The organism is Pseudoalteromonas rhizosphaerae (assembly GCF_902498845.1).
In the GTDB taxonomy this organism is placed as follows: Bacteria; Pseudomonadota; Gammaproteobacteria; order Enterobacterales; family Alteromonadaceae; genus Pseudoalteromonas; species Pseudoalteromonas rhizosphaerae.
In genome coordinates this window covers 1-57,671 of sequence record NZ_CABVLM010000008.1, presented here as the reverse complement: position 1 = coordinate 57,671, position 57,671 = coordinate 1, and the positions used below count along the sequence as shown (strand labels likewise).

Genomic DNA, 57,671 nt, shown 5'->3' with positions numbered 1-57,671 from the left:
AGTCGCGATCGAGCTGATTGACAGAAAGAATATTTTCACCTTGGAAACTTAACATGGGGGCTGTTCCTATCACATTGAAAAGGGGCGCGATCAACCATCATCGATGGGCACGCAATCGCGCGATATTATACCCAAACCACCTCAAGAAGCGAGTTTCTGCATCTTGAAGTGGTTTGGGTATATAGCAAATTTTACAAGCTGGGTTTAGTTATAGCTAAAAATACGATGACTAATAGCACTAATACCGGTAGTTCGTTAAAAATACGATAAAAGCGGTGGCTGCGAGTATTACGGTCGTGTTTAAAGTCCGCTAGTAATTTAAAACAATAGCCATGGTAAATGTATAGCACGATCACTAATACTAGTTTGTAGTGCATCCACATGCTGTATTTAAACCAGTCGCGGCCATATTCAACAATTGTCAGCACGCCAAACACCGCCGTTAGTACTGCAAATGGCGTCACAAAATACAGTAACCGTCGCTCCATTACTTTGAGCATGGAGTTACAGGACTTTTCTTCGCTCATAGCGTGATAAACAAAGAGGCGGGGTAAGTAAAATATGCCAGCAAACCAGGCAATCATAAAAAATACATGTAAGGCTTTATAGATCAGTAGCGCGCTCATAATGTTCTCTTATTGTTAGTTACAGTAAGCTATTACGTATGGTAAGAATGTGGCGGATCTGATCCCAGCGCATTATTCCCATAATTTGTTGATTATCGAGTAAGTTATAAATATACACAGCTCCGCTGCGCTTATCTTTTAATACATCAAACACATCGGCCAAAGTAGCTTGACTGCTGATCCCTTGCAAGCTGATGTAGTTAATCGAAATATTTTGATCTGACATTAAACTTAAATCATATTCTGCAAGGCGATAACCATTTTCAGGATCATAAACAATTAACGGGGTTTGGCTATCAACAGCATTTAAGGTGCTTTCTATTTGTTCTTTATCATCTGAATAGAGTAGTTTGAAGTTTTCATCCATCTCGTCCATTACCCCGACTTTTTGCAGTGCTTCGGTGGCAGGGGAGACATGATAGGCTAAACCTTGAAAGTCGAGCTGCTGTAAAAATATCGACCGATTGCCAAATACTTGTAATGCGGTGACGTATGCCGCTGAGATAACTAACATGGCCGGCACGATTATTTCAGGACTTGAGGTTAACTCCATTACCGTCGTTAAAGCAGCCAGTGGAGCATGTAAGGTGGCGGCTAATAAGCCTGCCATGCCTAAGACACTATAAGTACCAGAGATATCAACGCCGGGACTAATAAATTGTGCAAAAAAGGCCATTAAAGTGCCCATCAGTACGCCTAAACCAATCACTGGGCCAATGATCCCGCCGGGAATACCCAAGCCAATGGCAAATAATGTCGCCAGTAATTTAGCAATTAAAATAGTGGTTAATAGTTGCACATCATCAGGGCTTTCTACGGCCAAAGTTATTGCACTCATACCAGAACCCATCGCTTGTGGCACCATATAAGCAATGCCGCCAGCAATCAGACCTGCCAGCAATAAACGTGGAAACATACTCAAAGGTTTGAAGGTACGAATGATCAACATTAGATTTTGGTTAAAAGCATAAGCAACCGCGCCCAAAGCCATACCAAACAGGATTAAAAATGGATAGTGCCAGCCACTTAATGCCGTCACTGTGATCAGTGCTAATTCTGATGCGTCACCAAATACAAACTGCGTCGCCAGTGCACCAGTGACAGCAGCGAGCATTATTGGCACAAATATATGTACTTTGTATTCCCTAAGCACCACTTCCATCACAAAAATAACAGCTGCAAGTGGTGTATTAAATGATGCGGCAATACCAGCTGCAACTCCGCAACCGCTGAGTGTCCGCATGGCGTTATGAGGCAAATGTAATTTATCGGCCAGCAAACTTGCACCGGTTGCGCCCATATGTACAGACGGCCCTTCACGGCCGACCGAGAAACCACTGATCAATGCCAGTGCACCACCGACAAATTGATTTACCGTGTTGTATAACGGCATTTGCCCGTAATGGCGTTTAATACGGTGAATAACAAAGGGAATACCTAATCGATAATGTTTAAAACCAGTCAAAGCAGCAAATAGCGCAATTAAAAAGGCAGCAATAATAGGCATTAAAACCCGCTCAAGAGGCGGTAAGGTAGTAAAATCGTCAGGATTTTCAAGGAACAAACCTTGGAAAAATAGAATAGTTAAGCGAAATAGAATGATCAAAAACGCCGCAATGAGTCCAGCACTTACGCCGAGTAAGCACAATTGCACCGATGTTTTTGGCTTTGCCAAGCGACGCCTAAGCGTTTCAAGCCACATGCATATTTCCTCGCCACCTATTTCAGCGGGCAGTTTATCAAAATAGTTAATGGAAGTCCTTGAGATTTTTACTGGTATTTCACTTAAAGCAAATTGATATTTAGTAAGGCTTTGGGTAAGTTGCAAACTCATAGAAACGGATATTCAATTTTGGAAGGGTTTTATGCACCTACTATTAAGTATTATAACTACATTTGCATTAATGGCTTGGCCTTTAATGGTGATGATGTCACCGATGATGCTTGCAGCTCCTGGAGCTGTGGATAATAAAGCGGCAGTTTTGAGTGTAATGTTATTTTTGCTTTTCCCAGTAGGCATCTTCATTTTATTTGGGTTGTTTGGTATTAATTATTTAGGCATTAACAGTTTTTTATTAGCTAAAATAAGTGCCGTCGTTGTTTGCATTGTTTTTGTAGTTTTTGGGTATTCAAGTTTGTTTATTAACATGATTAAAGGGGTGCCAAATAGTGGCTATGCTGTTGTTAATAATACAGTGTATTTTAGTGGTACAGTGATTTCAGGTGCAGACCCTGATAGCTTCATTACTTATGATAGCAAAGACTATGAAAATGAACATTCAACGTCACTATATGCCAGCGACAATCATAGTTTTTATTATTTTGGGAAGCGGGTTTGTGATGTTGACCCTCGTAATATTAAAGGGCAATTAATCAGTCACAAATTATATTGGCTTAATGACACTCAAGTGGTCTTGAGAAATCAAATTATAGAAGCTGCAAATCCCCGAACATTTTCAAATTTTGATGATAACTTCCCACAATGGAATTATTCAGAAACAGAAGGGAAATATACAGTTTACTATGATGATGAAATATTGAAAGCTGTTGATTTCGACTCTTTTACACCGTTATTTAGCGGTTATGCCAAAGATAAAAACCACATTTTTTATGGCGAAAATATTATTGTACCGGAGGCCGACTTGCAGACGTTTGAAATACTCACTACAAGCTATGAGTTCGCTCGCGATAAAAGTAATATTTATTATTTATCTGGAAATGAAACGAGCGCAATAAACGGGCTTGATCCTGACTCTTTCGAGGAAATTGAGCGAAATTATATTAAGGATAAAAGTGGTGTATATCATTATAGCCAGTCTGATGGTGTTCAGCGCATCCATGATGCAGATGTTGAGAGCTTTGCAGTAACTGATTATGATGAAAGTACAAATTCAGATGCGCTAGATAAAAAGCACTATTACATGCGAGGTGAAATTGTCAGCTCTAGAAGTGACTTTTGATCAAGCTTATTGAAGATGGATCGGTTTTCCTGATGACAACCTAGTTATAGAAGAAATTAGTAGTTGTTTACTATACTTGATTAAAACACTCGGGTATTAGATAATCAAAGCAATGTAGGTATAGAGGGTTATGGTATGTCAGAAGAATTACCCATTAAGTTCAGCGATGCAGCTGCTGTTCGTGTTAAACAGTTAATCGACGAAGAAGAAAATCCAGATCTAAAACTGCGTGTTTATGTAACAGGCGGAGGTTGTTCAGGTTTCCAATATGGTTTTACTTTTGATGAAAAAGCAAACCCAGGCGATTTAGAAATTGTAAAAAATGGCGTAACCTTAGTGGTTGACCCAATGAGTATTCAATATTTAGTTGATGGTGAGGTGGATTACACCGAAGGACTTGAAGGCGCACGCTTTTTTGTTTCCAACCCCAATGCAACTACCACCTGCGGGTGTGGCGCTAGTTTCAGCGTTTAAAGTAATTGATTAAAGCCGCAACTAGCGGCTTTTTTATTACCTAAAAAATCTTCTTATCTAAAATTACTTCGTAGCTATTATTTCATTAACTGATGCTGTTGTTGCTGATCTGAGCTTTGTAACCTTGCTGACTTTAGCGCTTATTTTTTGTTTATAGATGCTAAGTGAACGTCAAATTGGCTTACTTTAGCTTAAGTCACTCATTTATGTAGGGTGAGTGACTTGGAGCATTAGAATAAAAAAACCTAACACTATTGCAGAAAACGCTAAAATATATATAAAGCCTTTCTTACCTTTTTTGATCGGTACGCCATTTGATTTAAGAAAAAAGTACCAAACTAAGCAGAGGATAATGGGTAGTAAAAACAATAATCTGAACATAAACGCTTGCTCCTAACAATAAAGGGACAGTTAATAATGTAACTGTTTAATTTATAAGTCAAAAATAATTAATCATAAAAAAGGTTTATTTAAATTAATTATTTGTTACATTAAAAAGGAACTAATTATAGAACGCGCGTTTTGTTGTGACTTTAACAATAAAGCTACTCATCTATAATAGCTGATTCCTTAAATGGGTACTCGGCTGAAATTAGTTATTTCACATGAGTCTGAATAGTATATAATGTATCCAAGAGCGAGACGGGCAAATTTCACTCTTAATTAATTAACTTTAAATCATCTAGTAGGAGATGTTTTTTATGATGGGTAAAACAGTTTCTTCTGAAGAAAACTCAAAACTAACCAAGTGGCTTAAAACTAAGCGTCACGAGAAAGGTCACACAATGCGTAGCCTTGCTCAAGTACTTGGTACACCACATTCATTTATTGGCAAAATTGAAAACCAAGAGCGCCGTTTAGACGTAATTGAATTTTTACGTTATTGTGACGCATTAGAAGTCGACCCGTATGAAGGTTTAGGCTTATTAAAAGAAGACTAATATTTAGTTTCTTTTTGTAAGCGCAGGGAAGCGCTCTCATTGATGTGAAATGATTTCTTTCCCTTATTAATTCCTACCGTGATAACTATTTTCTAATTCATACAATTTATGCCGAATAAGATATAAGAATATTAGTGATGGTATTACCATCAGGGCAGTCAAAATAAAAAATAACGACCAATTTCCACCTAACCAATCATCAATCACCACACCGCTATAACTTGAAAGTAAGGTTCGTCCTAAATTTCCCAATGACGCTAATAAAGCATAATGTGTTGCGCTAAAAGCGCGATCACATAGCATAGATATAAATGCTACCATAGCAACTAATGACCATGCTTGAGTAAAGCCATCGACGACAATTGCCATTGCGTACAAGTGTTCTTGCGGGCCTGCGAGAGCGATCCAAGAAAACATTAAGTTAGAAGCAGCCATTGCCACACCGCTAATAAACAAACCTTTAACGATGCCGTACTTGTGATTAAAAATACTGCCTAAAAATGCGAACACAATGGTGATAAGCCCCGTGCCGAGCTTTGAATAGTTTGCTATTTGAGTGTTTGAAAAGCCGACTTCTTTATAAAACACAATCGACATACGGGCCAGAAATGCTTCACCAATTTTAAATAAAAAGATAAAAGCGAGCAGCGCAAGTGCAGTCTTTACGCCATTACGCGCGAAGAATGTTTTAAAAGGATCAAGTACAGTAACAGCCAACCATGCTGCAACTTTAGTTAATTGTGTTTGCTTACCAAGCGCCAGCTTTTGCCGATAAATACGTTCTAGTTCTGCATGAACAACTTCGCGGTTAGATTCAGGTTCTTTTGCCCAAAATACACAACTCATAAGTAATAACATCACAATAGCTAAAAAGTAATACACTTGTGGCCAGTCAATACTTGGCATATCTGCCATATAAAACGGGATAGCACCTAGCAGTGCATAACCGCTCCACCAACCAGAAGTAGCCATTGCTGCTGCTGCGGTTGCTTTATGGCTTTCGTTTTCACTGAGGGTATCGATACGAAAAGCATCAATAGCAATATCTTGAGTCGCTGAGGCGATAGCAATTAATAAGCATAACGCAGCTGCGATGGCTAAATGCGCGGTGATATCTAATCCTGCCAGTAAAATAACTCCCAGCAAAATAAAGCATTGGCAAAATAGTATCCAACTACGGCGCTGGCCTAGCCAGTTATATAGCAACGGCAGCTTTATCCTATCGACTAAGGGTGACCATAAAAAATTAATGCTGTAAGCACCAAATACAATACCAAATAAGCCAATCATGCTGCGACTGAGGCCTTCATCTTTTAGCCACGCAGACATCACGGAGCCTATGAGGACCCAAGGAAAACCGCTGCTCATACCAAAAATAAACACATTTATAAGTCGTTTATCTTTAAAGTACGAAAAATATTCTGATACCGACAAGCTTTTAGTCATAACGCCTTCATTGGCAATAGCGGTTTGGCCGCTATTTTTATTGTTATAGTGGGGTTGGCTCTAATACAGTTATATTTAAAATAACAACCGGGGTTTTTGGTACAAAGTCATAACCAATTTTTTCATTAAATCCCGTTTCAACTTGCATGATTTTATCAAGCGTTTCGTAGCCTTCCATTACCATACCGAACACGGCAAAGCCCCAGTCTTTACCTGGGTTTAGGTGGTCGTTATTGTCCATGTTAAAGAAAAACTGACGAGTACCAGAATGAGGTTGACGATCTTGATAGGCCATGGCGATACTATACATATCGTTTTTTGAACCATTACCGCTTTCATTAAAGATTGGATCGCCTTCATAAACGCCGTCGTAATTTCTATCGTAACCACCACCTTGAATGACAAAGTCTCGGTCGTTTTCTACATCACGTTCAACACGATGAAATACGGTGCCTTTATAGCTGCCATCCATCACGTAAGTTAAAAAATTATTGACGGTGATAGGGGCTTTTGAGCGATCCATCTCGACTATGATTTTCCCCATTGTGGTGGTTATTTCAACTCGTGGGAACATATTGTTTTTTTGCACAAAGCGTCCTTCGGTCGCTGCCATTGCGGTTTGGCTAAGTTGCACTAATATAAATAATAAAAATAGACGTTTCATGGTTAACCTTTTAAAAATGCGAGTAATTCAGGGTCTGATACCATGCGGGTAATTAACTGCTCAGTCAACTTATTGAGTTGTCCTTCAATTTTTGCTCTATCGTGACCTAGTGGTCCTTCAAGGCTTGCATTACCACGGTAAATTTTACTGAAGTTACTATCGCTGCGAATAACACGCACACCTAATTCAATCTTTGCATTGCTGGTATGCGACATCATTTTTTCAGTTACTACGGCTTGCAGTGTATGAATATCAACTTCAAAACGAGTAGTCGCAAGATTTGAAATGCTTGCACCGTTTCGGCTAAGAGCGCTATCAAGGGCACTTTTAATTGATTCAGTAAGGCCTTGGCTGGCAATTGTTTGGGTTTTGTCTGAGGTTATTAATTTTAATGTTGCTGGGTCACCTCTAAGATCAATAACACTGGTACTTAAACTTTGATTAATTGAGCTTAATTTGCCACCTTGATAGAGCGGATTTAAGATCAATTGATTAGGCTGACTACTGCAAGCCGACAGTGATAATAAAGCACAACAAGGTAAAACATATTTCATCATAGCTATAGCATTCCATTATTTTTAGTGGCACTTAATACTACAAACTTTTTATTTGAACCAAGTAATTCACAATTGCCAAACATACGTTTTAGTTTGTCATGGTAGTCCAGGTGGCGGTTACCAATAATACGTAATTCTCCGCCATTTTTTAATGTGTCTTTGGCTTGTTTAAACATTTGCCATGCAATGTGATCTGTCACGGCTTGTGCTTGGTGAAAAGGCGGATTACATAACACTATATCGACACTTTCACGTTCAAAGCCCGTTAAGCAATCATTTTCAATAAAGCGGCATTGCTCAAACTTATCTTCCATATTGAGCTCTACAGTTAATCGTGCTGATTCAACCGCCATATATGATTCGTCCACAAAGGTAACTTCAGCGTTAGGGCAGCGTGCGAGTGTCATCAAACCCACCACACCATTACCGCAACCTAGATCAATAATACTTTTTGCTTTATTGGTTTGCGGTAAAAAGTCAAAAAAGAACCGTGCACCAATGTCCAGAGAATCCCGCGAGAACACATTGGCGTGATTACTAATGGTAAAATCAGTGCCTTCAAGAGGCCAATTAACAGGAAAATCAGCAGCTTTATAACCACCTTCCGCTTGGCTAATAATTAGGCGAGATTTTTTCACTGCTAAACTAGTTTTAGTTTCACCAATAAATTGCTCGAAAGCTTTAATTGTTGAATTATGTACATCTTTGGTTTTTGCTGCGCCAATAACCGGAGTGCCAGGTGCGAGTACTTCGCTGAGCTCAGATAATTGATATTGCAAGAAGCCCAATGTGCGTGGCACTTTTAAAATAACTAAATCAACGTGTTCAGGCAAAGCCGATAAGCTATCTAGCTGGCTAAATGCGGTGGTTGGTATTTTATTTTCTGCTAAGTTGTAAGCCGCCGCTTGGTGGCTAATATAAGAATCGTTTACTGAACAAACCGTTAATTGTTGTTTACTAAAATAACAAGACAAGGCTCCAAAACTATCATTTAAAATCAGCAAAGAGCGACAATCAGGATAATGTTCAGTAACATAGTCAATTAGGTACTCGTCTGCTGAATCCCAAGCTTGTAAGCTACGGTTTTTTTGATCCAATGGAAAACGTTCAAGAGTAAATGTTTTATCGCCGAACTGTGCTTGCGTGGTCATAATAGTTAGTGATCAGTAATCAAATGATAGGTAAATTCTAACATGCAACGGCAAAAGGCCAACCCCCATATGTTACCAAATGGCTTTTACTACCAAGCAAAAGCGTTAAGTGCGCAAAAAAGTCTCGATTTATTCTACTATTTACGCGACTCACTGACTTGGCAGCAACCAAAAACGACCGTGTTTGGGAAAACGAATCCCATTCCACGTATGCAATGTTTTATTGCTGATGCTGGTGTACGTTACGGTTATTCCGGTTCGACATTAAATGTTGAACCATGGCCTGATGTATTAGATGCCATGCGACTACGATTAAATAAACAATTTGATGTTGGATTTAATGCCTTATTAGTTAACTTATACCGTGATGGGAATGATTGCATGGGCTGGCACGCCGATGATGAAGCAGAACTTGGCCATGAGCCTATTATTGTATCGATTTCATTAGGGGCTGAACGAGTATTTAAAATAAAACATAAAGTAACCAAGGAAGTCACTTCGCTTACGTTACACAGCGGGAGTTGCTTGGTTATGAATGGACTTAGCCAGCAACAATATCTACATGGGCTTCCTAAACAAACACGTTTGGCACACCCTCGAATCAACTTAACTTTTCGAACAATTTTTCAAAAATGAATATTTGTTGGCCTTTATAGTAGTGGCCTTGATATAGTAAGCACATAAATAACCAGTAAAATATGAGTGTTTTATGTCAATGCAACAACAGATTGAAAGCAAGTTAGCTGATGCGATTGCGTGTAAGCACCTTAATGTGGTGAACGAAAGCCATATGCATAGTCGTGGTAGCGATTCACACTTTAAAGTGACTGTAGTAAGTGAAGAGTTTAGCGGTAAACGTTTATTGCAACGCCATCGTCAAATTAATGAAGTGCTAAAAGATGAGTTAGCGAATCATATTCATGCATTGGCTATCCATACTTTTACTCCTGATGAATTTACAGAGCAAAGTGGTCAGGTTGCTGACTCACCGACTTGTTTAGGTGGCTCTAAATTAGATTAACGGCAAGGTCTGAGAGTACACAAAACTCATCAGACCTGTATTTTTACAATTAGCCTTTAAACTAGCGCTAATTTTTATTGAGATAAATATAGGATGATCAATGGTCATTAAGCCTAAAATTCGCGGTTTCATTTGTACTAACGCCCACCCAGTAGGTTGTGCAGAGCACGTACAAGAACAAATTAACTATGTAAAACAACAAGGCGCATTAAAAAATGCCCCTAAAAATGTATTAGTTATCGGTGCTTCAACTGGCTATGGCCTTGCATCTCGTATTACTGCTGCATTTGGTGGCGGTGCTAAAACTTTAGGTATTTTCTTCGAAAAAGAAGGTACTGAGCGTAAAACCGGTTCTGCAGGTTGGTATAATACTGCTGCATTTCAAGCGGCCGCAGACGCTGAAGGTTTATGGTCAAAAAATATTAATGGCGATGCGTTCTCTAACGAAATCAAACAAAAAGCGATTGATACAATTAAAGCGGATTTAGGCAAAGTAGACCTAGTTATATATAGCCTTGCATCGCCGCGTCGAACTGATCCAAATACCGGCGAAGTTTACTCATCAACGCTTAAGCCAATTGGTAACTCAGTTACGACTAAAAACTTAAACACCTCAAAACGTGAAATTGATGCTATTACCGTAGAAGCTGCAAACCAAGATGATATTGATAACACTATTAAAGTGATGGGCGGCGAAGACTGGGAAATGTGGATTGATGCATTAAAAGAGGCTGATGTACTAGCTGATAACTTTAAAACCAGTGCTTATACTTATATCGGTAAAGAACTAACATGGCCAATTTACGGTCACGCGACTATTGGTAAAGCGAAAGAAGATTTAGATCGCGCAACCGTAGCAATCAAAGAATCAACTAAAGCATTAAACGGTGAAGCTTATGTATCATCATTAAATGCAGTGGTCACCCAAGCAAGTTCTGCAATTCCTATTATGCCGCTTTATATTTCAGCGCTATTTAAAGTAATGAAAGCGGATGGGACCTATGAAGGCACGATCGAGCAAATTCACGCGTTATTTACTGAGAACCTTTATGGAGACTCACCACGCTTTGATGACGGCGGTCATTTATTCCAAAACTACAAAGAGCTGGAAGATGATGTACAAGCGCGTATTCAAACTGTGTGGGACAGCGTAACCACAGCAACAATAGACGAATTAACTGATTACGTGGGTTACCACAATGAGTTTTTACGTTTATTTGGGTTTGGTATTGATGCTGTTGATTATGAACAAGATGTCGATCCAGTTGCCGCTATAGCTAACATGATTGATTAATTCAGCCATGTTTATTTGAAAAGTCGCTATGGCGACTTTTTTTATTGATAAATTTTACTTTATCGTTATTTAGCGGATTAATTTCCATCCCACCTCGCAAGCAATAGCACTTTGGTCTATATTGAATTTTATTCAAATGCGGCTAATAGGTTAAATAACTGCTCCTGTCGTATAAATTTCATAATTACACTCGCATAGTGACCCTGATTGATGTTAAAATTCGGGCAATATATGTGAGGAATTTTACTGCGTTGCTTGTTTTGTAATTTAAACAGGCGGTTCTTCGTTATCTTGAATTTGGCTTAGGGTTATCAAGAAAAGCGACGTGGTCGGTACGATTTTTCAGTTTCTTTCCGTTAATGTAGTGCAAGTGCGTATGATCAACATAAAAAAAGGTCTGGACTTACCCATAGAGGGCGCGCCTCAGCAAGTTATTCATGATGGTTCTACCGTCAAACGTGTAGCTGTGCTAGGTGAAGAGTTTATTGGTATGCGTCCAACCATGCATGTTCGTGTGGATGACCAAGTTAAAAAAGGCCAGGTACTTTTTGAAGACAAAAAGAACCCAGGTGTATTATTTACTGCTCCAGCTGCTGGTACAGTAAAAGAAATTAATCGTGGTGCAAAACGTGTGCTGCAATCTGTCGTTATTGAAATAAACGGCAGTGAGCAAATCACCTTTGACGCTTTCTCGACTGAGCAACTTTCGAGTCTCGATCGTGAAAAAGCCAAAGAAGTACTAATCCAGTCAGGTCAATGGACAGCATTACGTGCTCGCCCATTCAGCAAAGTAGCGGCTGTGGATGCAAATCCTAGTTCGATCTTTGTGACGGCTATCGACACTAACCCTCTTGCTGCAGATCCTGCAGTGATTATTGCTGAAAATGTACAAGCATTTGAAGCAGGTTTAGCTGTAGTATCACGTCTGACCGATGGTAAGGTATTTGTTTGTAAACAAGCAGGTAGCCAAGTACCTAGCTCATCAATTCCTCAAGTAGAAGTACATGAGTTTGGTGGCGTACATCCGGCTGGCCTTGTTGGCACACATATCCATCACTTAGATCCAGTATCGGTAAGCAAGCAAGTTTGGCATATCGGTTACCAAGACGTTATTGCCTTTGGTCACTTATTCCTAACTGGTGAAATTAGCACAGACCGTGTGATTTCTCTTGCTGGTCCGCGTGTTAAAAACCCACGTTTAGTGAAAACTCAACTGGGTGCTGCTTTAGATGATTTAGTTGCAGGCGAATTAGAAGACGGCGATAACCGTGTTATCTCTGGCTCTGTTTTAGCGGGCGCTACTTCACAAGGTCCTCAAGCATTCTTAGGTCGTTACCACATTCAAGTATCGGTATTACTTGAAGGTCGCGAAAAAGAGTTGTTTGGTTGGATTGCTCCAGGCACAGATAAATTCTCTGTAACACGTACTTTCTTATCACACCTAACACCGAGTCGTTTATTTAAAATGACAACGTCAACAGGTGGTTCAAAACGTGCCATGGTACCACTTGGTAGCTATGAGCGTGTTATGCCTTTAGATATTTTGCCAACGCCTTTATTACGTGACTTAATTGCCCGTGATTTGGATAGTGCAATTTCATTAGGGGCGCTTGAACTTGATGAAGAAGATTTAGCGTTATGTACCTTCGTTTGTCCAGGCAAATACGAGTATGGTTCAATCCTACGCGATTGCTTGACTACGATCGAGAAGGAAGGCTAGAGAGATGGGTTTAAAGAAATTTCTAGAAGATATCGAGCCGCATTTTGAAGCCGGTGGTAAACATGAAAAGTTTTATGCGCTGTATGAAGCAGCTGCAACTATTTTTTATACCCCTGGTCACGTAAATAAAGGCGCGACACACGTTCGTGATAACATCGACCTAAAACGCATGATGATTTTAGTGTGGATGGCGACGTTCCCTGCAATGTTTTTTGGTATGTTCAATATCGGTCATCAGGCCGCTGGTGCATTAGCACAAGGTTTTGAACTAGCAAATTCTTGGCAAGTTGGCCTGTTCCAGATATTTGGTGGTGAATTAACTGCTGAATCCGGCTGGGGCGCTAAAATGTTTTATGGCGCATGTTTCTTCCTACCTATTTACGCAGTTACATTTGCTGTAGGTGGTTTCTGGGAAGTTATATTTGCTTCAGTGCGTAAGCATGAAATTAACGAAGGTTTCTTCGTAACGTCTGTGTTATTCGCGCTTATCCTACCTGCAACCATTCCTTTATGGCAAGTTGCACTAGGTATTACATTCGGTGTAGTAATCGCTAAAGAAATCTTTGGTGGTACTGGTCGTAACTTCTTAAACCCTGCATTAGCGGGTCGTGCGTTTTTATTCTTCGCATACCCTGCACAAATTTCAGGTGACACAGTATGGACAGCAGTAGATTCATTCTCTGGTGCAACTATGCTAGGTCAAGCGTTTGTTGGTTCACTTGATTACAGCAACATGGCTCTTTGGTGGGATGCGTTTTATGGTTTCATTCAAGGTTCAGTAGGTGAGACATCGACACTTGCATTGCTAGTTGGTGGCTTATTCCTCATTTACGTACGTATTGCTTCATGGCGCATCGTGCTAGGTGTGTTCTTGGGTATGGTGGCAACAGCATTCTTATTAAACGCTGTTGGTTCTGATACTAACCCAGTATTTGCAATGCCTTGGCATTGGCACTTTGTACTTGGTGGTTTTGCTTTTGGTATGTTCTTTATGGCGACAGACCCTGTGTCTGCAGCATTTACTGACAAAGCAAAGTTCGCATATGGCGCACTAATTGGTGTGATGGTAGTAATGATCCGTGTAATTAACCCTGCATTCCCTGAGGGTATGATGCTAGCAATCTTATTTGCTAACTTATTTGCACCATTGTTCGATCACTTCGTAGTGCAAGCTAATATCAAGCGGAGGTTGGCACGTAATGTCTAGTAATAACGAATCAATCGGCAAAACGCTAAGCGTTGTTGTAGCACTATGTTTAGTGTGTGCAATCATCGTATCGTTTGCTTCAGTTCAGCTTCGCCCTTTACAGCAAGCTAACAAAACGCAAGATATTCAAAAAAATATCTTGGCAGCTGCGGGCATTGATGTGTCTGGTTCTGTATCAGAAACTTTTAAAGCTAAGATCGAAACTCGCCTAGTTAATATGGAAACAGGTGAGTCTCAAACTGGCGAAGCAGTTCAGGCTAAAATCGACGCTTTCGATTTTGAAAAAAGCAAGTTTGATCAAAAAATTAGCTTTGCATTAAAAGCAGAGGGCATTAAGGATATCGCTGGTATTCAGCGTATGACTCATGAGTCTCCTGCATATATCTCGAAAAAAGCAGACGGTTCTACAGATGCTATCATTTTACCAATCCAAGGTTATGGCCTTTGGGGTATTATGTATGGTTTCTTAGCGCTTGAAAGCGATGGCGAGACAATTAAAGATATTAACTTTTATAAGCACGGTGAAACACCTGGTCTAGGTGGGGAAATTCAAAATCCACAATGGACTGCTAAATGGGGTGGCAAAGAGCTACCTATTGATGTAGTAAAAAGCGGCGCTAAAAATGATCATCAAATTGATGGTTTATCTGGTGCAACTTTAACTTCAAATGGTGTTGATCACACAGTTGACTTTTGGACTGGCGAAAACGGCTTTGGTCCTTTCCTTGCGAGAGTACGTGAAGGAGCGTTGAAATAATGGCTGATACTAAAGAAATGAAGTCGGTCCTATTTGGTCCGGTACTGGCAAACAACCCAATCGCATTACAAGTACTTGGTATTTGTTCTGCGCTTGCGGTAACGTCGAGCTTAAAAAATGCTTTAATCATGTCAATCGCATTGACCTTGGTAACAGCGTTCTCAAGCTTCTTTATCTCAATTATTCGTAACCAGATCCCGTCATCTGTACGTATTATCGTGCAAATGACCATTATTGCATCATTGGTAATCGTTGTTGACCAAGTATTACAAGCTTTCTCTTACGCTACGGCGAAAGAGTTGTCTGTATTCGTTGGTCTAATCATTACTAACTGTATCGTAATGGGTCGTGCAGAAGCATACGCAATGAAGTCGCCGCCAGTAATGTCGTTCCTTGATGGTATCGGTAATGGCTTAGGTTACTCAGTAGTGTTACTGACTGTTGGCTTTATTCGTGAACTATTTGGTAAAGGGTCATTATTTGGTGTTGAAATCATCCCTCTTGTACAAGATGGTGGTTGGTATCAACCTATGGGTCTATTGATTTTACCGCCTAGTGCATTCTTCATCATTGGTTTATTCATTTGGGTACTTCGTACTTATAAGAAAGACCAAGTAGAAGCGAAAGGGTAAGGGGCAGACTGTGGAACATTATATTAGTTTATTCGTAAAAGCAGTTTTCATTGAAAACTTAGCTTTGGCCTTCTTCCTAGGTATGTGTACTTTCCTTGCAGTATCAAAGAAAGTTACAACGTCTATCGGTCTAGGTGTGGCAGTTATCGTGGTATTGGGTATCTCAGTACCAGTTAACAACTTGGTTTATCATGCGGTTCTTGCACCTGGTGCACTTGAGTGGCTTGGTTATCCTGACGCGGATCTTAGCTTTTTACGTTTCTTGACGTTTATCGGTGTTATTGCGGCACTTGTACAAATTCTTGAAATGGCATTAGATAAGTTCTTCCCAGCACTTTATAACGCGTTAGGTATCTTCCTACCATTGATCACAGTTAACTGTGCAATATTTGGTGCGGTATCTTTCATGGTTGAACGTAACTATAACTTCACTGAATCAGTGGTTTATGGTATCGGTTCTGGTGTGGGTTGGGCGCTAGCAATTACTTTGCTTGCTGGTATCCGTGAGAAAATGAAATATTCAGACGTGCCAGACGGCTTACGTGGTTTAGGTATTACCTTTATCACTGTTGGCTTGATGGGTCTTGGCTTTATGTCATTCTCTGGCATTTCACTTTAATAGGTAGCGAGGATAAATCATGAGTTATGAGATTTTCTTAGGCGTTGGTGTTTTCATCGCTATCGTTGTACTGCTAGTTTTAGTCATCATTGGTGCTAAATCTCAGCTAGTTGCAAGCGGTGACATCATCATTGGCGTAAATGGCGATCCAGACAAAGCCATTACAACATCTGCAGGTACCAAGCTTTTAGGCGCGCTATCTGAGTCAGGTATTTTCGTATCATCTGCATGTGGTGGCGGTGGCTCTTGTGGTCAGTGTCGTGTACACATTCATTCTGGTGGCGGCGATATCTTACCAACTGAACTTGATCACATCTCTAAAGGTGAAGCCCGTGAAGGCTGTCGTTTAGCGTGTCAGGTAAATGTTAAAAATGACATGGAAATTGAACTTGAAGAGTCAATTTTCGGTGTTAAAAAATGGGATTGTGAAGTTATTTCTAACGATAACAAAGCAACTTTCATTAAAGAGCTTAAACTACAGATCCCTGATGGCGAGTCAGTACCGTTTCGTGCCGGTGGTTATATTCAGATTGAAGCCCCTGCGCATCACGTTAAATATGCTGATTTCGATGTACCAGAAGAGTATCGTGGCGATTGGAACCATTTTGGTTTCTTCAAGCTGGAGTCAAAAGTAGACGAAGAAACAATTCGTGCTTACTCAATGGCTAACTACCCAGAAGAAGAAGGCATCATCATGCTTAACGTGCGTATCGCTGCGCCGCCGCCAAGAGATTTAAGCTTACCTTGTGGTAAAATGTCATCGTACATTTGGTCACTTAAAGAAGGTGATAAAGTAACTATCTCTGGTCCATTTGGTGAGTTCTTTGCAAAAGATACTGATGCTGAAATGGTATTTGTAGGTGGTGGTGCTGGTATGGCACCTATGCGTTCACACATCTTTGACCAACTTAAGCGTTTGAACTCTAAGCGTAAGATGAGTTTCTGGTATGGTGCACGTTCTAAGCGTGAAATGTTCTATGTTGAAGATTTTGACGGCCTAGCGGCTGAAAATGATAACTTCGTATGGCATACCGCGCTTTCAGATCCACAACCAGAAGATAACTGGGAAGGCTATACTGGCTTTATCCATAACGTGCTATTTGAGAACTATCTTAAAGATCACGAAGCGCCAGAAGATTGTGAGTTCTACATGTGTGGTCCTCCAATGATGAACGCCGCTGTTATCACTATGTTGAAAGACTTAGGTGTTGAAGACGAAAATATCTTACTAGATGATTTCGGTGGCTAACACCCGTATCAAAACAGTTTAGTTTTGGTTAGAATATCAGCCTCGTAGCAATATATGTTACGGGGCTTTTTTATTTCCATTACTTAAGTAGGCTGCTATGAATAGAGTTTTTCACCGACAAGGCATGATTGCCATCTTTTTTCTTACCCTCACTTTACTCATTAGTGGCTGTGGCCAAAATGATGAGCCCCAAGAGTTATACCTTGAAGGTAAAACTATGGGTACTACTTACCATATTAAGGTCTTCGCCAAGCAACAAAAGCTGGATTCATTAAATTTATTACCAGAAGTAACTCTGTTGCTCAAAGATATAAATCAATCAATGTCGACTTATATTGATGATTCTGAAATCAACACTTTTAATCGTCTTCCCGCTGGTCAAGTTATGCCTATTAGCCGTGATTTTAGAGCAGTTGTAAGCGAGTCCATCCGCTTAGGAGAGTCTACTAAGACTCTTGATGTGACCATGGGACCACTGATTGATTTATGGGGTTTTGGTCCTGATAAAAAACCAACAAAACGTCCAACAGATGAAGAACTCGCAGCCATGGTTGCACAAATTGGGGTTGATAAACTAATACTGACTGAGCAAGGCCTAGCGAAAACAGTAGCGGGTTTAGAATTATCATTTTCTTCTACTGCAAAGGGGTATGGGATAGATAAAGTAGCTGAATTATTAGAAAGCCATGACTTAACTGATTATATGGTTGAGATTGGTGGTGAGTTACGTGTATCAGGTAAAAAACCGAATGATCAAGATTGGCGTATCGCTATTGAGCAACCGGATGCTGAGCCTGGTGTGCGTAAAGTGCACCGTGTATTAGCGCCGGGTAATAACGGCATTGCGACATCGGGTGATTATCGCATTTACTATGAGATGGATGGTATTACCTATAGCCATTTAATTGATCCAGCAACAGGTATGCCAAGTCGTCATGATCTAGTATCGGTTACTGTATTGCATCCATCAGCGATGACAGCTGACGGCCTTGCAACAGCACTGACTGTGATGGGGATGGATAAAGCCAAAGCCTATGCTGAAAAAAATGATTTACCGGTTTATCTGATCGGCAAATCAAAAGATGGCTTAGTGACTTATTCGAGCCCTGCATTTAAACCCTATTTGTAGCGCGGTTTAAATCAGTTTATAATAGCAACAGCTTGGTGATTATCATCAAGCATTATTTTATTGCTGATCAATAGGGGCTAAGCAATGTCACTTTTTCTTCTTACGTTTGGTTTACTGCTTTTAATTGTCGCAGCGATGGCTGTGGGCATGATAGTGCAAAAGAAATCTATGGCCAGCAGCTGTGGTGGTTTAGGCTCTGTAGGCATTGATAAAGCCTGTGATTGTGATGACCCATGCGACAAACGCAAAAAGCGTATGGCAAAAGAGCAAGTTTGGAAAGAAAACCAAATATTATAAGCTCTTGATAGCTATCAAATATACATTAAAAAGCGCCTCTTTAATAACAGGCGCTTTTTTAATGCCCACTTACGGCTAAAATGTGTCAAGTAATCGACCACTGCGACAATATGTCACACCCAGTGAAGCTCGTATGGACTGTATAATATGATGAATAAATTATAATACTATCCTACGTTTATGTTCGGAGTGATCATGGTTCTGCATGTTTTGCCGGTTTTTACTGCTCTTTCTTTATTAACTGTTTCTTCAGTTAGTGCACAAACCCAGCCGCAAGGAAATAATTATACTCAAAGCTCAGGAGATACTAGTTTTGCTGTTGGTGACACAATCAGCATTGTTGGTACACGGTTTATAGACAGTTCTCGAGCGCTTACTTCTGTCGATAGAATGTCGCCAGATGTTGCCCAAAATACCGATTTTGATTATGCCTGGCAGTTAGTGGGTAAAATGCCAGGAATTATGCTGACGGAGTTTAATCAAGGTACTACTAGCGGTAAGCTATCATTTCGAGGCTTTAATGGGGAAGGCTCGGTGAATGCTGTTAAACTACTGATTGATGGTATTCCCGCCAATACCAATGATGGCAACATGCCGTTTATTGATATGATTTTCCCTATTGAGATTGATGCTGTAGAAGTTATACGGGGCACTAATGATCCACGTTACGGGCTTAATAACATTGCTGGTAATGTTGCGTTTGCAACTCGCAGTGGTGGTAATTACCTTGATGGACGTGTTACCGCTGGCAGCTTTGGTGCTTACCAAGCTGAAGCTGCAATGGGTATAGCAAGTGGTAACTTTACTCAAAACTATGCTGTGGGTTATCGCGAAAAAGAAGGTTATCGCGAGCATTCCGAGCTTGATAAAAAAAGCATCTCAGGGAAGTGGGGATACGGTATTTCAAGTGATACAGAAGTTACTGCCAGTGCTCGCCATTATCAAGCAAATGCTGAAGAGCCCGGTTATTTAACCGCTGATGTTGCTTATTCTACGCCCAATGCAACTAATACCTACAATGAATCAGATAAAGACGCTCGTACTATCAGCCAATATAGTTTGGCCCTGGGGAGTCAAATAGCCGCACATACTCACTTTAATACACTGGCGTGGCTAAATGAGTATAAGGACGACCGTTTTGTTAAGTTCTCAGCACTAGCCTCACAACAAAATCGCCTTAGTAAAGAAAAGCATTATGGCGCAAGTACATCATTAACTTATACACCTAAAATAGCAGCTATAAATGCACTTTTGGTTGAGGTCGGAGCCAGTATCGAGAATCAAGATGTAGTTTCAAAAAGGTATTTGACCAACGAGCGAGTAGTTGTGGAGCAAACTCGTGATCAAGATTTTGACCTCTCTGTCAAAGGGCTCTATATACAAACCATGATTGAGCCAACCTCGTGGTTACGCATTACTCCAGCTATACGGGTTGATTGGATTGATGGCGGATTTTATAACGCTTTGACTGACGAACATGCTGATATTAACGATTATGGTGCGATAAAACAGCCGAAATTATCGCTGGCGGTAATATCTTCTGAGCAGATAACCATTTTTGCCAACTGGGGAAAAACGTATCAGATCGGTACCAACTCTGGGGCTTACTTAATTGGCGCAAGGCAGAAGCATCTAGCTCCTTCAATCAATGAGGGCTGGGAATCAGGGGTTAAGTGGAAGCCAAGTCGAGACAGTGAAATACGCATTGCTTTATGGCAGCAAACAGCAACGGGAGAATTTAAACGTAAATTAAACGACCCTCTTGGTGATTTTGATAACTTAGGAGCAACTAAACGCAAAGGTATTGATATACAAGCATCGTGGAGCCCAACAAATAAGTTTTCTTTGTGGGGCGCATTTGCTTGGCAACAAGCCCAAATAGACATCGCAGATCCAAGCACGCCAGAGTACACAGGTAATAACATTGACCATATTCCTAATCGTTTATTAACAGCAGGCATTGATTATCAATTAACAACCCAATTAAATTTGGCTGCAACACTGCGTACGCAATCTGATTACGAATTAACACCAAGTAATAGCCAAGGACGATATGGTGACTTTACTCAACTTGGGCTTAAAGCAAGTTATGACGTTAATTCGGCACTGATGTTAAGCGCGCAAGTTGATAACTTAACTGATGAGTATTATGAATATGTATGGTGGGATGGCTCGCAAACTCTGCATAGCCCAGCACAAGGTCGTGCTGTATCTGCTGCAATTAAGTTTAAGTATTAATGAGTAAGCAGTTACTCGCGTGGCGTAAGTTGGCAAGGCGACTTCATCTATGGTTGGGGTTAAGCCTTGGCATGTTTTTTGTGATCCTTTGCTTGTCAGGAGCTGCACTTGTTTATTATCCGCAAATAGATACCTGGTTGCATCCGGAATTAGCGAATGCAGCGCAGCAACCGTGTGATTACAACACTGCATTAAAAACATTACGCATGCAGTATCCAGATAAGCTGGGACCGTGGCGGTTTGAAGTGACCCCTGAACAACAATTCATTCCGGCGCGCTATTATAACCCTCAAGAGACTCAAGGGCAGGATTTTGCACCTATGATGGTGTGGTTGTCAGCTGATGGCAGCACCTTGCTCAGACAGTCATTTTGGGGCGATTACCTAGTAACTTGGCTGTATAACTTGCACTTTACTTTACTACTTGGCAGTACAGGGACAATTATTGTCGGTTACCTTGGAATTGGCAGCGCGCTCTTATTACTCACAGGTTTAGTTGCGTGGTGGCCTAAGTCAGGTTTTTGGTTGAGGCAATTGCGTTTTAAGCGCCGCGCTGCTTTATTAGGACGCATGTACGATTGGCATAAAACAATCGGTTTAGTGATGTTGTTACCCTTGTTTATTCTTACTAGTACCGGTGCGATGCTAGCCTTGCCCAAAGAGACCAATGGCTTGCTTGGCTTGGTACTGGGCGAAGTCGAAAGTGCTGCAAGACCAGCACCACAATTAACTTTTTCAAACCCGCAAATTAGTGTTACTCAGGCTGTGAAAATAGCACAAATACAAATGCCTAAAGCACGACTTGCATGGATAGAAACTCCCAGCGTAAACCAAGGCTATTATCGGCTGCGCATGCAGGTAAGTGATGATAAATCGACACGCTTTCCAAACAGTTATATTGATATTAACCCACGCTCAGGTGAGGTAGTGAAGGTCTTCGATCTTAGGCAGCAAGGAACAAGTAACCAAATCAAAAACTGGCTACATCCCTTGCATAATGGCAGTGTAGGTGGGCTAAGCCTTAAAGTTCTGTGGATCATCGCCTCGTTGGCAAGCTTAGTGTTGGCTTGGCTAGGTTGGTATCGTTATTACCTACGTAAAAATACAGCCAAAAAGATCGCAAAAAATAACAAGCCCTGAGAACAGGGCTTACCTAACGTACTTAAATTTAAAGTTTTATAAGTTGACTACCTAATACGGCGTATTCGATGTGTTTATCGTTGCGTAGTAAAAAGTGTGCTTTAGCTCCACACTTTAGCATCGCGGTTTAAATCTATTCCTTGCGCATTAAAACGGGTTTGCAGCTGTGCGCCATCGGGATTGACCATAGGAATGATCATCAGTGATAGTTTGTTTTGCCAATTTTCTCGCCATGCATCATTTTTTGTTTCGATTGCATAGCTTAAAAAATCCGTTAATGCGGCACTTGCCGTATTTTCATCACCATGCATTTGACTCCACATCATAACTTTGATTGGCCCCGAGCCAATATAAAATGCATCAATTGATTTACCTAAGAATGATTGACCTAAATTTTTTCGCTCTATGCTGGGGTGAGCAGCTAACGTATCTAGTAAAGGAGCAAGATCAGCGTGTGTAATCGCTGCTTTGTTTAATCCTTTAATTTGGTGCATTGCGATTGGTGCGGCAGTTAAGCTAAATGAGTAACTAAGTAAGCTAACTAGTATGGTTTTGCGAATCATATTAATATCCTGTTATTCTTATTTTGCAATTTTTTAAGAATATAATATTAATATGGATCGGTCCAAAATTATCTTCACTTTAAGTGAAATCATTTCTCATAACTGTGATGCTTTACGGGCTTTATTTTCAATTGATTGTTTATTATAAAATAATATCTTTTGATAAAGTTTTTTGTGAACATTTAAGTTGATTTTAGGGCTAAAATTTAGACTAAAGTCTATGGGTTAATTTTTTTCATCTATCAGATTTATTTTTATCAGTTGTCAGCTTTGAGCTATTACACTAAATTTAGTTTCAAGGAAGCGAAATGAACAAGCCGCTTACAAAGAATCTTTATAATTGTGTGTGAAGATGTTGTCAAAGGCGGTTCAAGTTTAGTACAAACTGGGCTTGAACTGTTTTTATTTTACTGCCACATGATTAGACGAACTGAAAGTTTGTCACTGAATTACAGTGTTTATGAACAACGCTAAAACTGAATCTTTATAATTGTGTGTGAAGATGTTGTCAAAAAGACAGTTCAAGTTTAGTTAACCTGAGCTTGAACTGCTTTTATTTACTGCCACGCGATTAAATGAACTTATTGTTCATCAGTGAATCTACAATACGTATTGAAAAATATTAGAACCGAATCTTTATAATTGTGTGTGAAGATGTTGTCAAAAAGACGACTCAAGTTAGGGGATAACTTGGCTTGAGTTGCTTTTTATTTTAACCGACATGCAGTTAGATGGCGAAGCAGCCAATACTAAATTCAATAGCGAATACGCTATTAAACGAATCTTTATAATTGTGTGTGAAGATGTTGTCAAAAAGACGACTCAAGTTAGGGGATAACTTGGCTTGAGTTGCTTTTTATTTTAACCGACATGCAGTTAGATGGCGAAGCAGCCAATACTAAATTCAATAGCGAATACGCTATTAAACGAATCTTTATAATTGTGTGTGAAGATGTTGTCAAAAAGACGACTCAAGTTAGGGGATAACTTAGCTTGAGTTGCTTTTTATTTTCTAAAAGCCGCCAATTATCATTTAAGTTATTTTTAAAGCGCCAGTATGGCGCTTTTTTTATAGCTGTAATTCAACATATTAATAAAAAGTTAGCCCGCTATGTTGTTTTATACTTGTAGCTTGTGTTGACTTTGTTATAATCCTCCCGAAATTTCAGTAATTACTGAAACTTTATTGATGAAGATCATAACAACGAAGTGGAAAATAGCGTAAAGCCAGTCGCTTTACTTCGTAATATATAACCAATAAGGCCATATACGTTTGAATTCGCAAAATTGTCCGCCAGCAAAAACGCACTCTACGCTTAGTAGATGGCAGTTGCGTGCGCGTGCACTTTTTGCCGGACGAGAGCTATTTTCTGTATTAGTTATTTTATTAATTAATTCAGCCATGCTGGTAAATGGTAGTATTGAAGATGCGACAGAGCTAAAAAGCTTATTAACTGAAGGGGCTGTATATGAGTCATCTTTAATTAATGTATTGGGCTTTTTGGCATATCCAGTTGTGTCGTGCCAGTTACTCATTGGTTTATGTTGGTTGATTTTTCACTTTTTCCCAGCGCGTCGTGCTGGGGTTATTTTACGCAAAGCAGCCTTTGCTTTTCGTCAAACAAAAACATCTTTAGTAGTACACAGCGCTCATGGTTGTCGTGCTCCACCTCTTGTTAATGGTTGAACGCTACTCGTTATAGATAGTTTGGCTTTTAACTATTCTGCTGATTCTGTCCGCTGTAATAACGCTTAGCCGCAGTGTACCTGCGATTCAACCAACACCCTCAAATTCCTTTATTGCTTTTTTGATGCTTAGTATTTTTTATGGCGCTAAAAAGTTACCTGAGGAATATTCAAACCGTTGTTTTTACGCTTTTATTTAGAGTTGTAGGGGCAGCACATATCAAATTTTAGGTTGTAGGATAGTCCTTTGTTAATTCGAAACCTCTGTAATATTGCTCTGGGCACAACTGTGCTCGCACTGACTGGCTGTAAAGGCGGGGTGCTTGATCCAAAAGGGCAAGTTGGGATAGATGAAAAAAATCTGATCATCATTGCCACTGTGCTGATGTTAATTGTGGTTATTCCTGTGATTGTGATGACCTTGTACTTTGCGTGGAAATATCGTGATGGCCAAGAGCAGCAAATTTATGCGCCAAAATGGGCACACTCAGGAAAAATTGAAGCCGCAGTCTGGGCCATTCCTATTGTGATAGTGATTGTACTGGGTGTCATTACTTGGCAATCAACGCAACAGCTTGACCCTTATAAACCGCTTGAAGGTAAAGGCAAACACTTAACAGTTGAAGTGGTATCACTGAATTGGAAATGGCTGTTTATTTATCCTGAGCAAGGTATTGCTACGGTTAATGAATTGGTATTTCCAGCCAATGTACCAGTGGAATATAAAATCACCTCAGAAAGTACCATGAACTCATTTTTCATCCCACAACTAGGTAGTCAAATCTACTCGATGGCGGGCATGGAAACTAAGTTGCATTTAATTGCTAATGAACCGGGTACGTTTAAAGGCTTTTCTGCTAACTACAGCGGTGCAGGTTTTACTGGTATGAAATTTAATGCCATAGCTACGCCAACGCAAGCTGACTTTGATACGTGGGTAAACAAGGTGAAAAGCCAAGCTAATACGCTCACTAAAGCGAATTATGATGCACTGGCATTACCGAGTGAAAACAACCCAGTGACTTATTTTGCTGATGTTGATGATGGCTTGTTCCACACCATCATTATGAAATATATGCAAGCACATGGTGATATGAACAAGATGCACAGTGCAATGCCTGAGCACAGCGGTCATGAAAATCACACAATGCACAGCGAGGGCGAGGAATAATTATGTCGTTATTTGGAAAATTATCGTTAGATGCCATTCCGTTCCATGAACCTATTTTGATGGTGACAATGGCGGTAGTAGTGATTGCAGGGGCATTGATTGCAGCTTTAGTCACAAAATATAAAAAATGGGGGGTGTTATGGCACGACTGGATCACCTCAATCGATCATAAACGCTTAGGCGTGATGTACATTATCCTTGCCTTGATCATGCTGTTTCGTGGTTTCTCAGATGCCATTATGATGCGGGCACAATTGGCGCTTGCTACAGGTGGTGCTACAGGCTATTTACCGCCAGAGCATTATGACCAAATATTCACCGCGCATGGGGTGATCATGATCATCTTTATGGCGATGCCATTTATGATTGGTCTGATGAACATTGTATTGCCACTGCAAATTGGTGCGCGCGATGTAGCATTTCCGTTTTTAAATAATTTAAGTTTTTGGCTTACTGCCGGTGGTGCAATATTAATTAATATTTCATTGTTCTGTGGTGAATTTGCAAAAACTGGTTGGGTGGCTTATCCGCCGCTATCGGAGATGTCTTTTAGCCCTGGAGTCGGGGTCGATTATTATATTTGGGCACTGCAAATATCAGGTATTGGTACACTATTAACGGCAGTAAACTTTTTAGTAACAGTGTTTAAAATGCGTGCCCCTGGTATGCGTTTAATGCAAATGCCAATTTTTACCTGGACATGTACATGGGCAAATATCTTAATTGCTGCGTCATTCCCAATCTTAACTGCGGTGTTGACTATGTTAACGCTAGACCGTTATTTAGATTTCCACTTCTTTACTAATGAGGCTGGCGGTAACGCCATGATGTACATCAACCTGTTCTGGGCTTGGGGTCATCCTGAAGTGTATATTTTGATTTTACCTGCGTTTGGTATTTTCTCAGAAATTATTTCTACTTTTACCGGTAAACGTTTATTTGGTTATAAATCTATGGTTTATGCCAGCGGTGCAATTTCTATCTTAGGTTTTATTGTTTGGTTACACCATTTCTTCACTATGGGGTCCAGTGCTAATGTTAATGCCTTCTTTGGCGTAATGACCATGGTCATTGCGGTGCCCACCGGTGTGAAACTGTTCAACTGGCTATTTACTATTTATCGTGGTCGTTTACGCATTACAGTTCCTGTGCTTTGGACACTTGGCTTTATGGTGACCTTTACCATCGGCGGGATGACAGGGGTACTACTAGCAATCCCAGGTGCTGATTATGTATTACACAACAGCCTCTTCCTGATTGCACATTTTCATAACACCATCATCGGTGGTGCGGTATTTGGATACTTGGCTGGTTTCGCATTTTGGTTCCCTAAAGCAATGGGCTTTAAACTTCATGAAGGTTGGGGTAAGGCGTCTTTCTGGTGTTGGTTAATTGGTTTCTTTGTTGCATTTATGCCGCTATACGTACTTGGTTTCTTAGGTATGACACGTCGCTTAAACCACACCAATAACCCAGATTGGAATATCTGGTTGTACATTGCCTTTGTCGGTGCGGTGATCATTATGTTTGGTATTTTGTTCCAAGTTGTACAGCTTATTGTGAGCTTTAAAAATCGCGAAGCATTAAAAGATACAACCGGCGATCCGTGGAATGGTCACACGCTTGAGTGGTCAACATCGTCACCACCACAGTATTACAACTTTGCTACTATCCCACATGTGCATGACATTGATACTTGGACTGATATGAAAGAAAAAGGCCAAGCGTATCAACAACAAGCAAGCTATGCGCCTATTCATATGCCAAAAAATACTTCGGCAGGGGTGATGATGAGTGCGTGTTTTACCACATTCTGTTTTGCCATGATTTGGCATATTTGGTGGTTGGCAATTGTCGGTGTTATTGCTGGCATCACGGTATTCTTTAAGCGCTGTTACACCAGTGATGTTGATTACTACGTGCAACCAGAAGAAATTCTTGAAATTGAAAGTGCACATAATAAAAGTGCAACAACATTTAACCAAGGTAAGGAGTTCAGCGCATGAGTGCTACCTCTGCAGATATAAATATCATCAATCATGATGCCCATGCTCACGAGCATCATGATACTGGTGGCGATACGGTATTTGGTTTTTGGCTTTACTTAATGACCGACTGCTTATTGTTTGCCTCATTTTTTGCAACCTACGCTGTGCTTTATATGAATACAGCAGGAGGCGTATCTGGCAAAGATATTTTTGAACTGGACTTTGTAGCGGTTGAAACTGCTGCGTTACTACTAAGTAGTATCACTTTTGGTTTTGCGATGATCTCAGCTCATGCGCAAAAGAAGGCCGCTACATTAACGTGGCTGGCAATTACTTTTGCTTTTGGTGCTGTGTTTATCGGTATGGAAATTTACGAATTTCATCATTTAATTGCCCATGGTAATGGCCCGCAGCGCAGCGCATTTTTAACCTCGTTCTTCTCTTTAGTAGGCTTACACGGTATGCACGTAACTGCTGGTCTAATTTGGATGGCGACGATGATGTTCGAAGTGTCACGCCGTGGTTTAAACCCAGCAACCGTTACACGTTTAAGTTGCTTAAGTTTGTTTTGGCACTTTTTAGATGTGGTATGGATCTGTGTATTTACCGTTGTTTACTTAATGGGAGTGATGTAATGAGCCACAGTGAATCACATGTATTAAATGAGCTACATACACAAAGCCATAGTGATGCTTCACATGGCAGTGTTAAAGACTATTTAATAGGTTTTGTTTTATCAATCATTCTAACGGCCATTCCATTTTGGGCGGTGATGAGCGGTACATTGTCAAAACCAACCACATTTGCCTGTGTTGTCGTAATGGCCATTGTGCAAATTTGGGTGCATTTAAAATACTTCTTGCACCTGAACTTTACCACCGAAGACGGTAAAGCCAGTTCGTTATCGTTCATCTTCAGTGCGCTGATCATCGTCATGGTGGTTGGCCTGTCTGTATGGATCATCTACGAATCGAACGCCATGATGATGTACTAGCCCCAGCTAGTACGTTTTCGTAAAGCAAAGAATAGGGGAACTGCAGATGTTTCGTCGTTATTTAAAGGTCACTAAGCCCGGTATTATCATGGGTAATTTGATCTCGGTTGCGGGTGGGTTTTTACTCGCCTCGCGTGGTGATATTGATGGCTGGCTAATGCTTGCTACATTAGTTGGTTTATCACTGGTGGTAGCCTCAGGTTGCGTGATCAATAATGTGATCGACCGTGATATTGATATTCGCATGGCGCGTACGCGAACACGGGTAACCGTTACCGGTGAAATGTCTGCAACCACGGCTTTGCTGCATGGCACAGTACTTGGCTTACTAGGCTTTGCTTTACTAATGGTTTTTACTAACTGGATTGCGGTATTTTTTGCTGTGTTTGGTTATGTCATATACGTGGGTGTTTACAGCTTATATATGAAGCGTCGCTCAGTGTATGGCACGTTTATCGGTAGTTTATCAGGAGCAGTACCACCAGTGGTAGGGTACTGTGCTGTTTCAGCACAGTTTGATGTTGGCGCGTTGATCTTATTAGTAATGTTTAGTTTGTGGCAAATGCCGCACTCTTATGCGATTGCTATTTTTCGTTATAAAGACTATCAAGCTGCGCGTATTCCGGTATTACCGGTAGCGCAAGGTATTGATAAAGCTAAACATCATATTGTGTTGTATATCGCGGTATATGCGTTAGTGGTGATGTTATTAACCATTGGCGGTTATACCGGTATGGCTTTTTTAGCTGTTGCTTGCACTACTAGTTTTTGGTGGTTATTAATGGCGCTGCGAGGTTATCGTCGTAATATTGATATTAGTGGTTGGGCACGCCAAGTATTTGCGTTTTCAATTGTGAATATCACTGCACTGAGTATCGCCATGGCAGTTGATTACCAAAGTCTTACACCACATTTACTTGCTATAAGTTAACCGAGTTTATTTCAAAGTTGACGCAAAGGCTCTGAGATCTCCGAGGAGCCTTTTTTCTTGCCCGTTACACTGCTAATCGATTAACTTAGCAATACTGAGTTTACCCAGCAGGGTTAGACTTTGTTTTATAGCTGTACGTATATCTACAGATTTATTTTGACTCAGCTTAAAATTGCCACGCCATTGACTAGGAATAAATTCAATAAAGCTTAATTGTTGATACATTGCTTGGCGATGCTTTACTGGTACTTCATCAAGTTGCCATTTAGTTGTATTAGGTTGGGTAAAGTGTTGCTCAAAGTGATCGGTTAGTCGTTGCATGATCTGTTCTTTGTGCTGTTGGTCTTTAACAATATGCACTTTAGCTGTCACATAAACACTCGAATAAAGCCAACTAGGTAGGGTTTTATTGTGTGCGTAAGCGGGCGATAAATAGCAATCATCGCCACTAAATAATAGCTTCACATTTTGACCATCAAATGATGACAGGGGGTTATATTTGGCCACATGGCCGATAAAAACCTCGCGAGCTGAGTCATATAATAATGGCACGCGGCATATATCATTGAGTTGGTTTTGTGTATTAGGCATTAAAATGGTCGCCAGTGGATAGCTATTTACTAACTGTTGTAATTGCTTACTATCATGTTGTTGAAAATGGGCCGCTGGGTACATTATAGTTTTCCTTCTAACTGAGATTTTATTGTCGGCCATTGCTCGTCTATAATACTGAACTGAGCGGTGTTTCGGTATGAGCCATCGGCAAGTAACCTGTCTTTATAGCTAATGCCTTCAAAGCGGGCGCCAAGGCGTGCTATAGCATTACGCGATTTTTGGTTTTGTTCATGGGTATTAAAAGCAATACGCACTAAGCCTAATTCTTCGAACGCATATTGCAGTAGCAAGTATTTAGCGTGGGTATTTACAAAACTACGTTGCCACTTTTTAGCAATAAATGTGTGGCCAATCTCGGCGCTGCGATTTTGTTTATCTAACCTAAATAAACGTGTAGTACCAAGCACCTGCTTACTTACTTTATCAACTATGGCGTAGACTATTTGTTGTTCGGCATTAAACTGCGCTGTATTGATAAACCAATCATCGAGAGTTGCACGGGTTTGGGTGTAATTCATTAAAACCCAACGCCATATTTGTGGATCTTGGCCTGCTTGATATAGCCCCTCTAGGTGGTTTTGTGTCAGTGGCTCTAAAGCCAGCTTATTGGTTTGATGAATGTGTTTTGTAAACATGATAAGCCCCATATTTTGCTATTTATGAATAACAAAGGTACGCTACTTTGGTCAGTAATAAACAACCAGTTTTAGCTTTTTAACTAGACCAGTTTAGAGTGTTTTTGGAGTCGTAATGCAGCCGTTAGTTATTGAATTTGATGAGTCAGAGCCTGCCAAATATTTGCAACTAGCCAGCGCGATACGCAGTGCCATAATGCAAGGCAAGCTTGCGCCAGGGGTAAAACTCAGCTCGGCGCGTGTCATGGCAAACACTTATCAGCTCAATCGCCATACAGTGATGAATGCATTGCAATTATTAGTAGCGGAAGGCTGGCTTGAATCTCGGCAGCGCTCAGGTTATCGGATCACCAAGTCATTGCCCATTCAAAGTAGTGTTAGTACCTCAAGTACTCCAATACTGAAAGCAAAACCTTATCAATTTGCTAAAACATTGGCTGTGCCCGCTGCTGGAATGGATTTAACTGCGTATAAATATAACTTTGCTGGTGGCTTGCCTGATCTTGCCAGTTTCCCACAAAAAGAATTTAAACGCTCCGTCAGCCATGTGTGTAATCACTTAGATATCAATCAACTGCATTATGGGCAGGTCAGTGGTAACGAGCAATTAAAAGCTCATATTTGTGATTACTTATACAAAGCGCGTAATTTAAACGTAAGCGACGTATTGATCTGCAATGGCTCGCAAGAAGCACTGTTCTTAATCGCAAAAGCGTTTATAAAAAAAGATGATTTTGTCGCAGTCGAAACGTTAGGTTATCCGCCAGCAAGGCAAGCATTTGCTGCTTGTGGCGCGCAATTAGTTGATATAAAACAAGACGATGAAGGCTTATGTGTTGATGATTTAAAAGCCCAGCTAGAATGTTATCCAATTAAAATGCTGTACTTAACGCCGCTGCACCAATATCCAACTACCGTGACCTTATCGCCAACGCGGCGCTTGCAAATTTATCAACTGTGTTATGCCCATAACGTGATGATCATCGAAGATGACTACGACCATGAATTTCATTATCGCTGTCAGCCATTACAACCCATGGCCGCCGATGACCCTGCGGGCATTGTTATTTATCTATCGACGTTTTCAAAGATTATGTTTTCAGCCGCACGTATCGGTTATATCTGCGCAGCGCCTGAAGTATTAGCGCAATTAACTGCGTGGAAGCAGCTGATTAACCATAAGAACGATGTGATCATGCAATTAGCTGTGGCGCACTGGATGAAAGAAGGTGGCTTTGAACGCCATTTAAAGCGTATGACCAAACTGTATAAACAGCGCTATGAAGCGATGGATGCCTATTTAATAGAGCTACAAGCACTTGGGCATCCTATAGAATATAAAAAGCCCGACGGCGGTATGGCGATGTGGGTCAACTTTAATAAAGACACTCAGCACTTAAAAGCGCAGTTAGCAAAGCAAGGTATATATTTACAAACCCAAGCCGAGTTTTACTTTACCAACTCAGTACGTAGCTTAAAACCCATAAACTATAGCTATGCTCGGCTTGGTTTTGCAGGACAATCGAGCGAGAAGATGCAGCAAGGTTTACAGCTTGTAATGCAGGAGTTGTATGCCAGTGTACGAAAATAATATAGTAGAAAGTTAATCATAGATAACTTTATTGCTATTACTTTTGTTATGGCTTTAGTTATTAATTTTTCATATATATAACTTTAAATATTTTATTAATCAGTCGGTTAATCATATAAGAATATGATTTAAAACTGAGCTAACATGTAGTGGGAGTAGGGGCTATGGACAACAAGTAAGACAGCTTACAGTTGAGTTGCATAAATTGAATTGGGGGGGACTTAAATTTACAATGAGATTTAGTGTTCAAATTGAGTACTTGCTTGATGCTATTTTAAGGAACCAGTTCATCTTAGCAACATCAATTATTTCAGTGGATTTAAACCAATTCGAATAAACTAATGAATAAACCTGCTTTATCGGGAATAAAAAATTAAGGGGGATGATTATAATAGCTTTAACGTGGTTTTTTCTTATAATCCAATTAGTGGTTTTATTGATGACGCTAAAGAGTCATTTTTATATTTATCTTCTACTTTTCATTATAAATACACTTTTTTTATTTTTTTATAGAAAACGTAAGTATGAAGATGACGTATTTTTGCCACTTAGAATTGCTTTTTATTTAGGTTTATCACTTTTAGTATTTGCAATTGCATTTAGAATTTTAATTTTTTTAGAAATTGTTGATTAGAAGAAAAATAAATCGTGTCAGGTCTTTCTTTTTGCCTGTCAACTTATTTGAACTTGAATTAGAGTAAATACCTGTACGTAGCGGTAGTTGGCGCACCTTTAGCTAAAACTTCCGTGGAAACATGACGTGAGGTGACGGCTTCACCAGCGCGAGCTATAACGCTATGGGTAAACCCACGTAAATATTAAAAGATGTGCAAACCCTCAACTTTACTTGTGGCCCGCAACATCAGCGTTTTATGTAAGTGAACGCCAATGACACCACGTATTACAGCGACAAACTTTACGAAGAAGAAATTGACTGCACAAAAACCACGAACAAATAGGGTTCAGATCACTTGCTTCATAATAGCTTGTCATAATTCCTCAGTGACGGTTTTTCGATGCTGGCATATAAGTAGTGTTATGAAGCAATAAACCTGAATCTGTAATTTCAAAGAGTATAGGTCGAGTGTAAAAAATGATTAATGTAATTTTTGTAATGATGGCAGCAATTACCTCAAATGAAGTCTTTATTAATAAAGCGCTGAATGGTTGTCCAAAAAAAGAAAATTTGATTGAATATGTTTATAAGTCAGAAACTATTTTCAACGATGCAACGCAGCTGTATGTTTTTTATCCTAAAGAATTTTCAGGCTTGAAGATTGAAAGTGTAATGTTTTTACTTAATAAAAAAGATAGTCGATTATCTTTATACTCTAAAATTGAAGAGTATAAAGAAAATAATAAATTCGTTGTCTCTGCAATTTGGTTTGATTCTAATTTATATTCTGAATTAATAGCTAATTTTGAATATCGTTCAAATGAAAGTGGTTATGGAGAAGTGTGCGTGCTTTCGGTAGATATTCCGTTTGAGAAGTTAGTTAAGAATTGGAGTGGGGGAAATTAGATTTTCATATTAATTTAAAATGGTAATTATATTATTTAGCTCGGTTTATAATAACGCTTTAAATGATAATTTGAGACAAGCTGGATGGTTTGGTTAAGTGAGTAGCTTAATCGGGTGGGAGTGTAACTTTAACGACAGATAGCTATTATGGGAAATCAAAAATATATGGCTGTCCCTTTTCTTCTGAACTAAGCCAAATTGAAGGACAAGTACAAAAAGTACAAGTAGCCCATACAGATATGCTTGGCTCTACGGTGCTTATTACAGATCAACAAGGTAAAGGCATTGGCCAATACATTTATGATCCGTGGGGCAAGCAGCAACAAGTTTATACAAGCCAAGCGCTCACCAGCAATGCGATGTTATTGTCGCAAATGCGCAGCTTCACCGGCCACGAACAAATGGATGAGCTGGAAGTCATCCACATGAATGGCCGTATTTATGATGCCAATATAGGTCGTTTTTTACAAGCGGATCCCTTTGTTCAGTTCCCTAATTTAACGCAAAGTCATAACCGCTATAGTTATGTGCTAAATAACCCACTGACCTATAACGACCCCAGCGGTTATTTCTTGAAAAAGCTAATGAAAATAACGGGGCTTACATCAATACTCAAAGCCATTGCCAGTATTCCGATACTCGATGCGGCAGTAAGTATAGCAATAGGGATTTGGGCACCTTATGCATTACCGTTATATCAAGGCTTAAAAACCTATGCAGTCACAGGTAGTTTTGGTGCAGCTATAAAGTCTTATGTAATTGCTAGTTTAACCATGGCTGTTTCAGGGGAAATTGGTGCTAAATTAGACTTTGATGTTGGTGGGTGGACTGCTGTTCAAAATGTGGCATCGCATGCGATGGTAGGTGGCGTTTCTGCTGTCTTGCAAGGTGGTAAATTTGGTCATGGCTTTGTCAGTTATTTAGTCACCGCCAGTATGAAAGGATTTATGAATCCGAAAACCGGAACTTATGCAGATGCAGTTAGAAGAACAGCGATTGCAGGCTTAGTTGGTGGCACAGTGTCTAAACTTACGGGTGGAAAGTTTGCCAATGGTGCCGTCACCTCAGCAATGCAATGGTGGTATAATGCGGAAAGGGCCGCTGAATTTGCAAAGAATAATTATGGCACTGTTGATACGATAAATGATGAGTTACAAAATATAAGGTATTTAAATAGAAGCGCATCAACAAGAGATGAAGCGAGATTAAGGTTGGCAACTTTAGAAGAAATCATTGAGGGCAGGGAGTATTCTGGGAAAGAGCTTTCAAAGTCAATGGGTTTAACTAAGAGGCAAGTTCAATTAGGAGCTACTAAGATCGGGAGTAATATGTCGTCAGGGGGAATCAATATAATCTACCGAGGGACACTTGATATGTACTCAAGCCTGAATATCAATATGATAGGTGGTGTTGCTGGTGAGGTAGTTGGCGCATTTCAAACTCTTGCTACACTAGTGTCTATATCGAGCAGTGGCTCCCAATCTACTCAGTTTTTGGTTAGTTACAATAACGCGCGAATGAGAATGCAGTTCAGCTTGCTTTTTATACTTTAGGAAAAAGAGCATCGAATTCTGCTGGAGATTAAATTATGAAATATTATTTTTTGTTATCTTTATTATTTATTACCAATAAAAGCTTTTCTCAAGAGCTTTTTAGTGATTTTTGTAAATTTAATGGTAAGCAAAATGTTAATGGTGTTGAGGTTTTAAGTTTTGAAACTTGTAACGCTTTTGGTTTTGAAGTCCAAGATGTGCTTTTTTACAATAATGTAAGAACAAATGTTACTTATAGTAAAATCAACTTTATTTTAGAACAGTTTATTAACACTGTAAATGAGCCAAAAAAATCATTTAGTGACAAATTAGCTTCTTTTAATAAATATTTGGGTTCTCTTAATTATTTTACACTTCCTTTATTTAGTACTGTTTTTGAAGAAGGTGTGGAAGTTAGTCTGGTTGGTAAGTCAGAATATAAAAGTAATTGTAAGACCTTTTTAATCCATTATCAAAATGTAGAAAAGTATATTTTTGCTTTTAAGAGTAATGGTGAAATTGATGATGGAATATTTGGTTATGGTATTTTAGTTATTCCCTTTAAAGAAGATGAAATAGTTGATTTGAATGCAGATGATGGATTTGTTAGTGCATTCTGTGTAGGTTACTGAAACTCATAAATTAGAAATGGTGGGGTCAGGTCTTTCTATTTTCCTTTGTATTTTATTTGCGATTACAGTTTTGTAGTAATAGTTAAAATAACGTTGTTGAGAGTTTAATATAGAATTAGTAGGGTCAGGTCTTTCTTTTTGACTTTTATAATAAAAGGCAAGATGTAAGACCTGACCTTGCAGGTGTGCACATTCAATAAATGAAATTGAAAAGTCTTATATAAGGGACGTTGCACCAAAATGCGGGGATACAATGAGATGTTGGTAAGATTATTGATATTACTAATGATAAGTATTTCATCAGTGGCTTTTTCATGTGAAAAAACAATAGAGGCAATAAAACTTATAGATCTTAATTATGTTACTGATTTAAAGGTACCGTTCAAACAGTTTCAGATTGAAACGGAATCAAAAGTTTTATTTGAGCGTGACATATTAACGGCCAAAGGAGAGTTTATTAGCAAGGAAAAGATTAATATTGGAGCACGTACTTTTGAAGTACATAATTACCGAAGTGAACGTTATGATATTAGTTATAGTATAGATAAAACACCATCAGTTGAACATGAAGGTAGTCACTTCAATAAGCTGCTTAATTTAATCGATGGCCTTTATAAATTACCTATATGTAGTGCGGACTTTATAGATAACTGGCAGAACTTAGCTGTCACTTTAGAAATTTCAAGTAAACCCAAAGTTCGCTATATTTATGTTGATAAAAAAAACAGACAAGTTGTTTTATTCGAAAATTATGACTGGCACAGTTTTTACCCAGCAAAAGATAATACAAAATTAATAATCGGTAGTGGTTACCTAAAAGAATAAATAGAGACAGATATTTCCTTTTTTTATCTTTTATTGCGATTAAAGCTTTATTATAAAATTTAAAATAACGTTGTTGGGAGTTTAATATGTTTGAAATTAGTGTTTCCTTGTTATGTGTTTTTTTTCAGTGCTGCTAGTTCAGTAGCAATGAACTGATGATTATTGGCGTGGGAAAGAGTAGGGTCAGGTCTTTCTTTTTGCCTTTTGGAATAAATAGGGTCTTGGAATAAATAGGGTCAGGTCTTTCTTTTTGACTTTTAAAGTGAAAAGCAAGATGCAAGACCTGACCCTTTGACTGATGTGTTTAGGGTTTGGAAAGAGCGAGGTAAAATGCGTTTTCACGTTGAAAGTGCTTACCCGTTACCAAATCGACCATCAAAAATTAAAAAAGTAAACTTTTGGGTGATTTGTCATAATTTACTGACAGGTAAAAAATTACCAAAGCCCTCATCACGTTAAATCTAAAAGTTATTTAATAGTTTATTTTATTCCTGTAACCTCAGAGCTATAAAAAGCTCTTTAAAACCCTTTGCTAAACTAAGCCGATTAATTCATATGAACGGTCGGGTGTACGATTATAACCTTGGGCGGTTTATGTCGGTAGACCCCGTTATTCAAAGCCCAACGAATAGCCAAAGTATTAACCCTTATTCTTACATAATGAATAATCCGCTGACTGGAACTGATCCTACTGGGTACGCAAGTTGTCGTGCGGATGATGCTGCAAGTTGTCAAGAGGTTGCAGAAAACCTTGAAAAAGGTGAAACAGCGGATATTACTCAGAAGCAATCTGTCACAGGTTCTCGCATAAAACGCAATGTGAAAGTCGGTACAATGACAGGTAACGGTAATGGCACGGTTAATATTCAGATAGGCAATATGTCTGCGACAGCCGATATAGTTGCACCATCAAGTACTTCAAAGCGCCCTAATGTAAATGTAGATGGTAACAATGTAACTCGTACAACTGAAAGTCCACTTGATGATTTTTCGCCTGAGGAATTAAAAGGTACTAACTTCAATGTTCTTTGGGGGCAAGACTACTCTGGTGAAGACGGAACAGAGAGAATGTTTGCTGATTATAATTACCTCAGTAGTATTTACGATAAGGTCATAGCAGACAGAACTTGGGGTGATAAGTTATTTTATGGAGCATTTGGTGACCCTAATGCTCCACAACTTCCGTTACTAGAAGCAGGAGTGGGTAAGGGCGTTAGGCTTGCAGGTTCTTTGGCTGCGAGGTGGCTGGGCAAAGGACCTAAGAATACGAGCGTATACCTTGGTATCAAAGGTAGCAAAGATGTCTACGTCGGTATTACCCGTCAAGCTATAAACATAAGACAAGCTCAGCACGGTTTAAGTCATGGTTCTATGTTTACTTTGCGTCAGGTAACTACATATTCTTTAACCAGAAACCAAGCTAGAGCGGTCGAGCAAGCCTTAATTTTGCGCAACCCTCAATACATCAATAGAATAAATAGCATCAGTCCTAAGCGCCCCATTTATAACGACGCAGTAAAATGGGGTAATGATTTCCTTAAAGGTATGGGGTTATAAATGACAAATATGAAAAGATTGAAAAAAAACAAGCAAAAGCCAGCGCTTGGAGACATTTTTTCATTTCAAATATTAGATGATAAATACCATTGGGGGCGAGTTGTAAGCTTAACGGCTAGCGTTGGTGGCTTTGATAATTGTGTACTAATATATATATATAAAGTACAAACTGAAACTAATGACGAGGTTCCAGAGTTAATAACTTCTGACATATTATTGGCCCCAATTGCAACAAATGAACTGCCTTGGAAAAAAGGCTATTTTAATAATGTTGAAAATAAAACTCTATCAAGTGATGACTTATTACAGGTTCATTGCTTCTATGATGTTTTATTTAAGAAATATTTTGACGATAAAGGTCGCCAATTGGAAAGTGTATATGAACCTCACGGGATATATGGCTTGGATAGCTACAGAACTATAGATGATAAAGTTAGTGAAGCTATAGGCTTGGAGCTTGCCCCAGATTAAACCCCATCAGACTCAGGATTCTTGCGGGATCCTGAGTCACCCATTATCACAGTTCCACATCAACTTCGTCGTCCGGCCAACCACACCTAGAACGTAAATGGATTGCGCCGCGTCTTGCCTTTTTCCTGTTTATTACCGTACAAAAAGCTTTTAGTGTGCAACCAACACCAGTAGAACTGTGCACTTGCTAGCAGCAGGCTGTGCAATCTATGTCAGTGCCACTAAGCTAGGGCGCTGGCTCAAATAGCTAGCTCTGCTGTTTTAAAGTGACACTGCTTACTGAGTTTGCATGAACACAGTACTGGTTTAAGTTGCCCTTAATGAATTGTATTTATGTGGTGGTTGTTCGCAATAAATTAAATGAATCGAGACAGAATTTGTTGTTTGAGTACCTTTAAGCTCGTTGGTGGAGTTGGTTGGAATAAAATGTTTATAAGCTCAACGATTTCTGGAATAAATAGGGTCAGGTCTTCTTTTTGACTTTTATAGTAAAAGGCAAGATGCAAGACCTGACCCTGCTGATTCCTTACTGAATTTGGTAATGCATATAGCCGTACCGCGATTGCAGGGATTGTGGGCGGCACCGTGTCTAAACTTACGGGTGGAAAGTTTGCCAATGGCGCCGTCACCTTAAGGAAAATTTGAAAAGCTATAATGAAACAACGAAAGAAGAATGGGCTTCAGCGGCTGGCGTTACAGCATTGGTTGTAGGAGCACCAGCTACCATTCCTGCAATGCTAAACTCAACATTTTTTTCACTTGTTGCATATGGTTTGGTGCCAAGTTCTCAAAATGCAGTTGGTGTAGTTTTAGGACCTGTGGGGAAGGGGTATCAATATATATAAACCATTGGGACAGACACTTGATAATATTGGTCTGTTAAACGGCGTTCATGGCACTGGGATCGTACAGGGGATGACAAACTATGTCGAAAAAGAAAGCGGAAATTAAAGGGCAAGTTATGATTTATGCCATTTCCATAGCTTTAATATTATTTTTGCCGTTAGTTGCAGCAACAAAAGCTGCTGTTGAAACATATTTATTTTTACTAGCTGGAGTTATTGCGTTAATTTTTTGGAAAAGTTTAAGATTATTAGTTTTAAAAAATAAGTTGTTGAAGGGAGTTGTATTAATTAATTACTTTATATCATTAATAATTTGCTCTTTTAGCTTTTTTTATGAATATCATATTCCAATGTTAATGGCTGTAGCTGTATATATGTTCTCTTTCAAAGCTAAAATAATCAAATATAGCGAGGAGATGATTCACCAAAAGAGAAGTAAATAGAGTCAGATATTTCCTTTTATTGCGATTAAAACTTTGTAGTAATAGTTAAAATAACTTTTTGGGAGAGTGAGTAGGGTCAGGTCTTTCTTTTTGCCTTTTTATTTTATTGCGATTAAAGCTTTATGTTAAAAATTTAAAATAACTTTGTTGAGAGTTTAATATGTTTAAAGTAAGTGTTTTCTTGTTATGTGTTTTTTCAGCACTGCTAGTTCAGCAGGGATGAAATGGACTGATGATTATTGGCGTGGTGAAGGTGTTGAAGTAGATAATGCAATACCTTCAATGGGATAACCATTGGATACAATTTTATGGTAGTGATGGGCGTCTTATGTTTACTACAGGGGAGAGCAAGTGATGCCTGATAAACAAGCAAACATGTTTTTCAATGTTATTAACAACATTTCACATACCTCGTTGAGTTTTCAGTCACTTTGACTGCAAATCTTCAGCATCAAAATAGAGCGGTTTTAAGGTGCCACAGTTGGCAAATTTATAGGTTAATTCGCTAGCATTTGGGACGCGTTTTGATGTGCGAAATTTTTGCAAACAGGCATTGGTTAAATCTGCAAAAATAAGGTGATTAAAACTCGGCGCTTGGGTTATTTTATGGATATAAATTCGCTCATTATTTTTGAGGGTGATCATGTCGTATTCTTGCCACTGCGATGATTCGTTCAAATCAGTTAATTCCCGCGCATAAAGTAATTTACTCATTACAATCGGTCTATGTTGATAAACCAAACTGCCATCGCGCTGGTAGTGTCCGGCATACACATCTGCCGTAATTGTTAGTTCTTCGCCACGCATTAGGCGTTGAATATTAAACGGTTGTGGTTTGATAGTAATAAGCTCTGCATCACGTACCAGGCTTAAAAAAGCGACATCTGGGTTTTCAATTTGATAAACAACTTGCACATCGTGAGGTAATTTATAAGTCGGTAGGTTAACAGCAAAAATACGCGAGCCTTGATTAACGAGCACCATAGCATGCTCTGCATTGTAAGCTGGGTTAATCGGCGGAAGCTCTTCTTTTACAGCTTCTTCTTCGGCGTTGGCAATACTCGACATAAATGCAAGTAACAAAATAAACAACAGTCGCATAACGATCTCAATAAAGGTATGAATTTAAAGTGTAGTCAAAAATACTGTTTTAGCAGTTTTATACTCTGCTTTTAAAACAGCGCGGCTTGCTCTATAACAATTGCGTGGCGTTTTGCAAGGCGCAAGTGATTTCTATCATAACCTCCGCCAATCACGCTTGCCACTGGCGTATTGTGCTCAATACAGCGCTTAAACACTAAGTGATCTCGTTTTTCAATGCCTTGCCAGCTAATATCAAGTTTACCTAAACCATCTTGCTGCCAAATGTCGACACCTGCATCATAAAGCACTAAATCAGGGTTAAGTTCTTTGAGTAAAAAGCGCAAGGTATCATCAACAACCCCTAAATATTCATCATCTTGCATATTATTAGCTAAACCAATGTCGAGATCGCTGGCGGATTTGCGAAATGGAAAATTCTTTTCACAATGAATCGAGCAGGTATATGCATATGGTTGGTGTTGTAACATGGCTGCGGTGCCATCGCCTTGGTGTACATCTAAGTCAAAAATCAATACATTGGTCACTTCAGCTGATTGAATCAGCGTTTGTGCAGTAAAGGCTAGGTCGTTGACCATACAATAGCCAGAGCCAAAATCGCTGTGAGCGTGGTGTGTACCGCCGGCTAAATGGCATGCAATGCCGTGCTCAAGAGCTAAGCGCGCAGTTTGCAACGTGCCTTGAGGTGCGGTAAAAGTTCGTGCCATTAATTGTTCAGACCAAGGTAGCCCAATACGACGCATCGCTTTATCATCTAAGCGGTTATGCCATAAATCTTGAATGTAATTATCACAATGTACCAATTCAAGCGCCTCAGGGCTGCCAAGTTCAGGTGTGATTAGGTTGCTATTCGCCAAACCAAGTGCTTTTACTTGTTGGTATAAATGGGCAAATTTACTCATTACAAAACGATGGTTAGGATCAAAGTTAAACGAATAGTTAGGGTGATAAACCAGCGGTAAGTGTTGATTAAGAGCCATAGTCAGATTGCGTTGCGAATTTTCTCTAGGGTAACCTACAGGGCAATTTCAATCCAGTTACTTGCTTTACGCACTGTGGATCAAACTCTCAAGTTCACGGTGCAGTAGTGTATCGTCAGCGAGGTTTAACTCAATTAAACGCTTTAAATGGGTAATACTATCTATATCAATATGGGTACATTTTAAACCTATATGTTGTTGTTCGATATGGCAAATAGTGACAGTCATCGCGATGATTACTTCACTTTGCGGGAGTTTAAAGGCAAGAATAGCACTACTATTTTTTGTAAAGTTAAAGTTATTATTGCGACTAACCAGAGCGCCATTTAATGATATATCGAGCAACTGGCAGGGGTAACTATGGGTATTATTGGTTAAATGCGCGGGAGTTGAAAATAAAATGCGCGTGTAATGTCGGCGGTTTTCCATCATTATTCCTTTTAGGAGTATTAGGATTAAGTGTAGCCTGTTTTTTAGTCAGTATGTGTAATTAATACCAATCGACTTAAATATTTAACCATTCTAGCGAGCTAAATAAAGCGCTAACTGCGTTATAAATTTTTCATGTAGAACAACTACATGTCAAAATTTATGTCTTGTTATCACTCCATTTATCTGTCGCTATAAATGGTCAGTAACTTAACACGATTGGTATAAGCTGAACTCTGGATCGTGAATCCCTGATCTAGATTCTAGGTTAATAAAAAAAGCCCCACATAAATGTGGGGCTTAAAATATTTTTAGAACCTAGAACTTAACCTATCTTCTTGTACTTAATACGTTTAGGTTGCGTAGCCGCAGTGCCTAAGGTCTTTTTAAGCCATTCTTCATATTCAGTGTAGTTACCATCGAAGAAGTTAATTTGGCCTTCGTCACGGTAATCAAGAATATGTGTTGCAATACGGTCTAAGAACCAACGGTCATGCGAGATACACATAACGCAGCCTGGGAATTCTAAAATAGCGTTCTCAAGGGCACGTAATGTTTCAACGTCCAAATCATTGGTTGGCTCATCCAGCAGGATAACGTTGCCACCGGCTTTTAATAACTTAGCTAAGTGTAAGCGGTTGCGTTCACCACCTGACAAGTCCTTAACAAATTTTTGCTGATCGTTACCTTTGAAGTTAAAGCGACTAACATAGGCACGGCTTTGGAATTCAAAGTTACCAATTTTTAGTACGTCTTGGCCGTTTGAAATTTCTTGGAAAACAGTATTGCTGTCGTCCATATTGCCACGGAACTGATCAACGGTTGCCAGTTCAACCGTTTCACCTAGGTTAATTTCACCGCTGTCTTGTTTGTCTTCACCACTGAGCATTTTAAACAGCGTTGATTTACCTGCGCCATTGGCACCGATAATGCCAACAATTGCGCCTTTAGGCACAGTAAAGCTTAGATCATCAATTAACACGCGATCGCCAAAGCTTTTCTTCAAGTTTTTAACTTCAATAACTTGATCACCTAAACGTGGTCCAGGTGGAATAAATAGCTCGTTGGTTTCATTACGTTTTTGGTAATCAGACTGCTGCATTTCAGTAAATTGCGACATACGCGCTTTTGACTTAGCTTGACGACCTTTTTGGTTTGAACGTACCCACTCAAGTTCTTGTGCAATTGATTTTTGACGGGCTTTTTCAGACTTTTGCTCTTGCTGCAGGCGCGCATCTTTTTGCTCAAGCCAAGAAGAATAATTACCTTCCCATGGAATACCTTCACCACGGTCAAGCTCTAAGATCCAGCCAGCTACATTATCGAGGAAGTAACGGTCATGGGTTACCGCCACAACAGTGCCTTCGTAATCATGCAAGAAGCGCTCAAGCCATGCTACAGATTCTGCATCTAAGTGGTTAGTCGGCTCATCGAGGATAAGCATATCTGGTTTTTCAAGCAGTAAACGACAGATAGCCACTCGGCGACGCTCACCACCTGACAAGAATTCAATTTTAGCATCCCACTCAGGTAAGCGCAGGGCATCTGCGGCGCGCTCTAATACGTTGTCGATATTATGACCATCGTGGGCTTGAATAATTGCTTCAAGCTCACCTTGCTCTTTGGCTAGAGCGTCAAAGTCAGCATCTTCCATCGCGTATTCGTTATATACTTCATCAAGACGGTTAAGCGCGTTTTTAACTTCGCTGACTGCTTCTTCCACAGTTTCACGAACTGTTTTACTTTCATCTAGAATAGGCTCTTGCGGTAAGTAACCAATTTTAGTGCCCGGTTGAGGATATGCCTCACCTTCAAACTCTTGATCAAGGCCGGCCATAATACGTAGCAACGTTGATTTACCAGAACCGTTTAAACCAAGTACACCAATTTTTGCGCCCGGGAAAAAATGCAAAGAAATATCTTTTAAGATAGTGCGTTTAGGTGGCACAACCTTAGATACTCGACTCATCGAGAAAATAAACTTATCAGGTAAAACCATGGAAGGAGCCTTCAAATAATAATAAAAATTTCAATGTTGTATTGTAGTGGCTCATAGGTGAAACAGTCAACGAATGGCGTAGCTTTTCAAAGTCAAGTGGGTTGTAAGAAAGTGTAGTAAGTTGTTTTATATTGTATTGGCTTGTTGTTTGGATGTTAAAATGGTTGCATAGTGTTAACAATTGTTTTGAAAAGGAAATTACAATGCAGAAACTCATCTATTTAATAATAACTATTCTAGCAGTGTTATCTACATCGGCTTATGGCCAATTAAACTCTAAGCACCTGTATTCAGGAGGGGCTGTGGGCGATCAAACTCTTAAACATGGAGATAAAGGTTTTACTGATGATTACGATTTTCTAGTCGTGAGTCCAATTATAGGATATCAATTTCATCCGAATTTTAGCATTGAAGGAAGAGCTGGTTTCGCTATTGATAACGATGAATCAAAAGAACACTTTTTCTCATTTGATGATAGTACTGATTATACTAGTTTTAGGAATGAAGCCAAGTTAAATAGTCAATATGGAGTTGCTTTAAAAGCTATTTACCCTTTATTCGACGCTGTTTCTTTTTTTGCTAGTGCAGGTTACTACTATAGTAGCTATAAGATTCGAGGTATTTATGATGCAGAAGGAATATTTTATCCACCACGGTTAAATGCTGATTTTAGTGAGTCGGGTTTAGCTGCCGGATTTGGGGGGCAATATTTTTTGACAAAAAATTGGCAGATTGCAATTGAATATCAGTACTTTGATCAAGACCATAGCGAGACTGAGGCTATCAATTTCAATATAAACTATCACTTCTAAATTTGAGTTTATTATAGTTTTGCAGCTACTTCATTATATGCAGTAGTAATTTTTTACTTTTTCCTATGCTTCAAATTAAATATTGGAATAACTTTTTATATTAATCTAATAAGGAAGTTCATAGGGAGGAGGAATGTCTTTAAGTAATAAAAGGAATAATTATGAAATTAAAATTGTTTACGTGCCTTACTTCGATCATTTTGTGTGGTTACTCTGTTTCGAGCAATGCTGAAATACTCCATGTGAACGGCTTTTATCAAGGTGTAGGGATAGGCTCAACACAAGTTGATGTATATGAGAGTAATAGCGTTCAATTTACCACATTTTACGGTCGTTTTGGTTATCAGTTTTCACGATACTTTGCATTAGAAGGGCGTGTAGGCTTTGGATTAAATAAAGAGGCAACGCCGCTAAACGGGTTTGTTTATACTCAAAACCAACAGGATGGTTCGCTTACATCAGAATTTATCCGAGGCCAAGTTGATTCAGGACTCAATTTACAAACGAGCATTTTTGTAAAAGCTAACTACCCAATTTCACCTAGAGTTGATGTGTTTTTATTTGGGGGGTATGGCAGAAACAAATTAAGTTACGATGGCGGCGACTTAAGAAAATTTGCAGAAGCAGTAATTGGTACAGATACACAAACTACACTTATTACAGAGCAAAATTACGATGAAGGTGGGGTAACTTTCGGAACTGGGGTTGATTATATGTTGAGCCAACGCTGGCAAGTTAGCGCAGAATATCAATATTTTGATACTGATCAAGGCGATATTAACGCACTTAATTTATCTGTTAATTATCGTTTTTAAAACCGCATGCGCTACTGACTTTAGTAGCGCGATTCAAAAAATATCAAAACAAATATAATTCAATAATTCTAAGCACTTCTTTCAATTTTGTTTCTATCTTAAAATTCATTTGGACATCTAAACATCTAGAGGTTGAAATTTCCACCTATCCGTTCATAATTAGCCATTGGTTAATTATGCCTTGGAGATGAGTATGCCTATTACCGTTAAAGATGAATTGCCCGCAATTGCGAAGTTACGTCAAGAAAACGTATTCGTAATGCCAAAAAGCCGCGCTAAAACCCAAGAGATCCGTCCGATGCGCTTGGCGATTTTAAACTTAATGCCTAATAAGGTAGAAACCGAGGTGCAATTTATTCGTTTGCTCGCTAATTCACCCTTACAAGTGAATGTAGAGCTATTACGTTTAGACACTCATCGCAGCAGTAGCAATTCAGAGCAGCATTTAGACACTTTTTACCGTTATTTCTCTGAAGTGAAAGACAACAATTACGATGCATTACTCATTACCGGCGCACCATTGGCACATTTAGAATATGACGATGTAGCCTACTGGGATGAACTAAAAGTAATTTTAGATTGGGCGGAGCAGCATGTAACCTCAACATTATTTTCGTGTTGGGCGGCTCACGCGGGTTTATTTCATCATTATAATCTAAAGCGTGAGCTAAAAGAAAATAAGCTCTGTGGCGTGTTTACCCATAAGTGTTACTTTGAACATGGAGCCTTAACGCGTGGTTTTGACGATACCTTTGTAGTGCCTCACTCGCGTTATGGTCATATTGATATCGAAAAAATTAACGCTTGTGATGACTTAGTTGTGCTGGCAGGTTCAGAGCAAGTAGGCGCTTACTTAATAAAAAATAAATCCGGCAGCCAAGTGTATATTACCGGGCATCCTGAGTATGATGCAGACACTTTAAAAGGCGAATATCAGCGCGATTTAGAAAAAGGCCCTGATGCGCCATTGCCTGAAAATTACTTTCCAGAGAACAACCCAGATAACGAACCGTCGAAAACTTGGCAAAGCCATGCCTTTTTACTGTTTTCGAATTGGTTAAATTATTATGTGTACCAAACCACACCCTATGATATTAATTTAGTTAGCCAAGCCGTAAGGACTAACAACTATGCCGAATAATTTAGAAAACAAAAGCGCCGAGTTAATTGAAGCGTTAAAACAGCGTATTTTAATTCTTGATGGTGCTATGGGTACCATGATCCAAGAACACAAATTAGAAGAACACGATTACCGTGGCGAGCGCTTTAAAGACTGGCATGTGCTAATTAAAGGTAATAATGATTTATTAAGCATTACACAACCAAAAATTATTGCTGATATTCATCGTGGCTTTTTAAGTGCAGGTGCCGATATTATCGAAACCAACACCTTTAATTCGACTACAATTTCGATGGAAGATTACGATATGGCCAGCATCAGCCGTGAAGTAAACTTAGAGTCAGCTAAATTAGCACGCAGTATTTGTGATGAGTTTACTGCTAAAAATCCAGCAAAACCACGCTATGTTGCGGGTGTTTTAGGGCCAACCTCAAAAACCTGTTCAATCTCACCGGATGTGAACGACCCCGGTTATCGCAATGTCACGTTTGATAAGTTAGTCACCGCGTATGTTGAATCAACCCTTGCTTTAATGGAAGGTGGTGTTGATTTAATTTTGATAGAAACAATTTTTGATACGCTTAATGCAAAAGCGGCTTCATTCGCGGTTGAAGAAGCGTTTGAACAAGCAGGGCGCAAGTTGCCTGTGATGATCTCTGGCACCATAACCGATGCCTCGGGCCGTACGCTGTCAGGGCAAACCACCGAAGCATTTTATAATTCTATTCGTCATATAAAGCCAATTTCAATTGGCTTGAACTGCGCGCTAGGTCCAGATTTATTGCGCCAATATGTAGAAGAACTATCGCGTGTTTGCGAAACCTTTGTTTCTGTTCACCCCAATGCTGGTTTACCGAACGAGTTTGGGGAATATGATTTAGAAGCACCTGAAATGGCTCAAGAAATTATCGATTGGGGCAAGTCTGGCTTTATCAATATTGTTGGCGGTTGTTGTGGTACCACACCTGCACACATCAGGGCATTTTCGAAAGGGCTTGAAGGTGTTAAACCTCGCCTATTGCCAGAGCTTGAAGTGCGTATGCGCTTATCAGGCCTTGAAGCGTGTAATTTAAACTAAGGTAGCCGAGATGACACAAAAAATAGCAGTATTTACCAACGTTGGCGAACGTACCAATGTGACCGGCTCAGCCATGTTCAAACGTTTGATCATGGAAGAAGATTACGAGACCGCGCTTAATGTTGCCCGCGAGCAAGTAGAAAACGGCGCACAGGTTATTGATATCAATATGGATGAAGCCATGCTGGACTCAAAAGCCGCCATGGTGAAGTTTTTAAATTTGATTGCCTCCGAGCCTGATATTTCTCGCGTGCCAATTATGGTTGACTCTTCTAAATGGGAAGTCATTGAAGCGGGCTTAAAGTGTATTCAAGGCAAGGCAATTGTAAACTCAATCTCGCTAAAAGAAGGTGAAGAGCCATTTATTCGCCAAGCTAAAATTATTAAACGTTTTGGCGCCGCTGCAGTGGTTATGGCGTTTGATACCGACGGCCAAGCAGATACAGCCGATCGCAAGTTTGAAATTTGTCAGCGTAGTTACCGCATTTTGGTGGATGAAATTGGCTTTGCGCCAGAAGATATTATTTTCGATCCCAACATCTTTGCGGTAGCAACCGGTATTGAAGAGCACGACAACTACGCAGTTGAATTTATTGAAGGTACACGTCGCATTAAGCAAAACTTGCCACACTGTAAAGTGTCGGGGGGGGTGTCGAATGTATCGTTCTCGTTTCGTGGGAATAACCCCGTGCGAGAGGCTATTCACTCAGTATTTTTATATCACGCAATTCAAGCGGGTATGGATATGGGGATTGTTAATGCAGGGCAACTCGCTGTGTATGATGATATTCCAGCAGAGCTGCGAAAAGCGGTTGAAGACGTTATTTTAAATACCGACCCAGGTGCCGGTGAACGCTTAGTAGAGTTGGCACCAAAATACTCTGGTATGGCGCAAGCAGAACGCGTAGAGGATTTAGAATGGCGCACATGGCCAGTTGAAAAGCGCCTTGAACATGCTCTTGTTAAAGGCATTACTACCTTTATAGATGAAGACACCGAAGAATGCCGCGCTGCTGCCGATAAGCCTATTCACGTGATTGAAGGGCCGTTAATGGACGGCATGAACGTGGTAGGCGATTTATTTGGCGCGGGTAAAATGTTTTTACCGCAAGTCGTTAAATCAGCGCGAGTAATGAAGCGCGCAGTGGCCTACCTAGACCCTTATATTGAAGCAGAAAAAGAAGAAGGTGCTACTAACGGTAAAATCGTGATGGCCACCGTTAAAGGTGACGTACATGATATTGGTAAAAATATTGTTGGCGTAGTACTGCAATGTAATAACTATGAAGTTATCGACTTAGGCGTAATGGTGCCTGCCGATAAAATACTGCAAACCGCGATTGATGAAAAAGCCGATATTATTGGTTTATCAGGACTGATTACACCATCGCTTGATGAAATGGTACACGTTGCCAAAGAAATGAAGCGCCGTGGTTTTGAACTACCGCTATTGATTGGTGGCGCGACTACCTCAAAAGCGCATACTGCCGTTAAAATCGAGCCACAATATGACAAAGGCGTGGTGTATGTAAATAACGCCAGTCGCGCTGTAGGCGTGGTTTCTAACTTATTGTCGAAAGAGCATAAAGCTGAATTTTTAGCAAAAACCAGCGCTGAATATGTCAAAGTACGCGAGCAGCAAGCACGCAAAAAACCACGTTCAAAACCGGTTACTATTCAACGTGCCCGCGACAACGCCGCCAAGCTTGATTGGGATAATTACACTCCACCGGTGCCGAAAAAGCTGGGCGTGACAGAGTTTAAAAATGTCTCGATAGCCACTTTACGTAAATACATAGACTGGACGCCGTACTTTATGACCTGGTCAATCGCCGGTAAATACCCACGTATCATGACTGATGAAGTGGTTGGCGAGCAGGCGCAAAGCTTATTTAAAGACGCTAACGACATGCTTGACGACCTTGAAAAGTCAGGCAGTTTGCAACCGCTTGGCGTAATTGGTTTATTCCCAGCTAATCGCGTGGGTGACGATATTGAAATATACACAGACGAAACTCGCGCTGAACTATTAACCACATCGTGCCATTTACGTCAGCAAACAGAAAAAACCGACTTTGCTAACTACTGCTTAGCTGATTATATCGCCCCGAAAGGCACGCCTGATTACTTTGGTGCATTTGCGGTAACAGGCGGTCTTGAAGAAGACGACTTAGCTGATGCGTTCGATGCACAGCAAGATGACTACAACAAAATAATGGTAAAAGCGGTGGCAGATAGACTCGCCGAAGCCTTTGCTGAGTACTTACACGAACAAGTGCGTAAAGAATATTGGGGTTTTGCCCCAGACGAAAACCTTGCGAATGAAGATCTTATTCGTGAAAACTATCAAGGTATTCGCCCAGCACCCGGTTACCCAGCATGTCCAGAGCACACTGAGAAGAAGAAAATCTGGCAACTACTCGATACTGAAAAGCGCATTGGCATGCAGCTCACCAGCTCATACGCCATGTGGCCCGGCGCTGCGGTATCAGGCTGGTACTTCTCTCACCCTGAGGCTAAATACTACGCCGTAGCGGCAGTACAAAAGGATCAGGTTGAAGATTACGCTCAACGAACCAACATGACGCTGGAAGAGGCCGAAAGGTGGCTGTCGCCTAATTTGGGGTATGAGCCGGAGTAAGTGAAGCTGTAAGCGGTCAGCTATCAGCCGTCAGTTTAAAACAAAAAAGCGAGCCAAATTAGGCTCGCTTTTTTTATAAATAATAACGGTGTAAGTTGGTGATTTATTAACTTTGTTGCATAAAATTATGAAATGTGGCTTTGGTGCTAAATAACAAAGGGCTTTTCATAGTTCGGATAATCGATTGTTTACAATAGGTTTGTTTAGTAGAATTACTAAACAATGTAATGGAGGTCATTTTGGGTGCTTAAAATATCAGAATGGTATTTGAGAAGCCCTTAGGCTAAATCAATAAGGAATATCGTGGCTACAGAAATTAATCAATCAAGCGTAATTAAAGACGAATTTAACTTTTCGACTCTGGGTATAGGGATAAAACTTTATTTAGTTGTACTTTGTGCTTTTTCACTAATACTTTCTATTGTAATGGTGAGTATAGTTATTAAAAAGGGAGGCGTACACCCAGCAGCACTAGTTGTCGCTGTAAGCGGTGTTTGTGGTTATGCTTATTGGCATTTATGGGCTGTATCTAGACGAAAGGTTAACCATATAACTATTTTAGCCGTGCTTAACTTAATAATAGGTGGAAATATTCTTGGCTGTTTAATTATGTTCTTTATTCGCCAATCCGCGGTTAAAGAAATCTCAAGCAATAAATAATTAATGATAAGCCCGCGACACGAAGAATTAACAGTTTTGTTTTAACTTCATACGCTGCGGTATCAGGCTGGTACTTCTCTCACCCTGAGGCTAAATACTACGCCGTAGCGGCAGTACAAAAGGATCAGGTTGAAGATTACGCTCAACGAACCAACATGACGCTAGAAGAAGCGGAAAGATGGTTATCGCCTAATTTGGGGTATGAGCCGGAGTAAGTGAAGCGGTCAGCTATCAGCCGTTAGTTTAAAACAAAAAAGCGAGCCAAATTAGGCTCGCTTTTTTTGTACAAAGTTTTTCCTGATAGCTCTTCGGTATATCATCATACTTTCACATTCAATGAGCTTGCGTATGCCCCTAACCTTGGGTGTAGAATGATTAGTACATTATATTTGTGATTTACTGCACATTCATTATTTGAGAATTTTCTATGGTAAAATTATTTAGCCCACTAAAATTAGGTCCGATAACACTCAAAAACCGCATTATTATTGCTCCCATGTGTATGTATGCCGCAGAAGAAGGCAAGGTGCAACCTTGGCATCATCAACATTATGGTATGCTCGCGCAATCCGGTGCTGGCTTATTGATTGTTGAAGCGAGCGCTGTATACCCTGAAGGAAGAATCTCTTACGCCGATTCAGGTATTTATAGCGACGAATGTGAGCAAGCTTGGCGTGAAGTCGTATCTAATGTAGGTCAATACTCTAACATTCCGATGGTGATGCAGATTGGTCATGCAGGTCGTAAAGCGTCAACTGAATTACCTTGGAATGGCGGTGCGCCTATCGCTCCAGCAATAAAGAACGGTTGGCAAACTATTGCTCCGAGTGAACTTGCTTTTTCAGATGAAGCTCCTTTACCAAAAGCAATGACGCAAGACGATATTGGACGATTAATTACTCAGTTTGTGAAAAGTGCTCAACGTGCCCATAAAGCTGGTTTTTCTGGCATAGAACTTCATGCAGCTCATGGCTATTTACTGCACCAATTTTTATCACCGCTTAGTAATCAGCGTTCAGATCAATTTGGCGGCTCATTAGAGAACCGCATGCGCCTACCCTTGGCAATATTTGATGCTATAAAGGCTGCTTTACCACATGATTTCATGATTGGTGTACGTATAAGTGCAAGTGATTGGGCTGATAATGGCTGGGATATCGAGCAAAGTATCGTATTTTCTCAAGCTTTAGACGCTCGTGGTTGCCATTATATACACGTATCAAGTGGCGGCTTGACTGCACAGCAGCAAATTAAAGTTGCCCCTAATTATCAAGTTGGTTTTGCCGATGCAATAAGTAATAACGTTTCTATGCCGGTTATTGCTGTAGGCTTAATTACTCAAGCTCAACAAGCTGAAGATATTATCTGCGAAGGTAAAGCTGATGCGATTGCGTTGGCGCGTGGTATTCTTTATAACCCGCGTTGGCCTTGGCATGCAGCAGCGAAGCTCGGAGTTACAATACAAGCCGCGCCGCAATACTTGCGCTGCCAGCCACATGAACTTAAGTCATTACTGATACGTGATTGATTACTACCTCTCATAACCAGATGATCTTCTAGTGTGAGAGGCTTTGACTATTCAAGCCAGTTTTTAATACGCTGATTAAGGAAAACCCTCTGAATAAGTATATATTCCAGCAAATAACTCTGCCTTTTACAGCTATGAGCAAAGAAAGTTTAATAAAAGGACTTATATGAAATATTATTTTCAAGCGCAATACCACCAGCGCTTAGATTTGTTTGATAATGTGTTTGTCAGTATGGCAACGGGTAATGTTGTTGAGCCATCACTGCCTTTAGAGATCATCATTGAGTCTGAAGATTGTGTGCTTTATGAAAGTGACAATGGCTCTATTATTGATTTTTCTCCGACAACGTTAGGCTATTATTGGATTACTGGGCAAACCTGCTTGCGCACCCGAGACGGATTAGTATTTGAGCCTTGTGATGATAAAGATGCAGTACAATACACTTATATTGACGGGCAGATTTATGGACAAAAAATAAATACTGACTTGAGCCAAATGCCAACCACAAAAAAGCGTTATCATTTTCGTAAGCTTAATGGCTGCAAAGCCCAGCTAAAGCAAAATGATGACTCAAGTTTTACTCTAGAAATTGATGAAAAAGAATATCCTATTGCGTTACATGAGCTTGAATTTTCATTTTTTGTAAATGAAGAAACAGGATTTACGCAAGACGGCGAAAAGCTATATTACTACGACAGACCATTACCTCAATTAACGTTAGTAGACTTTAGGGTTTTACATTTTAATTATGCAAAAGATAATCATGTTGTTGTCTGTGGTGCAGATGTTATTTCGCAAGCGGATGCCGCAACGTTTGAAGTGATCACCACGACTTTAGCAAAAGATAAAAATCATGTTTATGAATTTTCAAAGATTATTAAAGGTGCGGATGCTAAATCATTTGTCGTGATTGATGGTAAAGAACAAGATGCATATCAACAATATAGTAAAGACAAGCAAACAGTTTATTATTTTGGTGAAGCCATTATCGGTGCAGACTTGGCATCTTTTCGCATTATTCATGGACGTTATTCGGCTGATAAAAACTGGGTTTATCGCTCAGGGCTACGTATTGCTCTATTTGATGCTGAGAGTTTCTATTATATTTCACAAAGTTTTGTTGGTGATAAAAACGGCATTTATACTGACTTTCTAAATATTACACAAATAGCCCAGTGTGATGATGTATTTGTTGATTACGATAATGATTACTTTGCCGTAAACGATACCCTGTATTGGGCTGATAAAGAACATCCGTTTGACGCTGATTTAGCTTCTTTTTCTTCAATCAATTGTACTTGGGCGAAAGATGAAACCCATATTTATTATAAAGATGAGGTAGTTTATAAAGGGGGTTACGAAACAGCAGAAATTTTTGATGAATTATTATTAAGAGTGGATGATAAAATCATCTCAAATAGAGGCATTATTGCTGGTGCAAATGCAAAAGAGTGGCATCTGCTGATTTTTCCATTCTATGCCTGTGCTGATCGATTATTTTACCAAGAAGAATTACTTGATAAAGGCGACCCAAATACGTTTGAAGCCCTTGATGACAATCGCTTTAAAGATAAAAGTAATGTCTATATTTTTGATAACGATTTTGAAATAGTAGATACCATCGTTGATATTAATACCGAGAAGATTGTACTTATTGATGAGTGTTTTTTAAAAACGCCTGATACAGTGTATTTTCAAGAGTTAGCGATACAAGATGCTGATCCTGATACCTTTGAGGTATTAGAGTATGGCTTTTCGCGTGATAAAAAAGCCGTTTTTTGTAATCAAGAAAAACTCCCTGAACTTAATCCTCTTGACGTTACGATTTTAAATCATAATTTTATTCACGACAACAACACGCTTTATTACCAGTCAACCCGTCTTGATATTGAAGTAAGTAATATGAAGATACTTAATGATGACATTGTGAAAGATAACCGCCATGTTTATTATAAAACACATTATTTAATTGGTGCAGAGGCATCTTCGTATCAACTGAGTACTCGGTTTTTTCAACGAGACAATCAAGGTATTTATCATAATCAGCACCGTTTACCTTTAAATGCTGATGAAACTGTATTTCTTGATGAAGTCTACGCGATTGATAATCTGCGAGTGTTTTTTATTGATAGTGAAATCATGGATGCGGATGTCTCTTCATTTAAAGTGATAGGTAATAACGTGTCAGTAGATAAAAATAATGTTTACTTTCGCGAAAAAAGAGTAGAACACGCTGATCCTGCGAGTTTTAAAATTATGGGCTATGCACAGTTTGTTGATGATAATCATCAGTTCACTATTCGTAATGGTCATATCGTTTGTTTATAAAATTGAATTAACGCGTTGTAGAGTCTATAAAGGCGTATGTTGCTCCTGATTAGTCGCTACATCAATTTACACAATATTGACTTTGGGCAACATGGCTAAAAGTTGTTGTGAATGGTATAAACCGAAACAGATAAATAACATGATGTTCATGAACTGAATCATCAAAATAAAGGACTTAAATGAAATTTTTATATTATACCGGCTTATTTTTATCGCTCATGTTTAGCGCAAATAGTTTTGCGCTTGAACAACAATATCAACAGCCTATTGTAGATCTTATAAAAGCATTTAAAAACCACGATAAAGCGGCTATTTCCTCACATATTCGTTATCCGCTTTCGCGCACATATCCAGTGCCTGATATTAATAATGAAGCTGAGTTAGTTGAGCGTTTTGATGACGTGTTTGATGAGACGCTTATTAAACAGATTGTTGATTCAAATATCGATACTGACTGGGATAAAGTAGGTTGGCGCGGCATTATGCTAAATAGCGGTGTCGTTTGGGTAGATACGGATGGGAAAATCATCGGTATCAATTACCAAACAGCTAAAGAACAATTGCTGGCTAAAAATTTAATAGCAGCTGATAAGCAAGCGCTTCACCCAAGTATTAATGCTTTTGTAGAGCCTATTTTAGATTGGCAAACAGCTAAATACCGTATTCGCATTGATGACTTAGGTGATGGAAACTTCCGCTATGCGTCGTGGAGCAATGATAAAAAAACCAGCGATAAGCCAGATATAGTCTTACTAAAAGGTGAGATCGAATTTGAGGGCAGTGGCGGTAATCATAGTTACACATTTAAAAACGGCCGTTACAGCTACGTATTACAAGTTACAGTGATTGGCTGTGATACCTCACCACCAGGTTGGCTTGAAGTATATAAAGATGGTAAGCGTATTTTATCTCAGGATATTATCAACACTGGAAGTTAAAAGTTAATTATCTTAGATGCAAAAAGGGGAGGGTTCTCCCCTTAAATATAGGGCGCTATTTTATTAAATACGCGCTTTAACAAACGCGGCAATTGCGTCGTCTTGGCAATGTGCGAAAAAGCACTCCTGAAAACGTGGTCCGCCAATCGCTTGTTTAATCAGCTCAGGAGCAATGGCTTCAAGTGCGCTTAAGTAATCTTTAGCAACATCCGCTTTTAGTTGATTTAAAATACCTGCATTTGTTACTTGTGATTCTTTACGTTCTGCTGGATACCCTTGGCCTTTTTCGCCGGTAAATGCTTTTTCAAATATATATTTAATATTTAACTCAGCGCCCCAGCCAAAGCCTTTTGCATAGGGTAAAGCGAGTGCATTACCATTGTTTATTTGTGCAAATAGGTACGCATCTGATGGATCAATACAATAACCACAGCTCACACCAGGAAACGCATTGCTCGCCATGAGTGCGCCTTGACCTGTGCCACAACCAGTCACTACAAAATCTACCGCTTTAGAGTTGAGCAGTAAGCTTGCGATAATTCCTAGGTGAATATAGGTTAGTCGATGATCGTTATCGCCATCCATACCCACATTAAATACTTGGTGATTTTGTGCATTAGCAACAGTGTTAAGCTGTTCAAGTACTATTGGGTTTTTTGCCGCTTGACTGAATTCGTTCATTAATGCGATTTTCATTTGACTCTACCAATTTTGTTAACGTTGAATTGATTCTACATATCAATGCTACCGGTGGCAAATGTTGTTATCTATTAAATATTAGTATTTGTGTAAGTTGCTAGAGGTTAGGAAGTACCATAGGAGCTTTGAGTTTAACTTCAGTATGAAAGCAGCTATTTGAGTTTAAAAATAAAAAACCGCCTGTTCAGGCGGTTTTGTAGTTACCTAGACATAATGACTCCCACACGGTGTTAGCCTCCGCTTTTCGTGGGTTAGCTTAATTCAAAGCCAGAGCCATAATTAGTTTGTCAAATAACTAAACAGCAGAGGCTAACATGAATAAACATAGCATACTTTTTATCGGACTTGATACACATAAAGAATTCAATGAAGTCGCCTATATTGAAGAACATAGAGGTGCACAACCTGTTCACCTTGGTC

General features: G+C 39.6%; 55 protein-coding genes and 1 pseudogene (1 of these 56 running past the window's edge). 41 read left to right on the top strand and 15 right to left on the bottom strand.

Going from position 1 to position 57,671, the window contains the following annotated elements; all coding sequences use genetic code 11:
- The 3 genes from PSR9079_RS13440 to PSR9079_RS13430 all read right to left on the bottom strand — a co-directional run.
- Nucleotides 1-55, bottom strand: the 5' portion of a protein-coding gene (locus PSR9079_RS13440) for an aspartate carbamoyltransferase (RefSeq protein WP_145241288.1). Its footprint begins 962 nt before the window's first position; only the first 55 of its 1,017 coding nucleotides appear in the window; it begins with the start codon at nt 53-55; the stop codon falls past the left edge of the window.
- A gap of 136 nt (nt 56-191) precedes the next feature.
- The gene (locus PSR9079_RS13435) at nt 192-626 is read right to left on the bottom strand and encodes a CopD family protein (RefSeq protein WP_145241290.1); all 435 of its coding nucleotides are present in this window, start codon (nt 624-626) and stop codon (nt 192-194) included.
- A 19-nt stretch (nt 627-645) separates the two neighbouring features.
- Nucleotides 646-2,328 (bottom strand): chloride channel protein, encoded by a 1,683-nt coding sequence (locus PSR9079_RS13430; RefSeq protein ID WP_145241292.1) that lies wholly within the window; start codon nt 2,326-2,328, stop codon nt 646-648.
- A 163-nt stretch (nt 2,329-2,491) separates the two neighbouring features.
- Here PSR9079_RS13430 and PSR9079_RS13425 point away from each other — a divergent pair, with 163 nt between their 5' ends.
- From PSR9079_RS13425 to PSR9079_RS13415, 3 genes are all read left to right on the top strand, one after another.
- Nucleotides 2,492-3,586: a DKNYY domain-containing protein gene (locus PSR9079_RS13425; protein ID WP_149982050.1), complete on the top strand. Its 1,095-nt coding sequence runs from the start codon at nt 2,492-2,494 to the stop codon at nt 3,584-3,586.
- Nucleotides 3,587-3,721: 135 nt separating this feature from the next.
- Entirely contained in the window at nt 3,722-4,060 is a 339-nt protein-coding gene (erpA, locus tag PSR9079_RS13420; protein ID WP_058560150.1) for an iron-sulfur cluster insertion protein ErpA, read from the top strand.
- A 701-nt stretch (nt 4,061-4,761) separates the two neighbouring features.
- Nucleotides 4,762-5,001, top strand: coding sequence for a helix-turn-helix domain-containing protein (locus tag PSR9079_RS13415; protein WP_016708680.1), 240 nt, complete (start codon nt 4,762-4,764; stop codon nt 4,999-5,001).
- A 66-nt stretch (nt 5,002-5,067) separates the two neighbouring features.
- On the opposite strand, the gene PSR9079_RS13410 is transcribed toward PSR9079_RS13415, so the two are convergent.
- From PSR9079_RS13410 to PSR9079_RS13395, 4 genes are read right to left on the bottom strand one after another with little or no spacing between them, the layout of a single operon-like run.
- Nucleotides 5,068-6,447 (bottom strand): AmpG family muropeptide MFS transporter, encoded by a 1,380-nt coding sequence (locus tag PSR9079_RS13410; protein ID WP_145241306.1) that lies wholly within the window; start codon nt 6,445-6,447, stop codon nt 5,068-5,070.
- Nucleotides 6,448-6,490: 43 nt separating this feature from the next.
- Nucleotides 6,491-7,111 (bottom strand): peptidylprolyl isomerase, encoded by a 621-nt coding sequence (locus PSR9079_RS13405; protein WP_149982049.1) that lies wholly within the window; start codon nt 7,109-7,111, stop codon nt 6,491-6,493.
- 2 nt (nt 7,112-7,113) lie between these two features.
- Nucleotides 7,114-7,668, bottom strand: a complete 555-nt coding sequence (locus PSR9079_RS13400; RefSeq protein ID WP_179959190.1) for a YajG family lipoprotein — start codon at nt 7,666-7,668, stop codon at nt 7,114-7,116.
- A 2-nt stretch (nt 7,669-7,670) separates the two neighbouring features.
- Nucleotides 7,671-8,819 (bottom strand): methyltransferase, encoded by a 1,149-nt coding sequence (locus PSR9079_RS13395; RefSeq protein WP_149982047.1) that lies wholly within the window; start codon nt 8,817-8,819, stop codon nt 7,671-7,673.
- A 42-nt stretch (nt 8,820-8,861) separates the two neighbouring features.
- On the opposite strand from PSR9079_RS13395, the gene PSR9079_RS13390 reads away from it, so the two are divergent.
- The 13 genes from PSR9079_RS13390 to PSR9079_RS13330 all read left to right on the top strand — a co-directional run bounded on the left by PSR9079_RS13390 (nt 8,862) and on the right by PSR9079_RS13330 (nt 22,121).
- Nucleotides 8,862-9,455, top strand: a complete 594-nt coding sequence (locus tag PSR9079_RS13390) for an alpha-ketoglutarate-dependent dioxygenase AlkB family protein (RefSeq protein WP_149982046.1) — start codon at nt 8,862-8,864, stop codon at nt 9,453-9,455.
- Nucleotides 9,456-9,528: 73 nt separating this feature from the next.
- Nucleotides 9,529-9,840 (top strand): BolA family protein, encoded by a 312-nt coding sequence (locus tag PSR9079_RS13385; protein WP_149982045.1) that lies wholly within the window; start codon nt 9,529-9,531, stop codon nt 9,838-9,840.
- Between the two features lie 100 nt (nt 9,841-9,940).
- A complete protein-coding gene (gene fabV / locus PSR9079_RS13380) occupies nt 9,941-11,134 on the top strand; it encodes an enoyl-ACP reductase FabV (RefSeq protein ID WP_149982044.1) in 1,194 nt (397 codons plus the stop codon).
- A gap of 376 nt (nt 11,135-11,510) precedes the next feature.
- The gene (locus PSR9079_RS13375) at nt 11,511-12,854 is read left to right on the top strand and encodes a Na(+)-translocating NADH-quinone reductase subunit A (RefSeq protein WP_145241319.1); all 1,344 of its coding nucleotides are present in this window, start codon (nt 11,511-11,513) and stop codon (nt 12,852-12,854) included.
- 4 nt (nt 12,855-12,858) lie between these two features.
- Nucleotides 12,859-14,061, top strand: a complete 1,203-nt coding sequence (locus PSR9079_RS13370; RefSeq protein WP_145241321.1) for an NADH:ubiquinone reductase (Na(+)-transporting) subunit B — start codon at nt 12,859-12,861, stop codon at nt 14,059-14,061.
- A complete protein-coding gene (locus PSR9079_RS13365) occupies nt 14,054-14,818 on the top strand; it encodes a Na(+)-translocating NADH-quinone reductase subunit C (RefSeq protein WP_145241323.1) in 765 nt (254 codons plus the stop codon). The genes PSR9079_RS13370 and PSR9079_RS13365 overlap by 8 nt, the downstream gene beginning before the upstream one ends.
- On the top strand, nt 14,818-15,450 hold the full coding sequence (locus tag PSR9079_RS13360) for an NADH:ubiquinone reductase (Na(+)-transporting) subunit D (RefSeq protein ID WP_145241325.1): 633 nt from the start codon (nt 14,818-14,820) through the stop codon (nt 15,448-15,450). Before PSR9079_RS13365 ends, PSR9079_RS13360 begins: the two co-directional genes overlap by 1 nt.
- A 10-nt stretch (nt 15,451-15,460) precedes the next feature.
- Nucleotides 15,461-16,069 carry an NADH:ubiquinone reductase (Na(+)-transporting) subunit E gene (nqrE, locus tag PSR9079_RS13355; RefSeq protein ID WP_145241327.1) on the top strand — a complete coding sequence of 203 codons (609 nt, stop codon included), beginning with the start codon at nt 15,461-15,463 and terminating at the stop codon, nt 16,067-16,069.
- Nucleotides 16,070-16,088: 19 nt separating this feature from the next.
- On the top strand, nt 16,089-17,318 hold the full coding sequence (gene nqrF, locus PSR9079_RS13350) for an NADH:ubiquinone reductase (Na(+)-transporting) subunit F (protein WP_145241329.1): 1,230 nt from the start codon (nt 16,089-16,091) through the stop codon (nt 17,316-17,318).
- Nucleotides 17,319-17,415: 97 nt separating this feature from the next.
- Nucleotides 17,416-18,447 carry an FAD:protein FMN transferase gene (locus PSR9079_RS13345; protein WP_149982043.1) on the top strand — a complete coding sequence of 344 codons (1,032 nt, stop codon included), beginning with the start codon at nt 17,416-17,418 and terminating at the stop codon, nt 18,445-18,447.
- 84 nt (nt 18,448-18,531) lie between these two features.
- Entirely contained in the window at nt 18,532-18,744 is a 213-nt protein-coding gene (gene nqrM, locus PSR9079_RS13340; protein WP_149982042.1) for a (Na+)-NQR maturation NqrM, read from the top strand.
- Nucleotides 18,745-18,939: 195 nt separating this feature from the next.
- A complete protein-coding gene (locus tag PSR9079_RS13335) occupies nt 18,940-20,982 on the top strand; it encodes a TonB-dependent receptor (protein WP_179959189.1) in 2,043 nt (680 codons plus the stop codon).
- The gene (locus PSR9079_RS13330; RefSeq protein WP_149982040.1) at nt 20,982-22,121 is read left to right on the top strand and encodes a PepSY-associated TM helix domain-containing protein; all 1,140 of its coding nucleotides are present in this window, start codon (nt 20,982-20,984) and stop codon (nt 22,119-22,121) included. The genes PSR9079_RS13335 and PSR9079_RS13330 overlap by 1 nt, the downstream gene beginning before the upstream one ends.
- Nucleotides 22,122-22,222: 101 nt before the next feature.
- On the opposite strand, the gene PSR9079_RS13325 is transcribed toward PSR9079_RS13330, so the two are convergent.
- Nucleotides 22,223-22,684, bottom strand: coding sequence for a M14 family zinc carboxypeptidase (locus PSR9079_RS13325; protein ID WP_149982039.1), 462 nt, complete (start codon nt 22,682-22,684; stop codon nt 22,223-22,225).
- A gap of 1,273 nt (nt 22,685-23,957) precedes the next feature.
- Between PSR9079_RS13325 and PSR9079_RS13320 the strand changes: the two genes are divergently transcribed.
- From PSR9079_RS13320 to cyoE, 6 genes are all read left to right on the top strand, one after another.
- Nucleotides 23,958-24,371 carry a hypothetical protein gene (locus PSR9079_RS13320; RefSeq protein ID WP_145241341.1) on the top strand — a complete coding sequence of 138 codons (414 nt, stop codon included), beginning with the start codon at nt 23,958-23,960 and terminating at the stop codon, nt 24,369-24,371.
- Between the two features lie 246 nt (nt 24,372-24,617).
- Complete coding sequence (cyoA, locus tag PSR9079_RS13315) at nt 24,618-25,541, top strand: ubiquinol oxidase subunit II (protein WP_145241343.1); 924 nt, start codon at nt 24,618-24,620, stop codon at nt 25,539-25,541.
- A 2-nt stretch (nt 25,542-25,543) separates the two neighbouring features.
- Nucleotides 25,544-27,547 (top strand): cytochrome o ubiquinol oxidase subunit I, encoded by a 2,004-nt coding sequence (gene cyoB / locus PSR9079_RS13310; protein ID WP_149982038.1) that lies wholly within the window; start codon nt 25,544-25,546, stop codon nt 27,545-27,547.
- Complete coding sequence (gene cyoC / locus PSR9079_RS13305) at nt 27,544-28,164, top strand: cytochrome o ubiquinol oxidase subunit III (RefSeq protein WP_145241348.1); 621 nt, start codon at nt 27,544-27,546, stop codon at nt 28,162-28,164. The genes cyoB and cyoC overlap by 4 nt, the downstream gene beginning before the upstream one ends.
- Complete coding sequence (gene cyoD / locus PSR9079_RS13300; RefSeq protein ID WP_149982037.1) at nt 28,164-28,523, top strand: cytochrome o ubiquinol oxidase subunit IV; 360 nt, start codon at nt 28,164-28,166, stop codon at nt 28,521-28,523. Before cyoC ends, cyoD begins: the two co-directional genes overlap by 1 nt.
- A gap of 46 nt (nt 28,524-28,569) precedes the next feature.
- On the top strand, nt 28,570-29,454 hold the full coding sequence (gene cyoE / locus PSR9079_RS13295) for a heme o synthase (RefSeq protein ID WP_149982036.1): 885 nt from the start codon (nt 28,570-28,572) through the stop codon (nt 29,452-29,454).
- 72 nt (nt 29,455-29,526) lie between these two features.
- Here the strand turns inward: cyoE and PSR9079_RS13290 are convergent, their stop codons facing one another.
- Entirely contained in the window at nt 29,527-30,129 is a 603-nt protein-coding gene (locus PSR9079_RS13290; protein WP_149982035.1) for an FMN-binding negative transcriptional regulator, read from the bottom strand.
- Entirely contained in the window at nt 30,129-30,704 is a 576-nt protein-coding gene (locus tag PSR9079_RS13285; RefSeq protein WP_149982034.1) for a GNAT family N-acetyltransferase, read from the bottom strand. Before PSR9079_RS13285 ends, PSR9079_RS13290 begins: the two co-directional genes overlap by 1 nt.
- Before the next feature lie 115 nt (nt 30,705-30,819).
- Here PSR9079_RS13285 and pdxR point away from each other — a divergent pair, with 115 nt between their 5' ends.
- The 9 genes and pseudogenes from pdxR (at nt 30,820) to PSR9079_RS13235 (ending at nt 40,122) form a co-directional block, all read left to right on the top strand.
- Nucleotides 30,820-32,295, top strand: coding sequence for a MocR-like pyridoxine biosynthesis transcription factor PdxR (gene pdxR / locus PSR9079_RS13280; RefSeq protein WP_149982033.1), 1,476 nt, complete (start codon nt 30,820-30,822; stop codon nt 32,293-32,295).
- Between the two features lie 1,093 nt (nt 32,296-33,388).
- Complete coding sequence (locus PSR9079_RS13275; RefSeq protein WP_149982032.1) at nt 33,389-33,817, top strand: hypothetical protein; 429 nt, start codon at nt 33,389-33,391, stop codon at nt 33,815-33,817.
- Between the two features lie 239 nt (nt 33,818-34,056).
- On the top strand, nt 34,057-35,370 hold the full coding sequence (locus PSR9079_RS13270; RefSeq protein ID WP_149982031.1) for an RHS repeat domain-containing protein: 1,314 nt from the start codon (nt 34,057-34,059) through the stop codon (nt 35,368-35,370).
- A gap of 35 nt (nt 35,371-35,405) precedes the next feature.
- Nucleotides 35,406-35,981, top strand: a complete 576-nt coding sequence (locus PSR9079_RS13265) for a hypothetical protein (protein ID WP_149982030.1) — start codon at nt 35,406-35,408, stop codon at nt 35,979-35,981.
- A gap of 285 nt (nt 35,982-36,266) precedes the next feature.
- Nucleotides 36,267-36,806 carry a hypothetical protein gene (locus tag PSR9079_RS13260; protein WP_149982029.1) on the top strand — a complete coding sequence of 180 codons (540 nt, stop codon included), beginning with the start codon at nt 36,267-36,269 and terminating at the stop codon, nt 36,804-36,806.
- A 543-nt stretch (nt 36,807-37,349) separates the two neighbouring features.
- Nucleotides 37,350-37,509, top strand: a pseudogene (locus tag PSR9079_RS24265) (RHS repeat-associated core domain-containing protein); the annotation flags it as partial.
- Between the two features lie 854 nt (nt 37,510-38,363).
- On the top strand, nt 38,364-38,834 hold the full coding sequence (locus PSR9079_RS13245) for an Imm26 family immunity protein (protein ID WP_149982028.1): 471 nt from the start codon (nt 38,364-38,366) through the stop codon (nt 38,832-38,834).
- A 641-nt stretch (nt 38,835-39,475) separates the two neighbouring features.
- Nucleotides 39,476-39,679 carry a hypothetical protein gene (locus PSR9079_RS13240; protein WP_149982027.1) on the top strand — a complete coding sequence of 68 codons (204 nt, stop codon included), beginning with the start codon at nt 39,476-39,478 and terminating at the stop codon, nt 39,677-39,679.
- Between the two features lie 80 nt (nt 39,680-39,759).
- The gene (locus tag PSR9079_RS13235; RefSeq protein WP_149982026.1) at nt 39,760-40,122 is read left to right on the top strand and encodes a hypothetical protein; all 363 of its coding nucleotides are present in this window, start codon (nt 39,760-39,762) and stop codon (nt 40,120-40,122) included.
- Nucleotides 40,123-40,548: 426 nt separating this feature from the next.
- Here the strand turns inward: PSR9079_RS13235 and PSR9079_RS13230 are convergent, their stop codons facing one another.
- The 4 genes from PSR9079_RS13230 to ettA form a co-directional block, all read right to left on the bottom strand.
- Nucleotides 40,549-41,223, bottom strand: a complete 675-nt coding sequence (locus tag PSR9079_RS13230) for a hypothetical protein (RefSeq protein ID WP_149982025.1) — start codon at nt 41,221-41,223, stop codon at nt 40,549-40,551.
- A gap of 71 nt (nt 41,224-41,294) precedes the next feature.
- The gene (locus PSR9079_RS13225; RefSeq protein ID WP_149982024.1) at nt 41,295-42,203 is read right to left on the bottom strand and encodes a histone deacetylase family protein; all 909 of its coding nucleotides are present in this window, start codon (nt 42,201-42,203) and stop codon (nt 41,295-41,297) included.
- A 66-nt stretch (nt 42,204-42,269) separates the two neighbouring features.
- A complete protein-coding gene (locus tag PSR9079_RS13220; RefSeq protein WP_149982023.1) occupies nt 42,270-42,632 on the bottom strand; it encodes a PilZ domain-containing protein in 363 nt (120 codons plus the stop codon).
- A gap of 325 nt (nt 42,633-42,957) precedes the next feature.
- On the bottom strand, nt 42,958-44,631 hold the full coding sequence (ettA, locus tag PSR9079_RS13215; protein ID WP_145241364.1) for an energy-dependent translational throttle protein EttA: 1,674 nt from the start codon (nt 44,629-44,631) through the stop codon (nt 42,958-42,960).
- A gap of 203 nt (nt 44,632-44,834) precedes the next feature.
- On the opposite strand from ettA, the gene PSR9079_RS13210 reads away from it, so the two are divergent.
- The 10 genes from PSR9079_RS13210 (at nt 44,835) to PSR9079_RS13165 (ending at nt 56,552) form a co-directional block, all read left to right on the top strand.
- Nucleotides 44,835-45,443: an outer membrane beta-barrel protein gene (locus tag PSR9079_RS13210; RefSeq protein ID WP_179959188.1), complete on the top strand. Its 609-nt coding sequence runs from the start codon at nt 44,835-44,837 to the stop codon at nt 45,441-45,443.
- A gap of 161 nt (nt 45,444-45,604) precedes the next feature.
- Nucleotides 45,605-46,258: a porin family protein gene (locus PSR9079_RS13205; protein WP_149982021.1), complete on the top strand. Its 654-nt coding sequence runs from the start codon at nt 45,605-45,607 to the stop codon at nt 46,256-46,258.
- A gap of 193 nt (nt 46,259-46,451) precedes the next feature.
- Nucleotides 46,452-47,399, top strand: a complete 948-nt coding sequence (metA, locus tag PSR9079_RS13200) for a homoserine O-acetyltransferase MetA (protein ID WP_149982020.1) — start codon at nt 46,452-46,454, stop codon at nt 47,397-47,399.
- Nucleotides 47,389-48,456, top strand: a complete 1,068-nt coding sequence (locus tag PSR9079_RS13195) for a homocysteine S-methyltransferase family protein (RefSeq protein ID WP_149982019.1) — start codon at nt 47,389-47,391, stop codon at nt 48,454-48,456. Before metA ends, PSR9079_RS13195 begins: the two co-directional genes overlap by 11 nt.
- A 10-nt stretch (nt 48,457-48,466) precedes the next feature.
- Complete coding sequence (metH, locus tag PSR9079_RS13190; protein WP_149982018.1) at nt 48,467-51,097, top strand: methionine synthase; 2,631 nt, start codon at nt 48,467-48,469, stop codon at nt 51,095-51,097.
- 303 nt (nt 51,098-51,400) lie between these two features.
- Nucleotides 51,401-51,757, top strand: coding sequence for a hypothetical protein (locus PSR9079_RS13185; RefSeq protein WP_149982017.1), 357 nt, complete (start codon nt 51,401-51,403; stop codon nt 51,755-51,757).
- Complete coding sequence (locus PSR9079_RS24260) at nt 51,754-51,972, top strand: vitamin B12 dependent-methionine synthase activation domain-containing protein (RefSeq protein WP_149982158.1); 219 nt, start codon at nt 51,754-51,756, stop codon at nt 51,970-51,972. The genes PSR9079_RS13185 and PSR9079_RS24260 overlap by 4 nt, the downstream gene beginning before the upstream one ends.
- A 212-nt stretch (nt 51,973-52,184) precedes the next feature.
- Nucleotides 52,185-53,285 carry an NADH:flavin oxidoreductase/NADH oxidase gene (locus tag PSR9079_RS13175; protein WP_149982016.1) on the top strand — a complete coding sequence of 367 codons (1,101 nt, stop codon included), beginning with the start codon at nt 52,185-52,187 and terminating at the stop codon, nt 53,283-53,285.
- 166 nt (nt 53,286-53,451) lie between these two features.
- Entirely contained in the window at nt 53,452-55,614 is a 2,163-nt protein-coding gene (locus tag PSR9079_RS13170) for a DKNYY domain-containing protein (protein ID WP_149982015.1), read from the top strand.
- 179 nt (nt 55,615-55,793) lie between these two features.
- On the top strand, nt 55,794-56,552 hold the full coding sequence (locus PSR9079_RS13165; protein ID WP_149982014.1) for a hypothetical protein: 759 nt from the start codon (nt 55,794-55,796) through the stop codon (nt 56,550-56,552).
- 63 nt (nt 56,553-56,615) lie between these two features.
- Here the strand turns inward: PSR9079_RS13165 and PSR9079_RS13160 are convergent, their stop codons facing one another.
- Nucleotides 56,616-57,248, bottom strand: a complete 633-nt coding sequence (locus PSR9079_RS13160; protein WP_149982013.1) for an RpiB/LacA/LacB family sugar-phosphate isomerase — start codon at nt 57,246-57,248, stop codon at nt 56,616-56,618.
- Nucleotides 57,249-57,671 lie beyond the last annotated feature (423 nt).

Coding starts and splice junctions, on each gene's coding strand:
- PSR9079_RS13370 (WP_145241321.1), top strand. CDS start 12,859: ATGGGTTTAAAGAAATTTCTAGAAGATATCGAGCCGCATTTTGAAGCC.
- PSR9079_RS13230 (WP_149982025.1), bottom strand. CDS start 41,223: ATGCGACTGTTGTTTATTTTGTTACTTGCATTTATGTCGAGTATTGCC.
- metA (WP_149982020.1), top strand. CDS start 46,452: ATGCCTATTACCGTTAAAGATGAATTGCCCGCAATTGCGAAGTTACGT.
- PSR9079_RS13415 (WP_016708680.1), top strand. CDS start 4,762: ATGATGGGTAAAACAGTTTCTTCTGAAGAAAACTCAAAACTAACCAAG.
- ettA (WP_145241364.1), bottom strand. CDS start 44,631: ATGGTTTTACCTGATAAGTTTATTTTCTCGATGAGTCGAGTATCTAAG.
- PSR9079_RS13265 (WP_149982030.1), top strand. CDS start 35,406: ATGAAATATTATTTTTTGTTATCTTTATTATTTATTACCAATAAAAGC.
- PSR9079_RS13235 (WP_149982026.1), top strand. CDS start 39,760: ATGTCGAAAAAGAAAGCGGAAATTAAAGGGCAAGTTATGATTTATGCC.
- PSR9079_RS13160 (WP_149982013.1), bottom strand. CDS start 57,248: ATGAAAATCGCATTAATGAACGAATTCAGTCAAGCGGCAAAAAACCCA.
- cyoC (WP_145241348.1), top strand. CDS start 27,544: ATGAGTGCTACCTCTGCAGATATAAATATCATCAATCATGATGCCCAT.
- PSR9079_RS13245 (WP_149982028.1), top strand. CDS start 38,364: ATGACAAATATGAAAAGATTGAAAAAAAACAAGCAAAAGCCAGCGCTT.
- PSR9079_RS13175 (WP_149982016.1), top strand. CDS start 52,185: ATGGTAAAATTATTTAGCCCACTAAAATTAGGTCCGATAACACTCAAA.
- PSR9079_RS13205 (WP_149982021.1), top strand. CDS start 45,605: ATGAAATTAAAATTGTTTACGTGCCTTACTTCGATCATTTTGTGTGGT.
- fabV (WP_149982044.1), top strand. CDS start 9,941: ATGGTCATTAAGCCTAAAATTCGCGGTTTCATTTGTACTAACGCCCAC.
- PSR9079_RS13400 (WP_179959190.1), bottom strand. CDS start 7,668: ATGATGAAATATGTTTTACCTTGTTGTGCTTTATTATCACTGTCGGCT.
- PSR9079_RS13220 (WP_149982023.1), bottom strand. CDS start 42,632: ATGGAAAACCGCCGACATTACACGCGCATTTTATTTTCAACTCCCGCG.
- PSR9079_RS13270 (WP_149982031.1), top strand. CDS start 34,057: ATGCTTGGCTCTACGGTGCTTATTACAGATCAACAAGGTAAAGGCATT.
- nqrM (WP_149982042.1), top strand. CDS start 18,532: ATGTCACTTTTTCTTCTTACGTTTGGTTTACTGCTTTTAATTGTCGCA.
- PSR9079_RS13335 (WP_179959189.1), top strand. CDS start 18,940: ATGGTTCTGCATGTTTTGCCGGTTTTTACTGCTCTTTCTTTATTAACT.
- PSR9079_RS13290 (WP_149982035.1), bottom strand. CDS start 30,129: ATGTACCCAGCGGCCCATTTTCAACAACATGATAGTAAGCAATTACAA.
- PSR9079_RS13390 (WP_149982046.1), top strand. CDS start 8,862: ATGCAACGGCAAAAGGCCAACCCCCATATGTTACCAAATGGCTTTTAC.
- PSR9079_RS13410 (WP_145241306.1), bottom strand. CDS start 6,447: ATGACTAAAAGCTTGTCGGTATCAGAATATTTTTCGTACTTTAAAGAT.
- PSR9079_RS13210 (WP_179959188.1), top strand. CDS start 44,835: ATGCAGAAACTCATCTATTTAATAATAACTATTCTAGCAGTGTTATCT.
- PSR9079_RS13330 (WP_149982040.1), top strand. CDS start 20,982: ATGAGTAAGCAGTTACTCGCGTGGCGTAAGTTGGCAAGGCGACTTCAT.
- PSR9079_RS13285 (WP_149982034.1), bottom strand. CDS start 30,704: ATGTTTACAAAACACATTCATCAAACCAATAAGCTGGCTTTAGAGCCA.
- PSR9079_RS13170 (WP_149982015.1), top strand. CDS start 53,452: ATGAAATATTATTTTCAAGCGCAATACCACCAGCGCTTAGATTTGTTT.
- PSR9079_RS13360 (WP_145241325.1), top strand. CDS start 14,818: ATGGCTGATACTAAAGAAATGAAGTCGGTCCTATTTGGTCCGGTACTG.
- PSR9079_RS13225 (WP_149982024.1), bottom strand. CDS start 42,203: ATGGCTCTTAATCAACACTTACCGCTGGTTTATCACCCTAACTATTCG.
- PSR9079_RS13365 (WP_145241323.1), top strand. CDS start 14,054: ATGTCTAGTAATAACGAATCAATCGGCAAAACGCTAAGCGTTGTTGTA.
- PSR9079_RS13385 (WP_149982045.1), top strand. CDS start 9,529: ATGTCAATGCAACAACAGATTGAAAGCAAGTTAGCTGATGCGATTGCG.
- PSR9079_RS13260 (WP_149982029.1), top strand. CDS start 36,267: ATGATAAGTATTTCATCAGTGGCTTTTTCATGTGAAAAAACAATAGAG.
- PSR9079_RS13275 (WP_149982032.1), top strand. CDS start 33,389: ATGATTAATGTAATTTTTGTAATGATGGCAGCAATTACCTCAAATGAA.
- metH (WP_149982018.1), top strand. CDS start 48,467: ATGACACAAAAAATAGCAGTATTTACCAACGTTGGCGAACGTACCAAT.
- PSR9079_RS13165 (WP_149982014.1), top strand. CDS start 55,794: ATGAAATTTTTATATTATACCGGCTTATTTTTATCGCTCATGTTTAGC.
- PSR9079_RS13375 (WP_145241319.1), top strand. CDS start 11,511: ATGATCAACATAAAAAAAGGTCTGGACTTACCCATAGAGGGCGCGCCT.
- PSR9079_RS13395 (WP_149982047.1), bottom strand. CDS start 8,819: ATGACCACGCAAGCACAGTTCGGCGATAAAACATTTACTCTTGAACGT.
- PSR9079_RS13425 (WP_149982050.1), top strand. CDS start 2,492: ATGCACCTACTATTAAGTATTATAACTACATTTGCATTAATGGCTTGG.
- cyoB (WP_149982038.1), top strand. CDS start 25,544: ATGTCGTTATTTGGAAAATTATCGTTAGATGCCATTCCGTTCCATGAA.
- PSR9079_RS13435 (WP_145241290.1), bottom strand. CDS start 626: ATGAGCGCGCTACTGATCTATAAAGCCTTACATGTATTTTTTATGATT.
- cyoE (WP_149982036.1), top strand. CDS start 28,570: ATGTTTCGTCGTTATTTAAAGGTCACTAAGCCCGGTATTATCATGGGT.
- PSR9079_RS13405 (WP_149982049.1), bottom strand. CDS start 7,111: ATGAAACGTCTATTTTTATTATTTATATTAGTGCAACTTAGCCAAACC.
- cyoD (WP_149982037.1), top strand. CDS start 28,164: ATGAGCCACAGTGAATCACATGTATTAAATGAGCTACATACACAAAGC.
- nqrF (WP_145241329.1), top strand. CDS start 16,089: ATGAGTTATGAGATTTTCTTAGGCGTTGGTGTTTTCATCGCTATCGTT.
- PSR9079_RS13325 (WP_149982039.1), bottom strand. CDS start 22,684: ATGATTCGCAAAACCATACTAGTTAGCTTACTTAGTTACTCATTTAGC.
- PSR9079_RS13345 (WP_149982043.1), top strand. CDS start 17,416: ATGAATAGAGTTTTTCACCGACAAGGCATGATTGCCATCTTTTTTCTT.
- pdxR (WP_149982033.1), top strand. CDS start 30,820: ATGCAGCCGTTAGTTATTGAATTTGATGAGTCAGAGCCTGCCAAATAT.
- erpA (WP_058560150.1), top strand. CDS start 3,722: ATGTCAGAAGAATTACCCATTAAGTTCAGCGATGCAGCTGCTGTTCGT.
- PSR9079_RS13430 (WP_145241292.1), bottom strand. CDS start 2,328: ATGTGGCTTGAAACGCTTAGGCGTCGCTTGGCAAAGCCAAAAACATCG.
- PSR9079_RS13195 (WP_149982019.1), top strand. CDS start 47,389: ATGCCGAATAATTTAGAAAACAAAAGCGCCGAGTTAATTGAAGCGTTA.